59 protein-coding genes and 1 rRNA gene (1 of these 60 running past the window's edge) are annotated in these 54476 nt (G+C 69.1%); 29 read left to right on the top strand and 31 right to left on the bottom strand.

Annotated elements, in window-relative coordinates; translation table 11 throughout:
• Together ABD648_RS19125 and ABD648_RS19120 are read left to right on the top strand one after the other, a co-directional pair.
• A protein-coding gene (locus ABD648_RS19125) for a Gfo/Idh/MocA family protein (RefSeq protein ID WP_282216515.1) crosses the window boundary here: on the top strand, positions 1-131 show its 3' end. Its footprint begins 865 nt before the window's first position; only the last 131 of its 996 coding nucleotides appear in the window; its start codon lies beyond the left edge, outside the window; it ends in the stop codon at positions 129-131.
• Positions 124-1080, top strand: a complete 957-nt coding sequence (locus tag ABD648_RS19120) for an NYN domain-containing protein (protein WP_282216514.1) — start codon at positions 124-126, stop codon at positions 1078-1080. The genes ABD648_RS19125 and ABD648_RS19120 overlap by 8 nt, the downstream gene beginning before the upstream one ends.
• Positions 1081-1093: 13 nt before the next feature.
• Here ABD648_RS19120 and ABD648_RS19115 read toward each other — a convergent pair whose 3' ends face one another.
• From ABD648_RS19115 to ABD648_RS19080, 8 genes are all read right to left on the bottom strand, one after another.
• Positions 1094-1387: a Dabb family protein gene (locus ABD648_RS19115; protein WP_282216513.1), complete on the bottom strand. Its 294-nt coding sequence runs from the start codon at positions 1385-1387 to the stop codon at positions 1094-1096.
• A gap of 25 nt (positions 1388-1412) precedes the next feature.
• Complete coding sequence (locus ABD648_RS19110; protein ID WP_282216512.1) at positions 1413-2420, bottom strand: sugar phosphate isomerase/epimerase family protein; 1008 nt, start codon at positions 2418-2420, stop codon at positions 1413-1415.
• Positions 2417-3271 carry a sugar phosphate isomerase/epimerase family protein gene (locus ABD648_RS19105; RefSeq protein WP_282216511.1) on the bottom strand — a complete coding sequence of 285 codons (855 nt, stop codon included), beginning with the start codon at positions 3269-3271 and terminating at the stop codon, positions 2417-2419. The genes ABD648_RS19110 and ABD648_RS19105 overlap by 4 nt, the downstream gene beginning before the upstream one ends.
• 122 nt (positions 3272-3393) lie before the next feature.
• Positions 3394-4602, bottom strand: a complete 1209-nt coding sequence (locus ABD648_RS19100; RefSeq protein WP_282216510.1) for a substrate-binding domain-containing protein — start codon at positions 4600-4602, stop codon at positions 3394-3396.
• Between the two features lie 2 nt (positions 4603-4604).
• A complete protein-coding gene (locus ABD648_RS19095; RefSeq protein ID WP_282216509.1) occupies positions 4605-5648 on the bottom strand; it encodes an ABC transporter permease in 1044 nt (347 codons plus the stop codon).
• Positions 5645-6727 (bottom strand): ABC transporter permease, encoded by a 1083-nt coding sequence (locus ABD648_RS19090; protein ID WP_282216508.1) that lies wholly within the window; start codon positions 6725-6727, stop codon positions 5645-5647. The genes ABD648_RS19095 and ABD648_RS19090 overlap by 4 nt, the downstream gene beginning before the upstream one ends.
• Complete coding sequence (locus tag ABD648_RS19085) at positions 6724-8247, bottom strand: sugar ABC transporter ATP-binding protein (RefSeq protein WP_282216507.1); 1524 nt, start codon at positions 8245-8247, stop codon at positions 6724-6726. The genes ABD648_RS19090 and ABD648_RS19085 overlap by 4 nt, the downstream gene beginning before the upstream one ends.
• On the bottom strand, positions 8244-9353 hold the full coding sequence (locus ABD648_RS19080; protein ID WP_282216506.1) for a Gfo/Idh/MocA family protein: 1110 nt from the start codon (positions 9351-9353) through the stop codon (positions 8244-8246). Before ABD648_RS19080 ends, ABD648_RS19085 begins: the two co-directional genes overlap by 4 nt.
• 114 nt (positions 9354-9467) lie before the next feature.
• Here ABD648_RS19080 and ABD648_RS19075 point away from each other — a divergent pair, with 114 nt between their 5' ends.
• The gene (locus tag ABD648_RS19075) at positions 9468-10664 is read left to right on the top strand and encodes an ROK family transcriptional regulator (RefSeq protein WP_282216505.1); all 1197 of its coding nucleotides are present in this window, start codon (positions 9468-9470) and stop codon (positions 10662-10664) included.
• 25 nt (positions 10665-10689) lie between these two features.
• Here the strand turns inward: ABD648_RS19075 and ABD648_RS19070 are convergent, their stop codons facing one another.
• Both ABD648_RS19070 and ABD648_RS19065 read right to left on the bottom strand, forming a co-directional pair.
• Positions 10690-11820, bottom strand: coding sequence for a Gfo/Idh/MocA family protein (locus ABD648_RS19070; protein WP_282216504.1), 1131 nt, complete (start codon positions 11818-11820; stop codon positions 10690-10692).
• A complete protein-coding gene (locus ABD648_RS19065) occupies positions 11820-12626 on the bottom strand; it encodes a sugar phosphate isomerase/epimerase family protein (RefSeq protein WP_282216503.1) in 807 nt (268 codons plus the stop codon). Before ABD648_RS19065 ends, ABD648_RS19070 begins: the two co-directional genes overlap by 1 nt.
• Positions 12627-12732: 106 nt before the next feature.
• Between ABD648_RS19065 and ABD648_RS19060 the strand changes: the two genes are divergently transcribed.
• Genes ABD648_RS19060 through ABD648_RS19050 form a run of 3 tightly spaced genes read left to right on the top strand, consistent with a single transcriptional unit; the run spans position 12733 to position 14982 of the window.
• Positions 12733-13338: a TetR/AcrR family transcriptional regulator gene (locus ABD648_RS19060; RefSeq protein WP_282216502.1), complete on the top strand. Its 606-nt coding sequence runs from the start codon at positions 12733-12735 to the stop codon at positions 13336-13338.
• A 37-nt stretch (positions 13339-13375) separates the two neighbouring features.
• On the top strand, positions 13376-14011 hold the full coding sequence (locus ABD648_RS19055) for a DUF4166 domain-containing protein (RefSeq protein ID WP_282216501.1): 636 nt from the start codon (positions 13376-13378) through the stop codon (positions 14009-14011).
• Complete coding sequence (locus ABD648_RS19050; protein WP_282216500.1) at positions 14008-14982, top strand: epimerase; 975 nt, start codon at positions 14008-14010, stop codon at positions 14980-14982. The genes ABD648_RS19055 and ABD648_RS19050 overlap by 4 nt, the downstream gene beginning before the upstream one ends.
• 3 nt (positions 14983-14985) lie before the next feature.
• On the opposite strand, the gene ABD648_RS19045 is transcribed toward ABD648_RS19050, so the two are convergent.
• The 3 genes from ABD648_RS19045 to ABD648_RS19035 are packed head-to-tail and all read right to left on the bottom strand — an operon-like array spanning position 14986 to position 16561.
• A complete protein-coding gene (locus ABD648_RS19045) occupies positions 14986-15366 on the bottom strand; it encodes a PLDc N-terminal domain-containing protein (protein ID WP_282216499.1) in 381 nt (126 codons plus the stop codon).
• A gap of 38 nt (positions 15367-15404) precedes the next feature.
• Positions 15405-16334, bottom strand: coding sequence for an aldo/keto reductase (locus ABD648_RS19040; protein WP_282216498.1), 930 nt, complete (start codon positions 16332-16334; stop codon positions 15405-15407).
• A gap of 20 nt (positions 16335-16354) precedes the next feature.
• Positions 16355-16561, bottom strand: coding sequence for an XRE family transcriptional regulator (locus ABD648_RS19035; protein ID WP_282216497.1), 207 nt, complete (start codon positions 16559-16561; stop codon positions 16355-16357).
• A 118-nt stretch (positions 16562-16679) separates the two neighbouring features.
• Between ABD648_RS19035 and ABD648_RS19030 the strand changes: the two genes are divergently transcribed.
• The 3 genes from ABD648_RS19030 to ABD648_RS19020 are packed head-to-tail and all read left to right on the top strand — an operon-like array spanning position 16680 to position 18098.
• The gene (locus ABD648_RS19030) at positions 16680-17057 is read left to right on the top strand and encodes an XRE family transcriptional regulator (protein WP_282216496.1); all 378 of its coding nucleotides are present in this window, start codon (positions 16680-16682) and stop codon (positions 17055-17057) included.
• A gap of 7 nt (positions 17058-17064) precedes the next feature.
• Entirely contained in the window at positions 17065-17487 is a 423-nt protein-coding gene (locus tag ABD648_RS19025) for an ImmA/IrrE family metallo-endopeptidase (protein ID WP_282216495.1), read from the top strand.
• Positions 17488-17495: 8 nt separating this feature from the next.
• Positions 17496-18098 carry a GNAT family N-acetyltransferase gene (locus tag ABD648_RS19020; protein ID WP_282216494.1) on the top strand — a complete coding sequence of 201 codons (603 nt, stop codon included), beginning with the start codon at positions 17496-17498 and terminating at the stop codon, positions 18096-18098.
• A gap of 12 nt (positions 18099-18110) precedes the next feature.
• Here the strand turns inward: ABD648_RS19020 and ABD648_RS19015 are convergent, their stop codons facing one another.
• The gene (locus ABD648_RS19015) at positions 18111-18317 is read right to left on the bottom strand and encodes a hypothetical protein (protein WP_282216493.1); all 207 of its coding nucleotides are present in this window, start codon (positions 18315-18317) and stop codon (positions 18111-18113) included.
• Positions 18318-18411: 94 nt separating this feature from the next.
• Between ABD648_RS19015 and ABD648_RS19010 the strand changes: the two genes are divergently transcribed.
• Positions 18412-19023, top strand: coding sequence for a flavodoxin family protein (locus ABD648_RS19010; protein WP_282216492.1), 612 nt, complete (start codon positions 18412-18414; stop codon positions 19021-19023).
• Positions 19024-19045: 22 nt separating this feature from the next.
• Here the strand turns inward: ABD648_RS19010 and ABD648_RS19005 are convergent, their stop codons facing one another.
• From ABD648_RS19005 to nrdH, 5 genes are all read right to left on the bottom strand, one after another.
• Positions 19046-20053, bottom strand: a complete 1008-nt coding sequence (locus tag ABD648_RS19005; protein WP_282216491.1) for a hypothetical protein — start codon at positions 20051-20053, stop codon at positions 19046-19048.
• A 302-nt stretch (positions 20054-20355) separates the two neighbouring features.
• Complete coding sequence (nrdF, locus tag ABD648_RS19000; protein WP_282216490.1) at positions 20356-21333, bottom strand: class 1b ribonucleoside-diphosphate reductase subunit beta; 978 nt, start codon at positions 21331-21333, stop codon at positions 20356-20358.
• A gap of 44 nt (positions 21334-21377) precedes the next feature.
• Positions 21378-23513: a class 1b ribonucleoside-diphosphate reductase subunit alpha gene (nrdE, locus tag ABD648_RS18995; protein WP_282217453.1), complete on the bottom strand. Its 2136-nt coding sequence runs from the start codon at positions 23511-23513 to the stop codon at positions 21378-21380.
• Between the two features lie 5 nt (positions 23514-23518).
• On the bottom strand, positions 23519-23983 hold the full coding sequence (gene nrdI / locus ABD648_RS18990; protein WP_282216489.1) for a class Ib ribonucleoside-diphosphate reductase assembly flavoprotein NrdI: 465 nt from the start codon (positions 23981-23983) through the stop codon (positions 23519-23521).
• 49 nt (positions 23984-24032) lie between these two features.
• Positions 24033-24266 carry a glutaredoxin-like protein NrdH gene (gene nrdH / locus ABD648_RS18985; RefSeq protein WP_046012882.1) on the bottom strand — a complete coding sequence of 78 codons (234 nt, stop codon included), beginning with the start codon at positions 24264-24266 and terminating at the stop codon, positions 24033-24035.
• Between the two features lie 392 nt (positions 24267-24658).
• On the opposite strand from nrdH, the gene ABD648_RS18980 reads away from it, so the two are divergent.
• The 8 genes from ABD648_RS18980 (at position 24659) to ABD648_RS18945 (ending at position 32719) form a co-directional block, all read left to right on the top strand.
• Positions 24659-25867 (top strand): MFS transporter, encoded by a 1209-nt coding sequence (locus tag ABD648_RS18980; RefSeq protein WP_282216488.1) that lies wholly within the window; start codon positions 24659-24661, stop codon positions 25865-25867.
• Entirely contained in the window at positions 25864-26778 is a 915-nt protein-coding gene (locus tag ABD648_RS18975) for a sugar kinase (protein WP_282216487.1), read from the top strand. Before ABD648_RS18980 ends, ABD648_RS18975 begins: the two co-directional genes overlap by 4 nt.
• Positions 26779-26903: 125 nt before the next feature.
• Positions 26904-27695 (top strand): alpha/beta fold hydrolase, encoded by a 792-nt coding sequence (locus tag ABD648_RS18970; protein WP_282216486.1) that lies wholly within the window; start codon positions 26904-26906, stop codon positions 27693-27695.
• Positions 27692-28852: an acyl-CoA dehydrogenase family protein gene (locus ABD648_RS18965; RefSeq protein WP_282216485.1), complete on the top strand. Its 1161-nt coding sequence runs from the start codon at positions 27692-27694 to the stop codon at positions 28850-28852. Before ABD648_RS18970 ends, ABD648_RS18965 begins: the two co-directional genes overlap by 4 nt.
• Positions 28853-28940: 88 nt before the next feature.
• Positions 28941-29408 (top strand): Lrp/AsnC family transcriptional regulator, encoded by a 468-nt coding sequence (locus ABD648_RS18960; protein WP_282216484.1) that lies wholly within the window; start codon positions 28941-28943, stop codon positions 29406-29408.
• Positions 29405-30799, top strand: coding sequence for an aspartate aminotransferase family protein (locus ABD648_RS18955; protein ID WP_282216483.1), 1395 nt, complete (start codon positions 29405-29407; stop codon positions 30797-30799). The genes ABD648_RS18960 and ABD648_RS18955 overlap by 4 nt, the downstream gene beginning before the upstream one ends.
• Before the next feature lie 84 nt (positions 30800-30883).
• Positions 30884-31789: a hypothetical protein gene (locus ABD648_RS18950; RefSeq protein WP_282216482.1), complete on the top strand. Its 906-nt coding sequence runs from the start codon at positions 30884-30886 to the stop codon at positions 31787-31789.
• Positions 31790-31819: 30 nt separating this feature from the next.
• The gene (locus ABD648_RS18945; RefSeq protein WP_282216481.1) at positions 31820-32719 is read left to right on the top strand and encodes a hypothetical protein; all 900 of its coding nucleotides are present in this window, start codon (positions 31820-31822) and stop codon (positions 32717-32719) included.
• Positions 32720-32744: 25 nt separating this feature from the next.
• Here the strand turns inward: ABD648_RS18945 and ABD648_RS18940 are convergent, their stop codons facing one another.
• From ABD648_RS18940 to ABD648_RS18920, 5 genes are read right to left on the bottom strand one after another with little or no spacing between them, the layout of a single operon-like run.
• Complete coding sequence (locus ABD648_RS18940) at positions 32745-33467, bottom strand: FadR/GntR family transcriptional regulator (protein WP_282216480.1); 723 nt, start codon at positions 33465-33467, stop codon at positions 32745-32747.
• Positions 33464-34243: a 3-oxoacyl-ACP reductase gene (locus ABD648_RS18935; protein WP_282216479.1), complete on the bottom strand. Its 780-nt coding sequence runs from the start codon at positions 34241-34243 to the stop codon at positions 33464-33466. Before ABD648_RS18935 ends, ABD648_RS18940 begins: the two co-directional genes overlap by 4 nt.
• A gap of 39 nt (positions 34244-34282) precedes the next feature.
• The gene (locus ABD648_RS18930) at positions 34283-35644 is read right to left on the bottom strand and encodes an aldehyde dehydrogenase family protein (protein ID WP_282216478.1); all 1362 of its coding nucleotides are present in this window, start codon (positions 35642-35644) and stop codon (positions 34283-34285) included.
• Positions 35641-36393 (bottom strand): gamma-glutamyl-gamma-aminobutyrate hydrolase family protein, encoded by a 753-nt coding sequence (locus tag ABD648_RS18925; protein WP_282216477.1) that lies wholly within the window; start codon positions 36391-36393, stop codon positions 35641-35643. The genes ABD648_RS18930 and ABD648_RS18925 overlap by 4 nt, the downstream gene beginning before the upstream one ends.
• Complete coding sequence (locus tag ABD648_RS18920) at positions 36374-37729, bottom strand: glutamine synthetase family protein (protein ID WP_282216476.1); 1356 nt, start codon at positions 37727-37729, stop codon at positions 36374-36376. Before ABD648_RS18920 ends, ABD648_RS18925 begins: the two co-directional genes overlap by 20 nt.
• Before the next feature lie 156 nt (positions 37730-37885).
• Here ABD648_RS18920 and ABD648_RS18915 point away from each other — a divergent pair, with 156 nt between their 5' ends.
• Positions 37886-39433, top strand: a complete 1548-nt coding sequence (locus tag ABD648_RS18915) for an amino acid permease (RefSeq protein WP_282216475.1) — start codon at positions 37886-37888, stop codon at positions 39431-39433.
• 47 nt (positions 39434-39480) lie between these two features.
• On the opposite strand, the gene ABD648_RS18910 is transcribed toward ABD648_RS18915, so the two are convergent.
• On the bottom strand, positions 39481-39753 hold the full coding sequence (locus tag ABD648_RS18910; RefSeq protein ID WP_056517673.1) for a metal-sensitive transcriptional regulator: 273 nt from the start codon (positions 39751-39753) through the stop codon (positions 39481-39483).
• A gap of 36 nt (positions 39754-39789) precedes the next feature.
• On the opposite strand from ABD648_RS18910, the gene ABD648_RS18905 reads away from it, so the two are divergent.
• The 4 genes from ABD648_RS18905 to ABD648_RS18890 all read left to right on the top strand — a co-directional run bounded on the left by ABD648_RS18905 (position 39790) and on the right by ABD648_RS18890 (position 42487).
• Positions 39790-41067 carry a DUF445 domain-containing protein gene (locus tag ABD648_RS18905; protein ID WP_282216474.1) on the top strand — a complete coding sequence of 426 codons (1278 nt, stop codon included), beginning with the start codon at positions 39790-39792 and terminating at the stop codon, positions 41065-41067.
• A 72-nt stretch (positions 41068-41139) separates the two neighbouring features.
• Positions 41140-41685, top strand: coding sequence for an AAA family ATPase (locus ABD648_RS18900; protein ID WP_282216473.1), 546 nt, complete (start codon positions 41140-41142; stop codon positions 41683-41685).
• 32 nt (positions 41686-41717) lie between these two features.
• On the top strand, positions 41718-42059 hold the full coding sequence (locus tag ABD648_RS18895) for a PadR family transcriptional regulator (RefSeq protein ID WP_282216472.1): 342 nt from the start codon (positions 41718-41720) through the stop codon (positions 42057-42059).
• Positions 42059-42487 (top strand): HAAS signaling domain-containing protein, encoded by a 429-nt coding sequence (locus tag ABD648_RS18890; RefSeq protein WP_282216471.1) that lies wholly within the window; start codon positions 42059-42061, stop codon positions 42485-42487. Before ABD648_RS18895 ends, ABD648_RS18890 begins: the two co-directional genes overlap by 1 nt.
• 9 nt (positions 42488-42496) lie before the next feature.
• On the opposite strand, the gene ABD648_RS18885 is transcribed toward ABD648_RS18890, so the two are convergent.
• Genes ABD648_RS18885 through hutH form a run of 4 tightly spaced genes read right to left on the bottom strand, consistent with a single transcriptional unit; the run spans position 42497 to position 47795 of the window.
• Positions 42497-43402 carry an arginase family protein gene (locus ABD648_RS18885; protein ID WP_282216470.1) on the bottom strand — a complete coding sequence of 302 codons (906 nt, stop codon included), beginning with the start codon at positions 43400-43402 and terminating at the stop codon, positions 42497-42499.
• A complete protein-coding gene (gene hutI, locus ABD648_RS18880) occupies positions 43383-44600 on the bottom strand; it encodes an imidazolonepropionase (RefSeq protein WP_282216469.1) in 1218 nt (405 codons plus the stop codon). The genes ABD648_RS18885 and hutI overlap by 20 nt, the downstream gene beginning before the upstream one ends.
• Positions 44597-46261: a urocanate hydratase gene (gene hutU / locus ABD648_RS18875; RefSeq protein ID WP_282216468.1), complete on the bottom strand. Its 1665-nt coding sequence runs from the start codon at positions 46259-46261 to the stop codon at positions 44597-44599. The genes hutI and hutU overlap by 4 nt, the downstream gene beginning before the upstream one ends.
• Positions 46254-47795 carry a histidine ammonia-lyase gene (gene hutH / locus ABD648_RS18870; protein WP_282216467.1) on the bottom strand — a complete coding sequence of 514 codons (1542 nt, stop codon included), beginning with the start codon at positions 47793-47795 and terminating at the stop codon, positions 46254-46256. The genes hutU and hutH overlap by 8 nt, the downstream gene beginning before the upstream one ends.
• A 52-nt stretch (positions 47796-47847) precedes the next feature.
• Here hutH and ABD648_RS18865 point away from each other — a divergent pair, with 52 nt between their 5' ends.
• From ABD648_RS18865 to ABD648_RS18845, 5 genes are all read left to right on the top strand, one after another.
• Positions 47848-48636, top strand: coding sequence for an IclR family transcriptional regulator (locus tag ABD648_RS18865; RefSeq protein ID WP_425561735.1), 789 nt, complete (start codon positions 47848-47850; stop codon positions 48634-48636).
• A 68-nt stretch (positions 48637-48704) separates the two neighbouring features.
• Entirely contained in the window at positions 48705-49913 is a 1209-nt protein-coding gene (locus ABD648_RS18860) for an OmpA family protein (RefSeq protein WP_282216465.1), read from the top strand.
• Positions 49914-49931: 18 nt separating this feature from the next.
• Positions 49932-50474, top strand: a complete 543-nt coding sequence (locus ABD648_RS18855) for a hypothetical protein (RefSeq protein WP_282216464.1) — start codon at positions 49932-49934, stop codon at positions 50472-50474.
• A gap of 5 nt (positions 50475-50479) precedes the next feature.
• Complete coding sequence (locus ABD648_RS18850) at positions 50480-51199, top strand: response regulator transcription factor (RefSeq protein WP_282216463.1); 720 nt, start codon at positions 50480-50482, stop codon at positions 51197-51199.
• A complete protein-coding gene (locus ABD648_RS18845; RefSeq protein ID WP_282216462.1) occupies positions 51196-52125 on the top strand; it encodes a sensor histidine kinase in 930 nt (309 codons plus the stop codon). Before ABD648_RS18850 ends, ABD648_RS18845 begins: the two co-directional genes overlap by 4 nt.
• A 35-nt stretch (positions 52126-52160) precedes the next feature.
• Here ABD648_RS18845 and ABD648_RS18840 read toward each other — a convergent pair whose 3' ends face one another.
• The gene (locus ABD648_RS18840) at positions 52161-53771 is read right to left on the bottom strand and encodes a helix-turn-helix transcriptional regulator (RefSeq protein WP_282216461.1); all 1611 of its coding nucleotides are present in this window, start codon (positions 53769-53771) and stop codon (positions 52161-52163) included.
• A gap of 119 nt (positions 53772-53890) precedes the next feature.
• Between ABD648_RS18840 and ABD648_RS18835 the strand changes: the two genes are divergently transcribed.
• A complete protein-coding gene (locus ABD648_RS18835; RefSeq protein WP_282216460.1) occupies positions 53891-54298 on the top strand; it encodes an Rv1352/Rv1906c domain-containing protein in 408 nt (135 codons plus the stop codon).
• 81 nt (positions 54299-54379) lie between these two features.
• Here the strand turns inward: ABD648_RS18835 and rrf are convergent.
• Positions 54380-54476 (bottom strand): 5S ribosomal RNA (rrf, locus tag ABD648_RS18830); the annotation flags it as partial.

The raw sequence follows: 54476 nt of genomic DNA, 5'->3' as shown, positions 1-54476 counted from the left end.
TCGTGCGCGAGGGCATCCTCGAGGGGGACATCCTGCCGATCGCCGAGACCGTGGCGATCATGGGCACCCTCGACGAGATCCGCTCGCAGATCGGGGTGCGCTACCCGCGCGAGGAGGCCGACCATGGCTGAGCCCACGAACGCCCGCGTCGCGGTCTACCTGGACTTCGACAACATCGTCATCTCCTGGTACGACCGCGTCCATGGACGCAACGCCTATGGCAAGGACCGCCAGCGGATCACCGAGAACCCGAACGATCCCGACGTCGTCGAACGGCTGAGCCGGGCGATGATCGAGGTCGGCGCGATCATCGACTACGCCGCCTCATTCGGCACCCTGGTGCTCACGCGGGCCTACGCGGACTGGTCATCGCCGGTGAACGCGGAGTACCGCTCCCAGCTCGTGGCCCGTGCTGTCGACCTCGTGCAGCTGTTCCCCGCGGCGGCGTACGCCAAGAACGGCGCCGACATCCGGCTCGCGGTCGATGCCGTCGAGGACATGTTCCGCCTCCCCGACCTGACGCACGTCGTGATCGTGGCGGGCGACAGCGACTATGTGCCGCTGGCGCAGCGGTGCAAGCGGCTCGGGCGCTACGTGATCGGGGTCGGCGTCGCGGGCTCCACCGCCAAGTCGCTGGCCGCGGCCTGCGACGAGTTCGAGGCCTACGACTCGCTCCCCGGCGTCGTGCGTCCGACGAAGCCTGTCGCGCCGGTCGTGACGGCGCCGACGACGGATGCCGCCGAGCCGGCCGCCGAGACCCCGGCAGACGCTCCCAAGGCCAAGGCGCCCCGGAGGGCCAAGTCCAAGGCGACGGCGAAGGTCGAGGAGCCGAAGCTCGACGAACAGGGCGAGGCGACGCAGCTGCTGGAACGCGCGCTGCGGCTCGGTCACGACAAGACCGACGCCGACGAGTGGCTGCACAGCTCGGCGGTCAAGACGCACATGCGACGCATGGATCCGTCGTTCAGCGAGAAGGCTCTCGGCTACCGGTCGTTCTCCGACTTCCTCAAGTCCCGCGACGAGATCGCGGAGCTCGAGGAGACCGGCCACGAGCGTCTGGTCAAGCTGCGCGAGCAGTAGGAATCGACGCCGCTCATTCGGCGAAGTCGTACTCCTGGAAGTCCTCGACCTCCGGCACCCACCGCTCCGCCACGAATGCGGTGTGCGCGGGGTGGGCGTTGTACGCGTCGTAGGCGCCCTGATCCGCGAAGACCATCGAGAACTGATGGTCGAGGTCGCTCTTCGGGCTGATCTGACGGCGGATCGTGAAGTCGGCGACCCCGGGGATGGACGTCAGGACGGCGTGACCCGTGGCGAGGAATTCGCGTTCCTCGACGGAACCCGCCGGATGCACGAGGCGGAAGACGACGGTGTGCTGGATCGACATGGGGCTCCTGAGTGCGAAGAGGTGGTCACTGATTGCTGAACGCGGCGTCGAAGGATGCCTCGGGCTTCGGCCACAGCAGCGAGCGCACGTAGGCGAGGGCTTCAGGAGCGCCGTGCAGGCGGTCCATGCCGGCGTCCTCCCATTCGATGGAGATGGGACCGGTGTAGCCGATCGCGTCGAGCGCGCGGAACGAGTCCTCCCAGGGGACGTCGCCATGGCCGGTCGAGACGAAGTCCCACCCGCGCCGCGGATCGCCCCATGGCAGGTGCGAGCCGAGCACCCCGGCGCGGCCGTTGTGCGGGCGCATCCGGGTGTCCTTGCAGTCCACGTGGTAGATCCGGTCGGCGAAGTCGACGATGAACCCGACCGGATCGATGTTCTGCCACATCATGTGCGAGGGGTCCCAGTTGAAGCCGAACGCCTTCCGGTGGTCGATCGCCTCCAGGGCCCGCACCGAGCTCCAGTAGTCGTACGCGATCTCACCAGGGTGCACCTCGTGCGCGAAGCGCACGCCCTCGCCGTCGAACACGTCGAGGATCGGATTCCAGCGGGCCGCGAAGTCCTCGAAGCCGCCCTCGATGACGGATGCCGGCACCGGTGGGAACATGGCCAGATACGGCCAGATCGATGAGCCGGTGAACCCGACCACCGTGTCGATGTCGAGCTTGCGAGCCACGCGCGCTGCGCGCTTCATGTCCTCGGCCGCCCGCTGCCGCACTCCCTCGGCGTCGCCGTCGCCCCACACGTGTTCGCGCAGAATCGCCTGGTGCCGGAAGTCGATCGGTGCGTCGCACACCGCTTGACCGGCGAGATGGTTCGAGATCGCGAAGATCTTCAGCCCGTGCCGGTCGAGGATCTCGAGGCGCGAGGCCACGTAGGCGTCGTCCTCGTCCGCCCGCTGAAGGTCGAGGTGATCGCCGGATGCCGCGACCTCCAGCCCGTCGTATCCCCAGTCGGCCGCGAGGCGGGCGACCTCCTCGAACGGGAGATCGGCCCACTGACCGGTGAACAGGGTGACGGGGCGGACGCTCATGAGTGCTCCAATGCGCGAAGGGCTGCGATGCTGCGCGAAGCCAGTTCGTCCTGGCTCGCCGCGAGCGGGCGCCAGACCGACGCGGCGACCGCGATCGTGGCGTTCTCGCCGGTGAAGCTCTCCAGCCCCAGCGGACCGCGATAGCCCGCGTCGTCAAGCGCCCGCAGGATCTCCGGCCAATCGGTGTGGTCGTCGCCGACAGCGCCGCGGTCACTGCCGCACACCTGCACGTGCGCGATGGCCGCTCCCGCGGCACGGATCGCGTCGGCGGGCTTCTTCTCCTCGATGTTGAGATGGTACGTGTCGAGAGCCAGTCCGACGCCCGCGCCGATCAGCGGCTCCAGCGCGTCGAGCCCCTGCTCAACGGTGTTGATCACGCTCGTCTCATAGCGGTTGAGCGGCTCGACGGCGAGGGTGATCCCGAGATCCGCGGCCTCGGTGGCGAGCGGCGCGAGGTTCTCCCGCAGCTCGCGGATGACCGCGGCGCGCTCGTCGGCGTCCATGCGCCAGGCGACCCCGGTCGGCGCGTAGAAGGGGCCGGCGACGGCATCCGATCCGAGCACGCGTGCGGCGTCGATGCAGGCCCGCAGATACTCCTGCGTGGCCGCGACATCGCCGACACTGTCTATGAGGGACCGCTTCGGCCCCATCGCGCCCACGACGATCGCGCCGAGACCGAAGCCGTCGAGCGTCTCGCGCACCCGCACCGGATCCCAGTCCCCCACATTCTCGAGCGGGAGCTCCAGCGCGTCGTAGCCGAGGTCCGCGGCCTTCCGCGCGAGCGGTTCGAGCGTCGCATCCGAGAGCGGTGATGTCCACACCCACGTGTTGACGGCGATCGTGTGGGGCATCGTTCTCCTCTGAATCATGCCGGCGGGCGTTTCGTCTCGTCGCTCCGCTCCTCGCTCAACGACCGGGGTCCGGTCGTTGAGCGAGCGAAGCGAGACGAAACGCCCGCGCTCGTCCCGTCAGGTTACGGGATCTGTCGCTGCTGCCACACGGTGGGGTACCCCGGAAGGTCCTCCCCGCCGAACTTGGCGTAGTGGCCGTCGGGCATGCCCTCGTTGGCCTCGAGGTACTGGTCGAGCTCGCCCTCGGTGATCGGCTTCTGCGGGAGCACCCATTCCTTCGGCACCTCTTGGCCCGCGAAGACCATCTGCGCGGCGAGGAGCGGCGTGCGCCACTGGAAGTTCGAGTACACCGGCGCGAGACCCGTGAGACCGGTGTCCTTCCACTTGCGGAGGAAGCTCATCTCGTCCTCTCCGGTCATGACCGGGTAGTCCGCTCCGGCGTCCTCGAACGCCTCGATGGCCGCGACGGCGCCGTCACCGGCATCCATCCAGATGCCCTGCACGTCGCCCTTGGCCAGCTCATCCGAGATGATGCTCTTGATCTCGGCAGGATCGGCGCCCGTGAAGTAGTCCACGGCCTCGATGCCGGCCTCGTCGAAGAGCTTCTCGGCAGCCGCCCAGCGGTGCTCCAGCACGTCCACGCCCGGCAGGATGCGGAGTGCGACGACCTTGTCACCCTTCTCGAGGTTGTCGATGAGGAACTCGGCCGTGTCGATACCCCAGGCGAAGCCGCCGATCGGGTGGATGAACGAGACGTAGCAGTCGGTGTTCACGCCGCGGTCGAAGACGATCACGGGCTTGCCGGTCTCGCACGCCCGCTCGACCGCCGGAGTCATGGCCGCCGTGCTGTTCGGCGAGATGAGGAACACGTCGCAGTTGCCCTCGGCGATGAAGTAGTCGATGTCGGCGATCTGCGTGTCATCGGAGTCCTGCGCGTCGCGCGTCTCCATCTCGCTGATCGCGCCATCGGCCTGCAGCGCCTTCAGCTGCTCGTTCATCGTGATCCAGCCCGTCTGACGCCACGGGTTGGAGATCGAGGCGTTCGCGAAGCAGGCCTTCTTGGCCCCCTCGCTCGCGAACTCGGCCGTGTCGACCATCTCGGCGTTGATGTGCTGCAGGTACGGCTGGTCGGCCGGACCCTGCGGGTCGACACCGCGCTCCTCGTTCTGCTTGTCGAACAGCTCCTGATCGAACCATTCGGTCGTCTCCGCGGACTCGTCGGGACTGTCGGACTCGGCCGGCGCGACGGACGGGTCGGTCGTGCACCCGGCGAGCGCGATGAGTCCGAAGAGAGCCACCCCTGCGGTGGCGATCCTCATTGATCGTCGCATTGCTAATCTCCTCTGATCTTTTCTGTGTGGATGGTGCTGGTCGATACGGCTTCTGCGGTGGTGAGGTCGGGAGGGGTCTGCGGCCCGCGCTTGCGCCGCGCACGGAAGGCGACGGCGGAGTAGGCGACGGCCGCGATGATGATGACGCCCTGGACGGCGTCGCGGAGCGTCGAGGGGACGCCGGCGATGTTCAGGAGCATGAAGAGCGCCTCGAGGGCGAAGGCCCCGGCGGCGACGGCGACGATCCAACCGCGTCCGCCGCCCAGCACCACGCCGCCGAGCACGACGGCCGTGATGGCGATGAACTCGTAGCCGCGGCCGACCGAGGGGTGCACGCCGGCGTAGCCGACGAGCAGCACGGCCGAGAGCGAGGCGGACAGCGAGGAGATGACGAACGCCCGCGTGGTGACCCAGGCGCGGCGCCCGCCGGCGTAGTCGACGGCACCGGCGTTGTCGCCCACCGCGATGAGGGATTTGCCGAGGGGCAGCTTCGTGATCCAGATGCCCAGCGCGAGCCAGGCGATGAGGATCAGCACGGCCCACGGGATGAACTCCAGGAACGGCACGTCGCGGATCCCGCCTCGGCCGATCTCGCGGAAGCTGTCGGCCGGGTTCCCGGTCGCCGCTCCCCCGGTCCACCACATGACTCCACCGAGGAGCGCGAGCATCATGCCCAGCGTCACGATGAACGACGGCACCTTGAGGAGCGTGGTGATGATCCCGTTCACGAGTCCGACGGCGACGCCGAAGACGACCATGAGCAGCAGCACCGGGATGGTACGGGAGTCGTCCTGGCCGACGAGGTTTCCCGCGATGATCACCTGCGCCGTGATGAGCGAGCCCTGCGAGAGGTCGAACTCTCCGGCGATGATGACGAAGTACTGTCCGATCGCGACGATGGCGATCGGCGCCACACGCTGGATGAAGCGCATCAGCTGACCCGGTTCCGCGAAGCTCGGGTTGAGGATCATGACGGCGATCAGCAGCAGCACGAGGAGCAGGAAGACCGCGCCTCGAGGGCTGACGAGCGAGCGCAGGACGTTCATGCGCGCCCTCCTTCCGCTGCGGTAGTCGTATCGGCGAGCTGCGATGCGGCCGCCGCCATCTCGTGTTCGGCCGCCTTGGCCGCGTCGTCGCCGCCGGTGCGGGTGCCGCCGGCGCCGAAGCGCGGACGACGACGCACGATGGCACGGCGGCTGTAGACGGCGACGGCCGCCACGATGACCACGCCGCGGACGACGTCCTTGAGGAACGGGTTGACCTGCATCACGCTCATGACGTTGTCGACCACGGCCAGGATGGCGACGCCGCCGACCGCGCCCCAGATCGATCCGCGCCCGCCGAGGAGCAGCGTGCCGCCGAGGACGACCGCGGCGATCGAGAGCAGCGCGTAGCCGCCCTGCTGTCCGACCGTGGGACTGCCGACGCCGAGACGGCTGGCCAGCAGGAGACCGGCCAGTCCGGCGAACACCGAGCACAGCACGTGGGCGGCGATGAGCGGCGGACGTGTGCGGACGCCCGACAGACGGGCGATCTCGGGGTCGCCGCCGACCGCGTAGAGGTGGGCACCGGTGCGGGTGCGGTCCAGCAGGAACCAGACGAGCACAGCCAGCGCGATCATGATGATGGTCGACACGGGCACCGGTCCGACGCCGGTCGCGCCGATCAGCTGGAACTCCCACGGCACGGATCCGGACGACCCCTCGAAGTTCGTGTTGAGGATGCCCTGCAGGATGAGCCCTGTGCCGAGTGTCGCGATGAAGCCGTTCACCTTGAGCACCGTCACGATGAGCCCGTTGACGAGGCCGATCCCGGCGCAGACGAGCAGCGTGATCGCCACGGCGGCCGGGATGTTGCCCGGGTTTCCGTTCATGATCGTCGCCCCCAGCAGGCTGGCGAGGCTGATGACGTAGGTGACGGACAGGTCGAGCGAGGCGCCGAGGACCACGAGCGTCTGCCCGATCGCGACGAGGCCGAGCACGCTCATGCCGGTGAGGATGTCCCGGATGTTCCCGGGGCTGAGGAAGTTGCGTCCGACGGTCCCGATCAGGATCGCCCCGATGATGAGGGCGAGGATCAGGATGCCGAGGACGATGACCGTGGAGTCGATCCGGATGCGCTTCATCGCGCACCTCCGTCCGTTGAGTTCGGGGAGTCCACCGCGCCGGTCGCCGCCCCGAGGATCTCGTGCTCCGCGGATCCGACCGGCAGCTCGGCGACGAGCTCGCCGTCGTGCATGACGAGGATGCGGTCGCTCATGCCGATCACCTCTGGCAGCTCGCTGGACACCATGAGCACCGCCTTGCCTTGAGCCGCGAGCTCGCGCATGAGCTGGTAGACGGCGTACTTCGCGCCGACGTCGATGCCTCTGGTCGGTTCGTCGAAGAGCACGATCTGGGGCTGCGTGAGCAGCCACTTCGCCAGGACGACCTTCTGCTGATTGCCGCCGGAGAGGAAACGGGCCTCCTGGTCGAGTCCCCGAGAGCTGATCTCGAGCGAGCTGAGCACGCCGGGCACCTCGCGACGCGAGGCGGAGGTGCGACCGGGGAAGACGCTCCGCACGACGAGCAGTGCGTTGTCCAGCACCGACTGCCCGAGCGCGAGTCCCTGCGCCTTGCGGTCCTCCGACACCAGGGCGAGTCCGGCGCGGACGGCGGCCCGTGCGCTGGTGATGCGCACCGGGGAGCCGTCGATCCGCATGGTCCCGCGGGTGAACGCCTGGATGCCGAAGACGCCCTCGACGAGTTCGGTGCGCCCCGAGCCCTGGAGCCCCGCGACCCCGACGATCTCGCCCGCACGCAGCGTCAGCGACACCCCGTCGACATAGGCGTTGCCGCAGTCCTCGAGCTCGATGCGCGGCTCGCCCACCGTCGTGCCGTCCACGGCATCCGGGAAATACGACTGGATCGACCGGCCGACCATGCGCCGGACGAGCTCGTCGGTCGTGAGGGCGGCCGTCTCGTCGGTGGAGACGAGAGCGCCGTCCTTGAGGATCGTGATGCGGTCGCACAGATCGAAGATCTCCTTCAACCGGTGCGAGACGTAGATCACGGCGACACCGCGGGAGGTGAGGCGGCGGATGATCGCGTACAGGAGCTCGACCTCGCGATCGCTGAGCGCCGCGGTGGGCTCGTCCATCGAGATGACCTGCGCATCGAACGAGAGAGCCTTCACGATCTCGACGATCTGCTGCTCCGCCACCGTGAGCGAACCCACGCGCGCCTGCGGATCGATGAAGGAGACGCCGAGGTCGGCGAGGAGTGCGGCGGTGCTGCTGATCATCGCCTTCCGGTCGACGAATCCGGCGCGGCGCGGCTCGCGTCCGAGGTAGACGTTCTGGGCGACCGTGCGCTCCGGCAGGAGGGTGAACTCCTGGAACACCGTGACGATGCCGGCATCCATCGCCTGCCGAGGGTGCGCATGGCGCACCTCCTCGCCGCGATAGGCGACCACGCCCTCGTCGGCCGGCTGCACGCCGGCGATGATCTTCATCAGGGTCGACTTGCCCGCGCCGTTCTCGCCGACCAGGCCGTGCACCTCGCCCGGTCGCACATCGAAGTCGATGCCCTTGAGCACCTCGACACCGAAGAACGACTTGCGGATCCCGTTCACTGCGAGCACCGGCTGTGTCGTGGTCGCGTTCATGCCGTCACCTCCACCCATCGTCCGTCGTCCGCCGCCGACTCCAGGACCGCCTCGGTGAGCACGGCCGAGCGGTGTCCGTCGGCGAAGGTCGGCATCCCCTCCGGCTGCGCACCGGCCATCGCCGCGTAGACATCGGCGATGAACCCGTTGAAAGCATCCTGATACCCCATGGAGTGCCCCGCGGGGACACGCTGCAGTCGCGCCGAGTCGGGATCGGAGCCGGCCGGATCGCGCAGCAGCAGACGGGATTCCTCGCGCATGCCGATCCAGAGCTCCTCCGGGCGTTCCTGCTCGAAGCGGATGCTCTGCCGCGAGCCGTGCAGCTCCAGCGTGAGCGCGTTCTTCCGCCCCGCGGCCATCTGCGAGATGAGCAGCGTGCCCAGAGCCCCCGAGACGGTCTCGACGAGCACGGCGACGATGTCCTCGGTGTCGACCTCGTGTCCTGCGCGCTCCGGGAACACCCGGCGCGTGCGGGCACTCAGTGCGCGGATGCGCTCGCCGATCACGAACTCGATGAGATCGCACAGGTGGGAGCCGATGTCCGCGAACGCGCGGGATGCGCCGCCCGCAGCCGAGCGCACCCGCCAGTCGTCGTCGGTGGAGAACAGCATCCAGTCCTGCAGGTAGGAGCAGTCCAGGGTGAGGAGCTCGCCGATGTCGCCGCGGGCGACCCGGGCTCTCGCCTCGCGCACCATCGGGTGGTAACGGTAGATGAAGGGGACGGCGGCCACGCGCCCTGAGGCCTCCGCGGCGTCGGCGAGCGTCTTCGCATCGTGCGCGGTCGTGGCGAGCGGCTTCTCGCACACCACGTGCTTGCCGGCCTGCAGGGCGCGCAGGGCGAGTTCCGCGTGCGTCGCGTTCGGGGTGCAGATGTGGACCACGTCGATGTCGGCCGCCTCCAGGAGCGCGATCGCGTCGGATTCGGCACGGTCGGCGCCCAGCGCATCGGCCGCGTGGCGGCTTCCCGCGGCGGAGCGGGTGGCGACGGCACGAAGCTCGCCTCCTGCGTCTCTGGCCGCCGTGCGATGCACGCGGGCCATGAATCCTCCGCCGAGGATGCCGGCTCGGATCGTTCCGAGACCGGTGTCTGTGACATCCGTTGTCATGTCGGCGATTCTGACACACGCCTCGCCACTTTTGCTAGCCCTTCGTCAAAAGTTGTCGTTTCGAAATTCGAAGTCAATCGGCCACGAGGCGAAAGCCTGTGGTTTACTGACGCAATGGTTGATGTTCTGCGACCCGTCGCGGCGACGAATCCGGGCACCGGCGAGATCTTCCAGATCCTCCGCGACGGACATGCGCGCACCAAGGCCGAGCTCGCCGCGCTCACCGGTCTCGCCCGCTCGACCGTGGCGCTACGAGTCGACGCGCTGCTCGCCGCCGATCTGCTGCGCCCCGCCGGCGAGGCGGCGTCCACCGGCGGACGCCCGCCCGCGCGCGTCGCTTTCAATCCGCGTGCCGGAGTCGTGCTCGCGGTGGACCTCGGCGCGACGCACGCGACGGTGGCCGTCGCCGACCTGGCCGGAGTCATCCTCGACGCGCGCACGCGCACGATCGATATCGGTGACGGGCCGGAGGCACTGCTGGACACGATCCTCTCCGACGGCACGGCACTGCTCGAGACGCCGACCGCCGCAGGTCTCCCCCTGCTCGGCGTGGGCATCGGCGTGCCCGGGCCCGTCGAGCACTCCACGGGCCGCCCCACCAATCCGCCGATCATGCCAGGGTGGGACCGTTTCGACGTCCCCCGCTACGTGCAGCAGACCTTCGACGTGCCGGTGCTCGTCGACAACGACGTCAACATCCTCGCGCTCGGCGAGCAGGCGACGAGCTGGCCACAGGTCGACGACCTCATCTTCGTCAAGGTGTCGACCGGAATCGGGTCGGGCATCATCGCCGGCGGCCAGCTGCAGCGCGGCGCCCAGGGGTCCGCCGGCGACATGGGTCACGTCCAGGTGCCGACCGGTGCCGGATCCGCACGCGAACCGGGTGACGAGCGCGACCTCGAGGCCCTCGCCAGCGGGTCCGCGCTGGCTGTCGCCCTGCGCGAAGACGGGCACGATGTGCAGAGCGCCTCGGACGTGGTCGACCTCGTCCGCGCGGGCAACGCCGCAGCGATCGAGGCCACCCGTCAGGCCGGACGCGACGTCGGCGAGGTCCTCGCCACGGTCGTCAACCTGCTGAACCCCTCGATCATCGTGCTCGGCGGCAGCATCGCCCGGGCCGGCGAGCATCTGCTCGCGGGCGTCCGCGAAGTGGTCTACCGGCGCTCGATCCCGCTGGCGACGCAGCATCTGGCGATCGTGCAGTCCCAGGCCGGCGACAGGGCGGCCGTGCTCGGCGCGGCGATCATGGTCGCTCGCGAGGTGCTCTCACCCGCGAACGTCGACGCCTACGTGGCGGCGAAGACGCGCTGAGCGTCTCCACCGCCACGGGACACGTTCAGAGCGTGGCGGCGAAGGGGTCGAAGTCGGCGTCGAGCGCACCGACCCGATCGAGCGAGCTCTCGACGGAGACGAAGCTGCGGGATTCCGCGGCCTCCTCGATCGACAGCAGCGTGTCGAGCACGTGGTAGCCGAACTCCCCCGTCGCGACGTGCGGACGCCCGGCGGCGATCGAGCGCGCCATGTCGAGGAGCCCGACGCCGCGACCGGCGAGCACGCCCTCCTGCACGACGTCGACGACCTCCTGCTCGACAGGCTGCTGCCCGAGCCGAAGCGGCCGGGTGATCGAGATCGCTCCGCCGAACGTGTTCGGATCGGGGATCACGAGCGTGCCCTCGCTGCCGGTGATCTCGACGATCCCCTGGCGGATGGCGGGCGAATCGGTGCTGTAGATGCTCTGCGCCTGGCCGCCCTGCTCGAAGTCCATCAGCACGCTGAGCGTGGACGGGATCTCGACCGGGAACTCCTGCCCCGCGAGCTCGCCGACCTGCACGCGCCTGGTCGGCGCACCCTGCAACCCGAGGGCTGCCACGGAGGCGACCGGACCGAACACATGCACGAGCGTGGAGACGTAGTACGGCCCCATGTCGAGCAGCGGCCCGCCGCCCTTGGCATACAGGAACGCCGGGTTCGGGTGGAAGATCTCCGGGCCCTGCCACTGGAACGTCGTCTGCGCGAACAGCGGGCGACCGATGTCGCCACGGGCGATCGCGCGCTTCGCCGTCTGCACCCCCGGGCCGAGCACGGTGTCGGGCGCGACGCCCACGCGGAGTCCGGCGGCATCCGCCTTCTCCAGCAGTCGGCGGGACTCCTCGCGGCTCACGCCGATGGGCTTCTCGGTCCAGACATGCTTACCCGCCGCGATGATCGCCTCGGAGACCTCGACGTGCACCGCGGGGATCGTGAGGTTCACGACGATGTCGATCTCCGGATCGTCGAGCACGACGTCGACGCCGCCGGCGCGCGGCACCCCGTACTTCTCCGCCTGCGCCTTCGCGCGCTCCTCGATCACGTCGGCGACCGCGAGGACGCGCACATCCGGGAAGGTGGTGAGCTGGGTCAGATACTGGTCGCTGATGTTCCCCGCGCCGATGATGCCGACGCCGACGGGACCGGTGCCGCCTGCCATCAGCGCGCGACCTTCTCGTCGAGGTAGACCCGGCTGCGCTCGATCGCGTCGAACAGGTCGCCCTCGTAGTGATCGAACTCGACGATCGCGAGTTCGAGCGCGGATGCCGCGGCGATCGCCTCGACGAGCGGCACGGCGCCTTCGCCCGCGGCCACCTGGTCGGCCGGCGGATACGCGTTCGCGAGTGCAGGGTCGAGCGTGCCGTCCTTGGCGTGCACCGCGATCACGCGGGTGCCGAGGCGCTCGAGCAGGGCGACCGGGTCGACACCGCCGCGGGCGACCCAGTACAGGTCGACCTCGAGCACGACGCGCTCGTCGAGCAGTCCCGCGAGCACCTCGAGGCCCGTGACGCCGTCGAACACGGCCTCCAGCTCGTGCGCGTGGTTGTGGTAGCCCACTCGCACGTCGACCGTGGCTCCGACGGCGGCGGCCTCGTTGAGCAGGCGCGCGGTCTCCTCGATCTGGGCGACCGAGGTCCAGCGCGCCGGCGCCGTGTACGGGTCGATGACCGTCGTCATGCCGAGCACCTTCGCCGCGGCGAAGACCTCGGCGGGCGAGGGCACCGGCACCGTGGTGCCGCTGCCGTCGGGGTTGACGAAGGACTCGGACGCGAGGAAGGCGTGGCCGGAGGGCGCGGTGAGTCCCGCTGCCGTGAGTGCTTCGGCCAGCGGTGCGGCACGGCGCACGAAGTCGTACGGTTCGACGGCCATGAAGCCGCGCGCGGCGACAGCGGCGAGCGATCCTTCGAGGTCGGCGTCCAGCTGGTCCTTGATCGTGAACAGCTGGAGGGAGGTCTGAATCGTCATCGGTCTTGCTCCTTCGGTCATCGGTGACGGCGGGTGCGCGACCCGACCTGAGCACGCTATCACCAAATACCTCCACGCGGAAGTTTTCATTCGCTAGACTCCGGACATGCCCGACGATGACGAGAGCCCCCGCCCGCGCGGTGCCTACGCCAAGGGGATCGCGCGGCGCCAGGAGATCCTGGACCGCGCCATCGAGGTGTTCGCCGCGCGCGGCGCCGACCGCACCAGTCTGCGCGCGATCGCACGGGAAGTCGGGGTCACCCACGCGGCGCTGACGCACTACTTCGGGTCACTGGAGGAGCTCCTCGTCGCCGTCTACGAAGAGAGCAACGCCCCCACCCACCGGCACGAGATCGTGGCGGACGACGCCACGCCCGTCGAGCGTATGATCGCGTCCGCGCGCACCAACCGGGAGGTTCCCGGGCTCGTCCAGCTCTACTCGACGCTGGTCGCGACCGCCCTGGACGACGGCCACCCGGTGGCGCGCGAGTTCGCGACGGCACGGTTCGCCGACGTCCGAGCACGCCTGGCCGAAACGGTCAGAGAGCAGCAGGAACGCGGACGCCTCCGTCAGGACGCCGACCCGGATGCCGTCGCGGCGCTCGTCGTGGCGGCATCCGACGGCCTCCAGACCCAGTGGCTGCTCGACGACGCCGCTCCGCAGCACGAGGCTCTGGCCCTCCTCGACCGGCTGCTGAGGCCGGCGGACTGAGGCGGGCGGCGACGAGCCCGCGGGCTAGGCTCGAATCGTGACGCCCGTGCCGCAGTCTCCCTACGCGAGGGCGCTCGGCGACCGCCTCGAGGATCTGCATCCTCGGCTCCGCACGTACTTCCAGGCGATCCCCGACGGCGCTGTCGGCGTCGGCGAGGGGGTCTTCGAACGCGTCGGGACTCCGCGACGTCTGCTCTGGCCGTTCCTCCGCCTGCTGGAGCGCCGCGGCGTGGTCGCCGCCTGCTGGGAGCGCGACGTCCCCTTCCGCGTGGAGAACCGCACGATCGCCTCCCGCGCCATCGGCGAACGCACCTTCCACCTGCCGCGCGGGCCGTGGATCATGCACGACGCGGTCGCCCTCACCCGCCACGGCCGCGTGGTCGACGAGCTCGGAGAGCCCGGCCTGATCGCCGCCTGCTTCGACCTCGACGTACGGGACGGCGCCCTCGAACTCACCAGCCGCGCGGTCGGGCTCCGGCTCGGACGCCTGCGCCTGCGCCTCCCCCGGGCCCTCTCCCCTATCGTCCGGCTCACCGAGCGCTTCGACGACGACCGTGACCGCCAGTTCGTGAGTGTGAGCATCGACGCTCCCCTCCTCGGCCGCGTGTACGAATACCGCGGGCACTTCGAGTACCGCATCGAGACCGACGCAGCGAAGGAGACCGCCGGATGAGCGCAGGCAGGGTCGTCATCGGGGGTTCGACCGGATTCATGGGGCGGTACCTGATCGCGCGCCTGCGGTCCGAGGGCCGCGAGGTCGTCACGATCTCCCGCTCCGGAGCCGACATCCGCTGGGGCGATCAGGCGGCGATCGATCAGGCGGTCGACGGCGCCTCTCTCGTGATCGGGCTGGCAGGCAAGAGCGTCAACTGCCGCTACACGCCGGAGAACCGTGCCGAGATCTTCCGCTCGCGCCTGGACACGACCTCGTCGCTGAGCAGCGCCATCGAGAAGGCCTCCGCCCCTCCCGCGCTCTGGGTGAACTCCTCGACCGCCACGATCTACCGCCATGCGGAGGATCGACCGATGACCGAGTCGGACGGCGAGCTCGGCAGCGGATTCTCGGTCGAGGTCGCGAAGGCCTGGGAGAAGGCGCTGTTCGCCGCCGATCTCCCCGGCACGCGCCGCGTCGCGCTGCGCAGCGCGATCGTCCTCGGCCACGGCGGCGTGCTCGGCCCGATCCGGAACCTCGCCAGGCTGGGACTCGGCGGGGCCCAGTACGACGGCCGCTGGCCGGTGAGCAGGGCTCGCCGCGCTGCGGGCACGGCGCACTTCCCCGGTGCACGCCGAGGCCGCCAGCGCTTCAGCTGGGTGCACATCGAAGACGTGGCGCGCATCATCGACTTCCTCGAGGACACACCGACCCTCGAGGGCGAGGTCAACGCCGCCGCTCCCCACCCGGTCGACAACGTCGAGTTCATGGCGACCGTGCGGCGCGTGCTCGGGGTGCGCATCGGGGTGCCGACGCCGCGCTGGATGCTGGAGCTCGGGGCCGTCGGCATCCGCACCGAGACCGAGCTCGTCCTCAAGAGCCGCTGGGTGCTTCCGGAGAAGCTCACGACAGCAGGGTTCGAGTTCCGCTATCCGACGCTCGAAGACGCTGTCCGGGAATCCTTCGATCGCGAGGTCGCGACCGCGGTGTAGGCCCTAGGACGCCGTCCCGGCGGCCGGTTCCTCGCCGTCTCGCCGGCGACGCTCGAGCTCTTCGCGGAGTCGCCATTCCTCGATCTCGCGATCGAGGTCGGCGATCTGCTGCTCGGTCGTGCGCACGTCTGTGGGCGGTGCCGGACGGACGTCGACAGGTCCCGCACGCCGCTCCGCCCGCCGCATCCGCGGGAGGGAGATGCCGGGTTCGCCGTACTCGCGACCGATCCCGAACCAGAGCGCGCTGCCGATCAGCGGCAGCAGGATCACGATGATGATCCACACCATCTTCGGCAGGTGCTTCACCTGGGAGTCGTCGCGCGTGATGACGTCGATCAGCGCGACGATCATCAGGGCGACGATGAGGATCGAGAGGAACGGCATGAGTTCAGGGTAGACGACGTCGGAAGCGACCGCTCGGCCTACGGGAGCACATGGCCGCCGGCGCGGAACAGCTCGTACCACTCCGCGCGCGTGAGCTCGACATCGGCGCCTGCGGCGGCATCGCGGACCCGCTGCGGCGTGGTCGTGCCGAGCACGACCTGCATGTGCGCGGGGTGACGGGTGATCCAGGCGGTCGCGATCGCGATCGGCGTGACGCCGTACGAAGTCGCCAGCCGATCGATCACAGCGTTGAGCTCGGCGTACTCCGGGTTGCCGAGGAACACCCCGGTGAAGAAGCCGCCCTGGAACGGCGACCATGCCTGGACGGTGATGCCGTTGATGCGGCAGTACTCGACGATTCCGCCGCCGTCGCGGACCACGCTCTGCTCCTCGCCTGACATGTTCATCGCGACCGGCTGCGCGATGATCGGCGCGTGCGTGATCGACAGCTGCAGCTGATTCGCGATCAGCGGCTGGCGGACGGCCGTGCGCAGCAGATCGATCTGACGAGGCGTGTGATTCGAGACACCGAACGCCCGCACTTTGCCCGCGGCCTCGAGCTCGTCGAACGCACGGGCGACCTCGTCGGGTTCCACGAGCGCGTCGGGGCGGTGGAGCAGGAGCACGTCGATCCGGTCGGTGCGCAGGGCCGCGAGGGATCCCTCGACCTGCGCGAGGATGTGCTCGTACGAGAAGTCGAACGTCCCCTGCTGCGGCACGATGCCGCACTTGGTCTGCAGCACGATCTCATCGCGCTCCGCGGAAGTGAGCTGCAGCGCATCGGCGAACCGCGACTCGCAGTGATGCATGCTGCCGCCGTAGATGTCGGCGTGATCGAAGAAGTCGATTCCCGATTCGCGTGCGGCGGCGTAGAGGTCGCGGATGTGCGCGTCGTCCTTGTCATCGATGCGCATCATTCCGGCGACGACGGCGGGGGCGGTGGCGGATCCGAACGGCACTGTCTTCATGTCGGACACGCTACCGCGCGTCACCGACCCGGAGGCCGCGGACTCGGAGCGAGTGCGGACACCGGGACCCCGAGGGCGGTCGCGATGTCGGACAGATCCACCATGGTGAAGTCCTCGTGGAAATGCAGTTTCGACGCCAGGACCTCGCGGTCGATGCCGGTGCTAACCGAGAGCCATTCGACGGATCGGTCAGCCCGCTCGAGTTCGGACACGACGGCGGACGCCACCAAATGACTCGCTATCGCCCTCATCCGTCGACACTATCCTCCCGATCGAAAGCGAACAAGCGTCGAGTGAACCAATATGACGGCATCCTGGCTACATGCCGATGCTATGGTGAGCCAGATGGAGACACCTGCCGACCTTTTCAACGCCGCCGTCGGCCGACAGCTGCGCGCGGAGATCGCCGCCTCGAGGAGCAGCATCGCGGCGATGGCGCGGACCATCGGCATCGCTCGCAGCGCACTCGACAACTACGTCACAGGCAAGCGGGCCATCCCCGTCCCGATCGTCTACGCCGTCTGCGTGGCCGTCGATCTCGAGCCTCACGTGCTCCTCTCCCGGGCCGAGGAGCGGCTCCAGGCCGAAGACGGCGCTCCCCGCGCACGGATCAGCGTCCTCCGACGCACACCCGATGTCCCCGGTCCGCGCGAAGATCTCTCCGAGGTCGCTTTCGCATCGCACCTCCGGCACGACGCCGACACCGACGACCTCTACGAATAGGGGAATCATGCACCCGCTCCTCCGCCTCGCCGAGGAGCACGGGGTGCGCGTGGTCGAGCGTCCCGGACCCACTCGCGGGGGCTTCGCGCCGGACTCCCGCACGATTCGGCTCGCGCCCGGCATGACTGTGCGCACGACCCGCAGCGTCCTCGCCCACGAACTCGGCCACGTCGTCCTCGGCCACACCCCGTCGACCGTGCCGACGATCCGCCGACAGCAGGAGCGGCAGGCCGACGAATGGGCGGCGTGCCTGCTCATCACCGCCGACGCCTACGCAGCCGCGGAAGACGCCCGCGGCCCTCACCTCGCCAGCCTCGCGTTCGAACTCGACGTCACGATCGAGCTCGTCCTGGCCTACCAGCGCCGTCTGCGGCGAATCGGCAGGGAGAACCTCGCCCACCGCAGCATGACCCCAGCGCGCGCTGGTTGAATGGCTCCATGGGCTTTCTCGTCACCCCCGTCCCCGTCACCCTCACCGGCGAACTCGTCGAACTCCGTCCCCTGGAACGCGCGCACGTCGCCGGCCTCGTGGAGGCGGTCGAGGAGGGCGACCTGTGGAAGACCGCGTGGTACACGTCGGTCCCGGCCCCCGATGGTGTCGCGGCCGAGGTCGACCGTCGCATCGGCCTGATCGAAAAGGGCGAGATGCTGCCGTTCACGGCGTTCGACGCCGCCGGCCGCATCCTCGGACTGACGTCGTACTACGACATCGTCGCCGACGTGCCGCGCCTGCACATCGGGTACACCTGGAACCGCCCGTCGGCGCACGGCACGGGCACGAACGCGGAGTCCAAGCTCCTGCTGCTCCGGCACGCCTTCGAGACGCTCGGGGTGTTCCGGGTCGGCCTGACGACGCAGTGGGTGAACTTCCAGTCGCGGGCGGCCATCGAGCGGCTCGGCGCCAAGCAGGACGGCGTGATGCGAGCCATGAGCCGTTACCGCAACGGCGCGCTGCGCGACAGCGTCGAGTTCTCGATCATCGAGCCGGAATGGCCCGCGGTGAAGGCCAACCTCGAATCGCGGCTCGCGCGACGGCGCTGAGCGCGCCGTCGATCACTCGGTCGGGCTGCCCGACCAGTTGTCCTTGCGGCGGGTCGCGGAGCCGCGCGCACGCATCATGAAGGCGAGCGACAGGCTCACGATGAGAAGACCGGCGACGAAGACGTAAGCCGCGTACTCGTCCGGGAGCGACTGCGCGAGACCCATCAGCCAGATGCCTCCGAGGAAGAGGATCATGAAGAAGATGAAGCTGAGGATCACGGGATCTCCTGTCGTAGCGGCCGCCCTCTAGCGTACCGGACCGGCGGAGGAAACCCCCTGGGGTCGGGCTGGAGGATCGTGGTTCTCTCGCTGCATGAACGCCCCACTGACGGCCGTCGCCCTCTCCTGCACCCTGAAGCCCTCCCCCGGCGAGTCGAGCTCGGATCTGCTCGCATCGCAGATCCTCACGGCCCTGGCAGGGCACGGCGTCACCGGGGAGGTCGCCCGTGTCGTCGACCACGTGATCAGCCCGGGCGTCGAGAAGGACATGGGCGGAGACGACGAGTGGCCGAGCGTGCGGCGTCGGATCCTCGATGCCGACATCCTGGTGCTCGTCACGCCGACCTGGATGGGACAGCACTCGAGTGTCGCTCAGCGTGTGCTCGAACGACTCGACGCCGAGCTCGGTGAGACGGATGCCCGCGGCAGGCTCACGCTGCTGGACAAGGTCGCGATCGCCGGGATCGTCGGTAACGAGGACGGCGCGCATCACATCGCCGCGATCCTCTTCCAGTCCCTCAACGACGTCGGGTACACGATCCCCTCGCAGTCCTCGGTCTACTGGAACGGCGAAGCCATGCACACGACCGACTACCAGGACCTCGACGAGACGCCGGAGAAGGTGGCGGCCGCCACGGCGACCGCGGCGCGGAATGCGGCACATCTCGCGCGGGTGCTGCGGGAGCGCGAGTATCCGAACAGCTGAGGCCCGGGACGTCGCTCGGGATTTACGGGCGCGTGAAGGTGATGACCTCGCCGCGGCGCGCGCGCTTCACGCTCAGGCCTGCCAGCTCCAGGCGACGGAAGACACGGCGAGGCAGGACGGGGAGCTCGGCCGTACGGCCGGCCGGGGGCTTCGCGAGCCCCGCGACGACCGACAGATCGACGCCGGCGCCGCGCACCTCGATCCGGGCGTAGTCGCTGCGAGACCGCCACAGCAGGAACTCGAGATCGCGGAACGGAACGACATGGTCCGCATCCCCCACCTGGACGCGGAGTTCGTCGTTGCCGAAGGCGATGACGCACGCGACCATCCGCCGCCGCAGCACCGCGGTCAACGCCAGGTACACCGGGAGGGCGATCAGGGTCCCCACGACGATGATCATAAGCCGAGGCCCCAGGCGCATCACGAAGTCGTCGAACGCGATCAGCAGCAGCGTGCCGAAGAGCCCGAAGACGATCACGATGCCGACGATCGCACCTGTGAGGGCCTTCATCCGGAGCGGGATGCCGTTGATGCGCACGCTCGACCCGTCGCCGCTCTCCTCGCGCTCCCACTCGACGGTCGTGGGCAGCGGATGCTTCCTCCGTTCGCGTCGCGTCAAAGCGTCGGTGACGCGGCCGAGCAGTCCGAGCCAGATCCACCCCGTCGCCGGGATCGCGGCGATCTGCAGCACGACCGCGACACCGCTCACCCACTCCGGGAGAGGTTCGAGCAGCTCGCTCCCGTACTCGACCACGAACGCGACGGTCGCACCGAGGACCACGGCGACACCGATGTGCAGGTACGCGCCGTTGCGAGACGGCGTCATGCGCAGCGTTGCGTTGACGAAGGCGAAGCCGAAGAACCACCCGCCGACCAGCATCAACAGCATCGGGAAGAAGCTCAGGTCGTCGCCCGCGAGCGTCGCGACGATCGCGCCGAGAAGGAGCAGCGCGCCCCACAGCAGAGGGTTGCGGATGAGCTTGCGCCCCACGGTCGCGCGCACCGCGGCGTCGGTCGTCGGCTCGCTCATCGGAGCAATCCTAGAACGCGCATCACCGCGAGTCCGGAACGGCGCTTCCCTGCAGGATGCGTGAGCGTTCGTCACTCCGCGAGGACTCTGCACTCTTTATAGGTGAATCGCGCAACGCTCCCCCGTTCGCGGTTCCCCCACGGTGCCGGTGCACCCTGCGGGACAGGATGCACCGGCACCCGGCACCCGGCACTCCGTGTTCGACCGGCGGGTGGCACGAAAAGGCCCCTGGTGAGCCGCTCTGGGGAGCGGCCCCAGGGGCCTTTTGATTCGTCAGCGGCTCAGCCGCCGACCGGCGACTCTCAGAAGTCCCAGTCGTCGTCTTCCGTGGCCTCGGCCTTGCCGATGACGTACGAGGAGCCCGACCCGCTGAAGAAGTCGTGGTTCTCGTCGGCGTTGGGCGAGAGCGCCGACAGGATCGCCGGGTTCACGTTGGTCACGCTCGACGGGAACATCGCCTCGTAGCCGAGGTTCATCAGCGCCTTGTTGGCGTTGTAGTGCAGGAACTTCTTCACGTCTTCGGTGAGACCGACGCCGTCGTAGAGGTCCTGCGTGTACTGCACCTCGTTGTCGTACAGCTCGTACAGCAGCGAGAAGGTGTAGTCCTTCAGCTCGTCCTTCCGGGCCTGGTCGAGCGTCTCGAGGCCCTTCTGGAACTTGTAGCCGATGTAGTACCCGTGCACGGCCTCGTCACGGATGATGAGGCGGATGAGGTCGGCGGTGTTCGTGAGCTTCGCCCGGCTCGACCAGTGCATCGGCAGGTAGAAGCCCGAGTAGAACAGGAAGCTCTCGAGCAGGGTCGAGGCGACCTTGCGCTTGAGCGGGTCGTCGCCGCGGTAGTAGTCGGTGACGATCTGCGCCTTGCGCTGAAGGTTCGGGTTCTCCACCGACCACCGGAACGCCTCGTCGATCTCCTTCGTCGACGCGAGCGTCGAGAAGATCGAGGAGTAGCTCTTGGCGTGCACCGATTCCATGAACGCGATGTTCGTGTAGACGGCCTCCTCGTGCGGGGTGATCGCATCGGGGATCAGCGAGACGGCGCCAACCGTGGCCTGCACCGTGTCGAGCAGCGTGAGCCCGGTGAAGACCCGCATCGTGAGGAGCTGCTCTTCGGAGGTCAGCGTGTTCCACGACTGGATGTCGTTCGACAGCGGGATCTTCTCGGGCAGCCAGAAGTTGTTGACGAGGCGGTTCCACACCTCGACGTCCTTATCGTCCTGGATGCGGTTCCAGTTGATCGCCTGCACGTGGTCGACCAGCTTGAGCGGTGAGGGAGTCATTTTCTTGTCGTCCTGATTCTGGGTCGCTGAGCGTGTCGAAGTGGTCAGAGCATGCAGGAGACGCACTCGGCCATGTCGGTGCCCTCGAGGGCCATCTGACGCAGACGGATGTAGTAGATCGTCTTGATGCCCTTGCGCCATGCGTAGATCTGCGCCTTGTTGATGTCGCGTGTCGTGGCGGTGTCCTTGAAGAACAGCGTCAGGGACAGGCCCTGGTCGACGTGCTGCGTCGCCGCGGCGTACGTGTCGATGACCTTCTCATAGCCGATCTCGTACGCGTCCTGGTAGTACTCCAGGTTGTCGTTCGTCATGAACGCCGCCGGGTAGTACACGCGACCGAGCTTGCCTTCCTTGCGGATCTCGATCTTCGACGCGATCGGGTGGATCGACGACGTCGAGTTGTTGATGTACGAGATCGAGCCAGTCGGCGGCACCGCCTGCAGGTTCTGGTTGTAGATGCCGTGCTCCTGAATGGAAGCCTTCAGCGCAGACCAGTCCTCCTGCGTGGGGATGTGCTTGCCGGCGAAGAGCTCCTTGACCTTGTCGGTCTCGGGGACCCAGGCGCGCTCGATGTACTTGTCGAAGAACGCACCGGACGCGTAGGTCGAGTCCTCGAAGCCGTCGAACGTCGTCCCCCGCTCGATCGCGAGGTTGTTCGAGGCACGCAGCGCGTGGAACAGCACCGTGTAGAAGTAGATGTTCGTGAAGTCGATGCCCTCTTCGGACCCGTAGTACACGTGCTCGCGGGCAAGGTACCCGTGCAGGTTCATCTGGCCGAGGCCGATGGCGTGCGAGCGGTCGTTGCCGTCCTCGATCGAGCGCACCGAGCCGATGTGGCTCTGGTCGCTGACCGCGGTGAGGGCGCGGATGGCCGTCTCGACCGTCTGGCCGAGGTCGTCGGCATCCATCGACAGCGCGATGTTCATCGAGCCGAGGTTGCACGAGATGTCCTTGCCGATGTTGTCGTACGACAGGTCGTCGTTGTACGTCGTCGGCGTGTTCACCTGCAGGATCTCGCTGCAGAGGTTGGACATGTTGATGCGGCCCTTGATCGGGTTCGCCTTGTTCACCGTGTCTTCGAACATGACGTACGGGTAGCCCGACTCGAACTGGATCTCTGCGACCGTCTGGAAGAACTCGCGCGCGTTGATCTTGGTCTTCTTGATGCGCGGGTCGTCGACCATCTCGCGGTACTTCTCGGTGACGGAGATGTCGCCGAACGGAACCCCGTAGACCTTCTCGACGTCGTACGGCGAGAACAGGTACATGTCCTCGTCGTTCTTCGCGAGCTCGAAGGTGATGTCGGGAACGACGACGCCGAGCGACAGCGTCTTGATGCGGATCTTCTCGTCGGCGTTCTCACGCTTGGTGTCGAGGAAGCGCATGATGTCGGGGTGGTGGGCGTTGAGGTACACCGCGCCCGCGCCCTGACGGGCACCCAGCTGGTTCGCGTAGCTGAAGCTGTCTTCGAGGAGCTTCATCACGGGGATGATGCCCGACGACTGGTTCTCGATCTGCTTGATAGGCGCACCCGACTCGCGGATGTTCGACAGGAGCAGGGCCACGCCGCCGCCGCGCTTCGAGAGCTGCAGCGCGGAGTTGATGCCGCGGGCGATCGACTCCATGTTGTCCTCGATGCGCAGCAGGAAGCAGCTGACGAGCTCGCCGCGCTGCGCCTTGCCGGCGTTGAGGAAGGTCGGGGTGGCCGGCTGGAAGCGACCGGAGATGATCTCCTCGACGAGGTTCACCGCGAGCTTCTCGTCGCCGTCTGCCAGGCCGAGGGCCGTCATCACGACGCGGTCCTCGAAGCGCTCGAGGTAGCGCTTGCCGTCGAACGTCTTCAGCGTGTAGCTCGTGTAGTACTTGAACGCGCCGAGGAACGTCTCGAAGCGGAACTTCTTCGAGTAGGCCAGGTCGTTGAGCTTCTGGATGAAGTCGAACGAGTACTTCTCGATGACCGCGCCCTCGTAGTACTCCTTCTCCACGAGGTAGTCCAGTCGCTCCTTGAGCGAGTGGAAGAACACGGTGTTCTGGTTCACGTGCTGCAGGAAGTACTCCCGCGCGGCGCGCTTGTCGGCGTCGAACTGGATCTTGCCGTTCGCGTCATAGAGATTCAGCATCGCGTTGAGCGCGTGATAGTCGAGCCCCTCATAGGAAGGGTTCGCCTTGAATGCCACCATCTCGGTCACTGCGTCACGCTCTGCGTGCTCTTCGACTGCAATTCCCACCGTCGTTCCAATCCGTCGCTCACGCGATCAACATCGTCTTGTGTGCCGAATATTTCGAGCCGGTACAAGTGGGGCACGTGACACTTGCGGCTGATGATGTCGCCGGCGAGACAGAAGGAATCGCCGAAGTTGGTGTTGCCTGCGGAGATGACCCCGCGGATGTGACGCCGGTTGGCCTCGTCGTTGAGGAACCGGATCACCTGCTTGGGCACGGCCCCGCGTTCGACGCCGCGCCCCTCGCCCCCGCCGTAGGTGGGGGTGACCAGCACGAACGGCTCGTCGATGACGAGGTCGCCCTCCTGCCGGTGGAGCGGGATGCGTCGAGCGGGGAGCCCGAGCTTCTCTACGAAGCGCGCGGTGTTACCCGAGACGCTGGAGAAGTAGACCAGGAGCGGCGCGGCGGTTGCGACGGCGGCGCTCATAGTTCTCTCCTTGGGTTCCTGAGCCTGTCGAGGGATCAGGTGGTGGGGATCAGGCCAGGCGGGTCGCGAGCTCGGCGATCTTGTCGGGACGGAAGCCCGACCAGTGGTCCTCGTCGGTGACGACGACCGGCGCCTGCATGTAGCCGAGCGCCTTGACCTGCTCCAGGGCCGTCGGGTCCTCCGAGAGGTCATGGATCTCGTACTCGATGCCCTTGGCGTCCAGCGCCCGGTACGTCGCGTTGCACTGAACGCAGGAAGGCTTGGTGTAGACCGTGATCGACATCTTTTCTGACCCCTCAAATCTCTGGCCTGCTTCTCATCAGGCGACTTTTTCCGGCAGACCCCCCGCCGGGAGTTCAATACTACATATGGGTGCCGACATTGAGGGCGACCACAAGGGGTAGTAGTTACATCCGTGTAGTTTTCCACCGCTCTCCCCTGTTACAACACAGGTTCTCCACCGTTTCTTCCACAGGTCGACCTCTGTCGGAGAGCCCCTCGAAGCCCGAGAATCCGCGGCTGGGAGCCACCTGTGAGAGATTCATCCACAGGTGGCAAGCTACGCCGGGCTTCGGACATCCGATCGCCTGTGGAATTCGCCCTTCGGCGTGTCGTCGGCGTGTCGCACCGAAGCCCGCTTCGACGCCGGTCGCCCGTGCCCGGTACCGTTGTCTGGTGGCGGGATACCGGGATCTTCTTCGCACGCCGGGAGTGGCGCGCATGATCGCCGCACAGCTGACCGCGCGCTTCCCCAACGGCATGTCGTCGCTGGCCATCCTCCTGCACGTCGAGCAGCAGACCGGCAGCTACGGCGCCGCCGGCCTCGTCCTCGCGGCGACCAGCGTGGGGCAGGCCGTCGCCGGCCCCATCACGAGCCGCTGGATGGGCGTGTGGGGGATGCGACGCGTCATCACTCTGACGCTCAGCATCTGCGTCGTCGCCGTGCTCGGTCTGGCACTGCTCCCCCTGAACGTGCCCGGTTACATGGTCCTCGGCATGATCGCCGGGCTCTCGACGCCGCCGATCCAGGCCGCCGTGCGCACGATCTACCCCAAGCTCGTCAACTCGTCGCAGCTGACGCCGCTGTTCTCCCTCGACGCCTCTCTGCAGGAGATCATCTGGATCCTCGCACCGGTCGTGATCACGCTCGTCTCCACGCAGATCGGAACCGTGGAAGGGCTGCTGCTCGTCGCGATCATCCTGGTCGGCGGCGGCGCGTGGTTCATCCTCTCCCCCGAGGTCGGGCGGGTCCGGATCCCCCGCAGCCGCAACCCGCTGGGCAAGGTCGTGCTCAAGCCGCCCGTCCTGCTCGCCACCGTGATCGGCTTCCTGCTGATCGGCGCCTGCGCGGCCGTCGAGGTCGGGGTCGTCGCGACGTTCGAGCACGGCAGCCTGACGGCCGGCCTCGTCCTCGCCGTGTTCTCGGTCGGCAGCCTCGTCGGCGGCCTCGCGTTCGGACACATCCCGATCGGCCCGTGGGCCATGGCGCGGCGGCTGCTGATCGTCACGGTCGGCCTCGCCCTGACGATGGTCATGCTCAACGTGTTCTGGCTCGGCGGCACCCTGGTCCTCGCCGGCATCGGCATCGCCCCGGCTCTCGCCGTCCTGTTCGCGATCACCTCGGCCAGCGTCAAGTTCTCCGAGACCGCCGAGGCCTTCGGCTGGGCCGGAACCGGCCAGCTCATCGGCGCCGCCGCGGGGTCCGCCGTCGCGGGTTTCCTCGTCGACCTCGGCGACTGGCGCGGCGCGTACTTCGCCGCGACGCTGTTCGCCGCCGTCGGCCTCATCGTCGCCGTCGTCTTCGTGCGCTCCTTCCCCGATCTGCGTCACCGCGACGCGAGTCCCCATCCTGATACCGAACCCCTGGCGGTCACCCCTTCATGAGCATCCCCCGCACCCCGTCGTCCCCCGCGCCCGAGATCGTCTGCGTGGGCGAGACCATGGCCCTGATCACGCCGGTCGGCGCCGCGCTGACCACGGCGGAGACCGCGACCATCTCACTCGCGGGAGCGGAGTCGAACGTGACGGCCGGCATCGCGTTCTCCGGCCATCGAGCGGCGTGGGCCTCCCGGCTCGGCGCCGATCCGCTCGGCGACCGCATCGCGGCAGAGCTGAGCAGACGGGGCGTCGAGCTCTGGGTGGAGCGCGACACAGATGCACCGACCGGCGTGATGTTCAAGGACCCGGGCGCGGACGGCTCGTCCGTCTACTACTACCGTCGCGGCTCCGCGGCCGCCGCGATGGCGCCGGGATTCCTCTCGGCCGAACACCTCGCGGGCGTCCGCATCGTGCACACGACGGGGATCACCCCGGCTCTCTCCGACACGTGCCTGCGCATGGTCGACCAGCTCTTCGCCGACGCCCGCACGGCGGGCGCGGCCGTGTCGTTCGACGTGAACGACCGGCGTCCCCTCTGGTCCCGCGAGCACGCGTCCGCGACCCTCGCCCGTCTGGCCGACGCCGCCGACATCACTTTCGTCGGACGCGACGAGGCCGAACGCATCTGGGGCACGGTCACGCCGGACGAGATCCGCGCCTTCCTGCCCAACTGCCCGCTGCTCGTCGTGAAGGACGGGGATGTCGGAGCGACCGCGTTCGCGCACGGCGCGGAGCCCGTCTTCGTGCCGGCGCCGCGGGTCGACGTGGTCGAACCGGTCGGCGCTGGCGACGCCTTCGCCTCCGGGTTCCTCGCGGCCACGCTCGAGGAACGGCCGCTGGACGAGCGTCTCGCGGCGGGGCACTCCGCGGCGGCCAGGGTCCTCGTGACGCACGCGGACATGCCTCCGATCGACTGATCGGCGCCGCACACTCGGCGAGGTGTTGCACGCCTGAGAAGGGCGAATCGTCGGCATCCGTCCTTTCCTGGTGCGCAAATCCTCGGGGAGCGCACCGACGCCGCGCACGGTTCTAGGCTGAGAGCATGACCGCACCGCTCCGCCTCCCCCGCATCTCCTGGGGCGACCCGTCGGCCGCCCGCCGCGCGCTCCTCGTGCACGGTCTCGGCTCCTCCGCCGCGCTCATGTGGCGCCTCGGAGACGCGCTCGCGGAGGCCGGCTGGTGCGCCGTCGCGGTCGATCTCCGCGGTCACGGCGACGCCCCACGCGCCCTCGACTACTCGGTGGCCGCATTCGGTGCCGACCTCGCGGCGACGAGGCCCGACGCGGGCGGCGCATGGGATGCGGTCGTCGGCCACTCGCTGGGCGGGGCTGCCAGCACGGTGGCCGCGGCATCCGATCCGGAGTGGACCCGGCGCCTCGTCCTCATCGACCCGGCGATCCATGTCGGCGGACGCGACGCGTCGATCGTGCGCAGGAGCCAGGAACGCGCCTTCGCCGACACCCGACTCGAGGTCGTGCAGCAGGAGCATCCGCACTGGCATCCGCAGGACCAGGAGCTGAAGGTCGATGCCGTGCTGCGCGCGAGCGCCTGGGCCGTCGAGCAGACCAGCGTCCAGAACCAGCCGTGGGATGTGCGGGCGCAGGCGGAGCGCCTGACCGTCCCCACGCATGTGATCGCCGCCGACCCCGCGGTCTACAGCATCTTCACCGGCGACCTGGCCGCCGAGGTGCTCGCCGCCAATCCCCGGTTCACGATGTCGGTCGTCGAGGGCGCCGGGCACTCCCTGCACCGCGACAAGCCCGAGGAATCCATCCGCCAGCTCCTGGAGGCCCTGAAGTGCAATGTACTGAGCGACCGGAGGGAGTCGAAGTGACCGCGTTCGACCCGACGACGTACCTCCCCGACGATCTGCTCGAGCGGATCCGCGAGCGCGCACCGATCCACGACCGCGAGAACACGTTCCCTCAGCAGGACCTCGACGAGCTGCGCGCCGCCGGATACCTCTCGATCCTGGTCCCGGCCGAGCGCGGCGGTGCCGGGCTCTCCCTCGCCCAGGCCGCGATCCTGCAGCAACGGCTCGCCGGCGCGGCCCCGGCCACAGCCCTCGCGATCAACATGCACCTCGTCTGGACCGGCGTGGCCAAGGTGTTCTCCGACCGCGGCGTGCCCGGACTGGAGTTCGTGCAGGACGGCGCCGTCGCCGGTGAGGTCTTCGCGTTCGGGATCAGCGAGGGCGGGAACGACCTGGTTCTGTTCGGCAGCGACACCGCGGCCGTCCCCGACGGCAGCGGCGGCTACTCCTTCACCGGCACCAAGATCTTCACCTCGCTCGCTCCGGTCTGGACCCGGCTGGGGCTGCACGGCCTCGACACCACGAGCGCGGATGCCCCGAAGCTCGTGTTCGCCTTCGTGGAGCGGACGGATGCCGTCGCCACGAGCGACGACTGGGACACGCTCGGCATGCGCGCCACGCAGAGCCGGACCACCCGCCTCGACGGGGCGACCGCGGATGCCGCGCACGTGGTGCGCCGCATCGATCCCGGTCCCAGTCCCGACCCGATCGTGTTCGGCATCTTCTCGGTGTTCGAGATCCTGCTCGCCTCGGTGTACACGGGCATCGCGCGCCGCGCGCTCGAGCTCTCCGTGCTCGCCGCCGAGAAGCGCCGTTCCAAGAAGACCGGCGCCGCGTACAGCCAGGACCCCGACATCCGCTGGCGGATCGCGGACATGGCGCTCGACTATGACGCCCTGCCGCCCCAGATCGCGGCCCTCGCGCGTGATGTCGACGACCGTGTCGACAACGGCGCCCGGTGGTTCTCGCTCCTCTCCGGCGTGAAGCACCGGGCGATCACCATGGCCAAGCGGGTCGTCGACCAGGCTATGCTCGTCGGCGGCGGCGGCTCCTACTTCTCCGCCAACGAGCTGTCCCGCCTCTACCGCGACGTCCTGGCCGGCGCCTTCCACCCCTCCGACCCGGAATCCGCCCACGCCACCGCCGCGTCCGCGTGGTTGGGTCCGCTGGAGGGCTGAACCGCCATCCTGCCGATATCGCGCCCCGGCTCCGTCTGCGGCCGCGGAATCGGTTGCCGAGCGAGCCGCCGAGTGCGAAGATCGCACCATGAGTTCGGCGAAAAAGAACCCCTCGCTCGACGCGGTCGCCAAGACGATCATCGAGCTGCTCCAGGAGGACGGACGCCGCTCCTACTCCGACATCGGCCGCGTGGTCGGTCTGAGCGAGGCAGCCGTGCGGCAGCGCGTGCAGCGGCTCACCGAATCCGGTGTGATGCAGATCGTCGCGGTGACCGATCCGATGCAGCTCGGCTTCCATCGCCAGGCGATGATCGGCATCCGCGTCTCCGGAGACACGCGGATCGTGGCCGAGGCGATCGCCCGGGTCGACGCGATCGACTACGTCGTGATCACGGTCGGCGCGTTCGACGTGCTCGCCGAGGTCGTCTGCGAGGACGACGACCAGCTGCTGGCCCTGATCAACGACGTCATCCGGCCGATCGAGGGTGTGGTGTCGACGGAGACCTTCATCTACGCCAAGCTGCAGAAGCAGCTCTACAACTGGGGGACCAGATGACCACGACACGCACGACGCCGTCGGAATCCGCGCTGCAGGCGATGGCGAAGGACCATCTCTGGATGCACTTCACCCGTCAGTCCACGATGGCGGAATCGGGCGTGCCGATCATCGTCAAGGGCGATGGGCACCGGATCTGGGACTCCTCCGGCAAGGAGTACTTCGACGGTCTCTCCGGCCTCTTCGTGGTGAATGCAGGTCACGGCCGCCGCCGGCTCGCCGAGGCCGCCGCCGCGCAGGCCGCCGAGCTGTCGTTCTTCCCCCTCTGGTCGTACGCGCACCCCGCCGCGATCGAACTGGCCGACCGACTCGCGGACGAGGCACCGGGCGATCTCAACAGGGTCTTCTTCTCGACCGGCGGCGGCGAGGCCGTGGAGACCGCACTGAAGCTGGCCAAGCACTATTGGAAGCTCCAGGGCAAGCCCACCAAGCACAAGGTGATCTCGCGTGCCGTCGCCTATCACGGCACGCCGCACGGAGCGCTCGCGATCACCGGCATCCCGGCGATGAAGGCCATGTTCGAGCCCGTCGCGCCCGGGGGTTTCCGGGTGCCGAACACCAACTTCTACCGCGCAGCCGAGATGGGTGCGCCCGCCGACGACCTCGAGGCTTTCGGACGCTGGGCGGCCGACCGCATCGAGGAGATGATCCTCTTCGAGGGTGCGGACACTGTCGCCGCGGTATTCCTCGAGCCGGTGCAGAACTCGGGCGGATGCTTCCCGCCCCCTCCCGGATACTTCGCCCGCGTGCGCGAGATCTGTGATCGCCACGACGTGCTGCTGGTCTCGGACGAGGTCATCTGCGCCTTCGGGCGACTCGGTCACACCTTCGCCTGCACGGGCCTCGGCTACGTGCCCGACATGATCACCTGCGCCAAGGGGATGACCAGCGGCTACTCCCCGATCGGCGCCACGATCGTCAGCGACCGAATCTACGAGCCCTTCTCCCACGGCGACGTGTCGTTCCCGCACGGCTACACATTCGGCGGACACCCTGTGTCTGCGGCGGTGGCGCTGGAGAATCTCGCGATCTTCGACGAGGAGGGACTCAACGAGCGCGTGCAGGAGAACTCTCCGCTGTTCCGCGCCGAGCTCGAGAAGCTGCTCGACCTTCCCCTCGTGGGCGATGTGCGCGGCGACGGCTACTTCTTCGGCATCGAGCTGGTGAAGGACAAGAGCACCAAGGAGACGTTCGACGACGCCGAGTCCGAGCGGCTGCTGCGCGGCTTCCTCTCCCCCGCTCTCTTCTCGGCCGGCCTGTACTGCCGCGCGGATGACCGCGGTGATCCCGTCATCCAGCTCGCTCCCCCGCTCACCACGGGCCCGGCGGAATTCCGGGAGATCGAGCAGATCCTCCGCGACGTCCTGACGCGCGCGCAGGCGGTGCTCTGACCGTCTTCGGGCGGTGACGCAGCATATCGGGTCGCGCGGACGCGGCCGCATTCCCCGGCGCTACGGTGGCGCCGGGGAGACATCATGCTCGACACGGGGGACGAACATCAGACGGCGTTCGCGCGCGCCTTCTCCGCGGTGATCACCGCGCGAGGGGTCTCGCTCACGTGGCTGCACCGACGGCTCGAGGACCGCGCGAACCCGGTCTCGATCGCGACCCTCAGCTACTGGCGCTCCGGGCTTCGGCACCCCGACGGGCTCCGGTCGCTGACCGCCCTGGAGGACATCGAGCGTCTGCTCGACCTCGAATCGGGCGCACTGCTCGACCTCGTCAGCAGGCGCGCGCGTCTGGGTTCGCTCGCGCCCGCGCAGAACCCCTTCACAGAATCCGAGGTCGTCGCGGCCGCCGCCGAGACCCTGAGGCTGCTCGCCGCACCGCCGATCGAGGCGACCAGATCGCTCTCCGCTCATGTGGTCTCGACGGTCGACGAGAACGGACTGCTCCGCCGCCGCACCGCTCGGGTTCTCGTGCAGGCGGTCGCGCCGTTCGTCGATGAGATGACCTACGCCCTGATGTCCGCCGAGAGCATCGTCCGCCGACCGCAGTGCAAGATCCGCGGAGCGGCGCTGGTCCGGGAGCACCTCCACGAGAGCGAGCACGTCTACGCCTGCGTGCTCCGTCTGGATCGACCGCTCGTGATGGGTGCGACGGCGATGCTCGAGATCGAGATGACGGTCCCTCCGCCGACGGCGGGAGTCCAGCCGGCCGAGGACGAGACCACGGCCTTCGTGATGAGGTCCATCCGCGACGTCGTCCTGTGGACGTGCTTCCACCGGGATGCCGTCCCGGACTGGATCTCCGAGTTCGAGCGCACTCCCGAGAGCGACGGCCTGGTGTCGCGGCCCCTGACGCCGGGCGAATCGATCCACCTGGCACGAAGGGACTTCGGGCCGGGCATCCTCGGCATCCGATGGGGGTTCGACCGCTGACGGGACTATCGTCGGGGAGAGGAGGCTGGAATGGCAGCGGAGGTTCCCGACGGACAAGACTCGTTCAGCAGTGCGTTCGGAGCGGCGCTCACCGCGAGCGGCATCTCGCTCTCGTCGTTGCAGCGCCGACTGGTCGCCCGCGCCAACCCCGTCTCGATCGCGACCCTCAGTTACTGGCGCTCCGGGGAGCGCACGCCCGAGGGAGCGGCCTCGCTCGCTGCCGTCGAGGACATCGAACGACTGCTCAGCATGCCGCCGGGGGCTCTCGGCGGCCTGGTGCCGGAGCGGGTGCGGCTGGGAGCGCTGCACGAACCCCGCAACCCCTTCACGGAGGAGCAGGTCACCCGGGCGCTGTCCGAGACGCTCGAGATCCTCGATGCGCCGCCGCTCGACATCACCCGGGAACTCTCGACGCATGTGATCGCAGATGTGTCCGCCGACGGCTACCTGCGCCGGCGCGCCGCCCAGACCCTGATCCAGTCCGTGATCCCCAAGACCGTCGACCACGTGACGTACACGCTGCTGTCGACGGAGGACACCATCGACCGCCCGGAGATGACGGTACGAGGGGCCCGGATGGTCCGCGATCACCTCCACGTCAGCGAGCACGTGTACGCATACGTGCTGAAGCTCGACCAGCCGCTCACGCTCGGCGCGACGACGATGATCGAGGTCACGATGGAAGGGCACGGGGAGTACACCTCGCAGCCCGAGACCGGCGCCTTCGTCGTGCGTCCCATCCGCGACCTCGTCCTGTGGACGCGATTCCATGAGGACGCGGTCCCGGACTGGCTCGACGAGCTCGAGCGGACCGAGTCGACGGACGGGACGGAGTACAGCCCGCTCCGACCGCAGGCCTCGGTGCATCAGACGCGTCGGGACTTCGGTCCGGGCGCGCTCGGCATCCGCTGGGGATACGACGACCGCTGATCCGGTGACGTGAGCCGCCGGGCCCTCAAATCAGGAAGCCGCGCAGCAGCGCCTCGGATCCGGCGAGATGATCGCGCATCGCCGCCTCGGCCGCGTCCGGACGTCCGGCGAGGATCGCGGAGACGATGCTCTCGTGCTGTTCCCCCGAGTGCTGGATGTTCCGTGGCATCAGCGGGAACGTGTCGAGCCAGGCATTGACGTCGGCGCGATTCTCCGCCACGAGTGCGACGAGCGAAGGGATGCCTGCGGCCTCGGCGATCGCGAGATGCAGCAGGGTATCGAGGCGTCGGTACTCGTCGGGTCCCGCGGGGAGCGCCGCCTCGTGCCGCGCCCACAGGTCGGCACGGGTCGCGGCATCCAGGGATCGGCTCGCCGCTGCGCGCACGGCACCGCTCTCGAGAACCCGACGCAGGCCGAGGACATCGTCGATCCTCTCCGCGGTGGCAGCGCCGGCGCCCGACGGCTGCGGCAGCGGATCCGCGACGAAAGTCCCTCCGTACCGGCCCCGCCGGGTGAGGAGGTAGCCGGTGTCGGCCAGCTCGCGGATGGCGTCGCGCACGGTGTCTCGGCTCACGCCGAAGGACGCCGCGAGCTCGCGCTCCGGAGGCAGGGACTCGCCCGGAGCGACCACGCCGAGACGGATCGTCTGCACGAGACGGGCGACCGCATCCTCGAGGGCGTTGCCGCGCCGCAGCGGCCGGTAGACCGCCTTCCGCACCTCGACGAGGTCGCCGTCGGGGTCGTTCACAGCGGGGTGACGTAGGCGTTGGTGATCCCGCCGTCGACGACGAACGCGCTCGCGGTGATGAACGACGAGTCGTCCGAGGCGAGGAAGGCCACGGCAGCCGCGAGCTCCGCCGGCTCCGCGAAGCGCCCCATCGGCACGTGCACGAGTCGCCGCTGCGCGCGCTCCGGATCCTTGGCGAACAGCTCCTGCAGCAGCGGCGTGTTCACCGGCCCGGGGCACAGCGCGTTCACGCGCACCCCCTGCCGCGCGAACTGCACGCCCAGCTCGCGCGACATCGCCAGCACGCCGCCCTTCGACGCCGTGTAGCTGATCTGCGAGGTCGCCGAACCCAGTAGAGCGACGAACGACGCGGTGTTGATGATGGAGCCGCGCCCGGCAGGAACCATGTGACGCAGCGCCGCGCGACTGCACAGGTACACGCTCTTGAGGTTCACATCCTGCACCCGATCCCACGCCGGCAGCTCGGTCGTCTCGATCGAGTCGTCGTCGGCCGGCGAGATGCCGGCGTTGTTGAAGGCGATGTCGATGCGGCCGAACTCCGCCGCCACGCCGTCGAACAGCGCGTTCACCTTGGCCTCGTCGGCGACGTCGACCGGGCGGAACACCCCGCCCACCTTCGCCGCGGCCGCCTCCCCCGTCGCCGGATCGACGTCGGCGATCACGACGAACGCGCCCTCGGCGGCGAAACGCTCGGCGGTGGCGAACCCGATGCCGCTCGCGCCGCCGGTGATGATGGCGACACGGTCCTTCAGTCGCTGGGTCAGATCGATGCTCATGTGGGTTCTCCGCTCCGTTGGGTGTGAAGTGCGACGCGATCAGAGTTCATCGGTCGCGAAGAAGACGTTCTTGGTCTCGGTGAAGTGCTCGGCGGCGTCCGGACCGAGCTCGCGTCCGAGGCCCGAGGCCTTCATACCGCCGAACGGCGTCGCGTAGCGCACCGAGGAGTGCGAGTTCACCGACAGCACTCCGCTGCGCACGCCGCGCGTCACGCGCACGGCGCGTCCGAGGCTCTCGGTCCACACGGAGCCTGCGAGCCCGTACACCGTGTCGTTGGCCAAGCGGATCGCATCGGCCTCGTCCTCGAACGGCATCACCGCGACGACGGGCCCGAACACCTCCTGCTGGGCGATGCGGTCGGCGGGGTCGGCGAGTACGACGGCCGGAGCGAACCAGAAGCCGTCCCCCGCGGGGGCCGTGCCCCGGAACGCGATGTCGGCACCGTCGAGGAAGGAGGCCACGGTGTCGCGATGTCCGGCCGAGATGAGCGGGCCCATGTCTGTGTCGGCGCTCCCCGGATCCCCGACGCGCCACGCGGCCACCGCCGGCTCGAGCAGTTCGAGGAAGCGGTCGTAGACCGAGCGCTGCACGAGCAGCCTGCTGCGCGCGCAGCAGTCCTGGCCGGCGTTGTCGAACACCGAGCCGGGCACCGCTGCCGCCGCCCGTTCGAGATCCGCATCGGCGAACACGATGTTCGAGCTCTTGCCGCCGAGCTCCAGCGTCACGGGCTTGAGCGCTCGCGCACAGCCCGCCGCGACCTCGATGCCCACCTCGGTCGAGCCGGTGAAGACCACCTTGCGCACATCCGGGTGCTCGACCAGACGCTGACCGACCACCGAACCCGAACCGGTGACGACCTCGAAGAGCCCCTCGGGGAGGCCGGCCTCGAGCGCGAGCTCGCCGAGGCGGATCGCCGTGAGCGGAGTCAGCTCCGCCGGTTTCAGCACCACCGCGTTGCCCGCGGCGAGCGCCGGCGCGAACGCCCACGAGGCGATCGTCATCGGGAAGTTCCAGGGCACGATGACACCGACCACGCCGTAGGGGTCGTGGAAGGTCACGTCGAGCCCGCCGGCCACCGGGATCTGTCGCCCGGACAGGCGTTCCGGATCGGCGGAGTAGTAGTTGAGCACCTGGGCGACGTGTCCGGCCTCCCAGCGCGCGGAGCCGATCGGATGCCCGGAGTTGAGCACCTCCAGCTGGGCCAGCTCCTCGGCGGCCCCTTCGACCGCGCGGGCGAACGCCCGGAGCGCGTCCGCGCGCGCGACCGGCGCCAGCGCCGCCCATCGGCGCTGCGCGACGACGGCGCGGGCGATCGCGGCATCCGTCTCTCCGATGTCGGCGCGGGCGACGTCGCGGATCGCCGCACCGGTCGACGGGTTGATGACGGTGAACGCACTCATCGGGATTCTTCCTTCCGTCGCGCGGCGAACGCACGAGCCTGTGAGACGAGATCTGCGAAGAGGCGCCGGTCGTCGGCGTTCTCCTCCGGATGCCACTGGATGCCGACGACGTGCCCGGCGGAGGTGTCGACGAACGCCTGGACGAGTCCGTCATCGGAGCGCGCTGCCGCGGTCAGCCCCTCCCCGAGCCGGTCGATGCCCTGGTGGTGATAGCTGTGCACTCGTGCGTCGCCCGCACCGAGCACGTCGGCGAGCGCGGTGCCCTCCGACACCTCGATGTGGTTCTCGGCGAAGACCCCGCCGCCGAGGCGGTAGCGCTCGGTGCCGAGCGATTCGGGGAGATGCTGCTGCAGGGTGCCGCCGCGTGCCACGTTGACGAGCTGAAGTCCCCGGCAGATCGCGAGCACCGGGATGCGCCGCCGCTCCGCCGCCCGGAAGAGGGCGAGCTCCCACGCGTCGCGGTCGACGCGAGCGGGATCGGTGAGCGGATGCCGTTCCTCGCCGTACAGCTCGGGGGCGACATCGGCGCCGCCCGAGAGGATCAGTCCGTCCATGCCGGCGATGGCCGCATCCGCCGAATCGGGGTCCTGCGGTGGCAGCAGCAGCGCGACGCCGCCGGAGGCGGTCACTCCGGTCAGATACTGCTCGGGCAGGAACGCCGCCCGCACATCCCACACCCCCTGCTGCGCCCGCTCCAGGTACGTCGTGACACCGATCAGCGGTGCCGGGTCAGAGCCGCTCGAAACCACGGATGCGCTCCCAGTCGGTGACGGCGGCGTCGTAGGCCTCGAGCTCGATGCGCGCCTGGTTCAGGTAATGGTCCACGACGTCGTCGCCGAACGCGGCTCTCGCGATGGTGGACTCGCTGAAGAGCTGCGCGGCTTCCCGGAGGGTCGTCGGCAGGTGGTCGACGCCGGCCTCGTAGGCATTGCCGGTGAAGCGCTCGGGAAGCGGCAGCTCGTTCTCGACGCCGTACAGGCCGCCCGCGATGATCGCCGAGATGCCCATGTACGGGTTCACGTCTCCGCCGGGAACCCGGTTCTCGACGCGCAGACCGGAGCCACTGCCGATCACCCTCAGGGCGCACGTGCGGTTGTCGATGCCCCAGGCGACGCCGGTGGGCGCGAAGCTGCCCTTCGCGAAGCGCTTGTACGAGTTGATGTTGGGCGCGTAGAGCAGCGTGAACTCGCGGAGCGTCGCCAGGATGCCGGCGATCCAGTGCTCCATGACCGGGCTGAACCCGTGCTCGCCGTCGCCCGCCATCACCGGGGTGCCGTCATCCGCGCGCAGCGAGAGGTGGATGTGGCAGCTGTTCCCCTCCCGCTCGTTGAACTTCGCCATGAAGGTGAGCGCCTGACCGTGCTGCTCGGCGATCTCCTTCGCACCGTTCTTGTAGATCACGTGCTGGTCGGCGGTCTCCCGCACCTCGGCGTAGCGGAACGCGATCTCCTGCTGGCCGAGGTTGCACTCGCCCTTCACGCCCTCGCAGTACATGCCGGCGCCGTCCATCCCGTTGCGGATGTCGCGCAGCAGCGGCTCCATCCGTGTCGAGGCCTGCAGGTTGTAGTCGACGTTGTAGTCGGTCGCGGGCGTCAGTCCCTCGTACTTGCGGGCCCACGCGTCGCGATAGGTGTTGTCGAAGACGATGAACTCGAGCTCGGTTCCCGAGAACGCGGTCCAGCCCCGCTCGGCGAGGCGATCGCGCTGGCGGTCGAGGATCGCGCGGGGCGAGGGCCCGACGGGCTCGCCGTTCTGCCAGACCAGGTCGGCCATGATCAGGACCGTGCCCTCGAGCCACGGCATCCGGCGGAGTGTGACGACATCGGGGCGCAGGACCATGTCCCCGTAGCCGCGGTCCCATCCCGACATCGCGTAGCCGTCGACCGTGTTCATGTCGACATCGACCGACAGCAGGTAGTCGCAGGCCTCGGCGCCGTGATGCAGGATGTCCTCCTGGAACAGGCGCGCGGAGACCCGTTTGCCGACCAGTCGTCCCTGCGCGTCGGCGAAGGCCACGATCACCGTGTCGATCTCGCCGGCGGCGATGCCGGCATCCAGCTGCTCGATGCTCAGGTTTCCCGACATCTTCTCGCTCCCGTCGTCGTGGTGAAGCGATCGACCGACCGGCTTCGCCCTCAGAGTAGATCACCTTCGCGTCTAAAGGTAGACGAAACCACCATTGACTGTCACAATCATCCGCAAGGTGCATGCGGCGCCTGTGTGCATGCGAACGGAGAGCGGATGTCTGAGCAGAGCAATGAGTCCCGCAAGGTCGCTGGGGCGACCTATACACGTGCCGGGAGCGAGTACTTCGAGAAACGGACCCTGAAGAGGTCGGCCGGCGTCTGGGGTCTGTGGGGCCTCGCGGTCGCCGCCGTGATCTCGGGCGACTTCTCCGGCTGGAACTTCGGCATCGACTTCGCGGGCTTCGGCGGGATGCTGATCGCCTTCGCGATCCTCGTCCTGATGTACTACGGCATGATCTTCGCGATCGGCGAGATGGCCGCGATGATGCCGCACACCGGAGGGGCCTACTCCTTCGCCCGATCCGCGATGGGCCCCTGGGGCGGCCTGGTGACCGGCGCCGCGGAGACGATCGAGTACGTCGCGACCACGGCGGTGATCGTCTACTTCTCCGCGTCGTATGCGAACGGCATCACGAGCGAACTGCTGGGGCTCGAGCTGCCGGGGTGGCTCTGGTACCTGATCCTGTACGTGGTCTTCATCGCCCTGAACTCCGCGGGAGCAGCGATCTCCTTCCGCTTCGCGATCGTCGTCTCGATCATCTCGATCGGCATCATCCTGGTGTTCTCCGTGATGGCTCTGTTCTCCGGCGCGTTCAGCTGGGACGCGCTGTGGAACATCGTCCCCGACGAGGGGCAGACGACCTTCCTCCCGCACGGCGTCCTGCCGATCCTGTTCGCGCTCCCCTTCGCGATGTGGTTCTTCCTCGGCATCGAGGAGCTGCCGCTGGCCGCGGAGGAGTCGCACAACCCGACCCGCGATATCCCGAAGGCCGGATTCTGGGCTCGTGGCACGCTCATCGTGACGGGACTCCTGGTGCTGTTCCTCAACACGGGCGTGATCGGCGCCGAGGCGACCGGCACGGCCGGCGAACCGCTGCTCGACGGATTCCGCGCGATCGTGGGTGACCAGCTCGCCGCAGTACTCGCGCTGTTCGCCCTGATCGGCCTGCTCGCCTCGCTGCAGGGCATCATGTTCGCCTACGGCCGCAACATGTACTCCCTGTCCCGCGCCGGCTACTACCCGCGGTTCCTCTCCCTCACGGGTAAGCGGCAGACGCCCTGGGTGGCGCTCGTCGTCGGAGCGGCCATCGGCTTCATCGCGCTCATCATCCTCGACGTGCTCGCCGCGGTCGACGCCGAGGGCGCGGGATCCGTCGCCGGTGCGATCGTGCTGAACATCGCGGTCTGGGGCGCGGTGCTCGCCTACGGACTCCAGCTCGTGTCCTTCATGATCCTGCGCAAGAAGTACCCGAACGTCGACCGCCCGTACCGCAGCCCGTGGGGCATTCCCGGTGCAGCGGTCGCGCTCGTCATCGCCGCGCTCATCTTCGTCGGGTTCCTGCTCAATCCGACCTTCGGTCCGGCGATCATCGCGATCGCGATCGTCTACGTCGTGATCCTGCTCGGGTTCGGGCTGTTCTTCCGCCACCGCCTCGTGCTCTCGCCGGAGGAGGAGTATGCGCTCTCCGGCGGCTCGCACGGCGACCCGCAGGCCGAGGGGTACGACGCCATGGAGGACGAGGTCTTCGACGGCGGCAGGTGAGCAGTACCGCAGCGCCCCGACGACTCCGTCGGGGCGCTGCGTCGTGTCTACTTGCGGTCGAAGTCGAAGGCCTTGAGGAGCTCGGCGACCGCCTTGTCGCGCTCCTCGCCGCCCTCGTCGAACATGTGCGTGACGTGCGTGCGCAGGTGATTCTCGAGCAGGAGGCGGTTCAGCGATTCGAGCGAGCGCTGGATCGCGCGGGACTGCGTGATGATGTCCATGCAGTACTCCTCGTTCTCGATCATCCGCGCGACTCCGCGCATCTGCCCCTCGAGGATGCTGGTGCGGTGCAGAGCACGCTTCTTGATGTCTTCGATCACGTCTCGAGGGTACTCTCCGCGTGAAAGGATGACGTCATGCCGCGAACACCGATGGCGATGCTGTCTCCCTCCGACCAGGTCCGACTGCGCGCGCTGCGCCGGATGAAGGCGGTGGCGCTCGGTGCCCTGGTCTTCATGGCCATCGCGTTCGTCATCGCGTTCATGTTCCAGGAGCGGCAGCCGTGGCTCGCGTACGTCCGCGCCGCCGCCGAGGGCGGGATGGTCGGAGCGCTGGCGGACTGGTTCGCGGTCACCGCCCTGTTCCGGCGTCCGCTCGGACTGCCGATCCCGCACACCGCGATCATCCCGAGCCGCAAGGACGAGATCGGCCGCACGCTCGGCGAGTTCGTCGAGACTAACTTCCTCGCCGCCGACGTCGTGCGGACCAAGCTGTCGAGCACGGCGATCGCGCTGCGCGCCGGAGAGTGGCTGCGGGAGGAACCGCATGCCGAGCGCGTCGGCGCCGAGGGCGCGACGATCGCCACGGCCGTCCTCAACGCGCTCAGCGACGACGACGTCCGCGACCTCATCACGGATCTCGCCCGCGAGCACCTCGTCGAGCCGGAGTGGGGCCCTCCGGCGGGCGTCTGGCTGGAGAAGATCGTCGCAGCCGATGCGCATCACGGTGCCGTCGACCTCGCGGTGGACAACATCGGACGGTGGCTCGAAGCCAACGCCGAGTCGTTCTCGGGGCTCGTCTCCCGCCGCCTGCCCGGCTGGGTGCCCAAGCTCGCGCACCGATTCGTCGACGACACGGTCTACAACGAGGCGATCAAGTTCGTGCACGCCGTGCAGGCCGACCCGCAGCATCCGGCGCGAATCGCGATCGACGGATACCTCTCCCGGCTCGCCGACAACCTGCAGAACGATCCCGACACCCGCGCGAAGCTCGAGAACGCGAAGGCGTCGCTGTTCGACAGTCCTCGAGTCGGCGCCCTTGCCGCAGAAGCCTGGAACACCGCGAAGAACGGATTGCTCACGGCTCTCGCCGATCCGGAGAGCGGGCTGCGCCGACGTGCGGTGCGCGCGCTGCAGGAGGTCGGGGATCGCCTGACGACGGATGCCGCGCTGCAGCATCGCGTCGACACCTGGGTGTCGGATGCCGCCGTGTTCCTCGTCGACCGCTACCGGCACGACATCGCCTCGATCATCACCGACACGGTCGAGCGCTGGGACCCCGCCGAGACCACCGAGAAGATCGAGCTCATGGTGGGCCGCGACCTGCAGTACATCCGCCTGAACGGCACGTTCGTCGGTGCCCTCGCCGGCCTCGCGATCTTCACGATCGCCCACGCCCTGATCCCCGGAGTCTGACATGGCCCTCTCGCACGATCCGCTCTGGCCGCGCATGGTCAGCGCCGGCCTGGCCGGGCTCGTTACGCGATCGTGAGGATCATCGTCTCGGGCACGCACGGAAGTGGCAAGAGCACCCTCACCGCGGACTTCGTCGCGCGGCGACCGGAATACCTCGCTCTCGGCGACCCGTTCGATGAGCTCGACCTCGATGATCCGGCGAGCGCCGCGAGCTTCGCCGCGCAGTTGCGTGTGACGGCGTCACGCGTGCGCGAGACGGCAGGGGAATCAGCGGTCATCTCCGAGCGCGGACCGCTCGACTTCGTCGCCTACCTGACGGCGCTGGAGCAGCTGGGACGCAGCGACGGCGAGCTCATCGCCCGTGCGACGGCTCTCGCCGACGCCTCGCTGACCGACGTCGATCTGGTCGTGCTCCTGCCGTTGGACGACCGGCACCCCATCCGGGTCCCCGTCGACGAGGACCCCGCTTTGCGCGAAGCGATGGATACGGCGCTGCTCGACCTCGCCGATGAGCGCGAAGCCGCCGGGCCCGCCCGCTTCCTCACTCTGGGCGGGGATCCGGCGACACGACTGCGCGACCTGCTTGCGGCGACGAACATGACGCCCGGCAATAGGTAGAGATTCGTACTAGTCCGTGTCATGATCTAGTCATGGATTCGACGCAGTGGCCCAGCGAGTGGGCACGGGCCGCGCTTCCCGGAGCCGTGCTCGCTCTCGTGAGTGACGAGGACGCTTACGGCTATCTGATCGCGCAGCGTCTCGCGGAGGCGGGATTCGGCACCATCAAGGGGAGCACGCTCTACCCGCTGCTCGCGCGGCTCGAACAGGACGGCTCGCTCGCCTCGACGTGGCAGGACGGTGCCGGAGGCCCGGGGCGCAAGTACTACTCGATGACAGACGCGGGCCGACACGCGCTCGATGAGCACCGGGCCGCCTGGGCGGATTTCACCACCCGGACGTCGGCAGTCCTCGGCGACAAGAAGGAGTCATGATGAGCGGCACACGAGACGACGACTACGGCACTGCTCTCGAGGACGAGCTCGGACTGCGCGACGTGCCGAGGGATGAGGTGGATCTCATCGTCCGGGAGGTGAGGAGCCATCTCGCGGAATCCGGAGAGGACCCGCTCGAGACCTTCGGCTCGCCCGAACACTACGCAGACCAGTTCGCCCCGCGATCATGGACGCGCCGGATGCTGTGGCTGCTCGTGGCTCTCGCCGGTCTGCTCGGCGCGGGAGCCGGATGGCTGATATTGAGTGGCGTCTTCGGGCTCATGGATCCGTCGATGCAGCTGTGGGGGTGGGCACCGAGCATCCGACTCACGCTGGGCACCTTCTGCCTCGTGGGTCTGGTCGCGCTCCTGACCTTCATGGTGACGGAGTCGCGACGCCGCCAGGCGTCGTGGAAGCCGCGCGGATAGCAGCCGCGGTCAGCGTGTGGCGAGAGCCGCGAGCATCTCGAGCACGCACAGGGCCGCGAGTCGGACCGTGCGCATGTCGTCGGTGTCGGCGGTCGCGTCGACCTCGGCGATGTCGGCGCTGACGACGCGGGGATCCGCGACGATCGAGCGGACGAGTGCACGCAGCTCCCAGGCCGCGAGCCCGCCGGGGACGCTCGCCGGGCAGCCGGGCGCGGCAGCGCGATCGGCGGCGTCGACGTCGACATCGAGGTGGATCCTTGCGGCAGCGCCCGCCCCCGCGATGCGTGTGGCCTCGGCGACGACGTCGTCGATACCTCGGCGTCGAACCTCATCGAGCGTGATCACGCGGATGCCCCACTCAGCCGCGCGAGCGGCATAGGCCGCGGAGTTCGCGAAGTCGGCGATGCCGATCTGGACGATCCGCGCGGGGTCGATGCACTCGCCTTCGGGCGCATCCTCCACGAGCCGCCGCACCGGCGACCCGTTCGAGATCCCGTCGCGCAGATCGAAGTGGGCGTCGATCGTGATGAGGCCGGTGGCGCCGGCGCCCCGCGCGACCGGATAGGTCAGCGCGTTGTCGCCGCCCAGCGCGATCACGAGGCGGGCGGCGTCGGCGACCTCGCGCACCCGAGAGACGGTCTCGGCGATGCCGGAGTCTCCGTCGGGCTCGGCCACGTCGCCGGCATCGAGAACGCGCAGCACCTCGCCGAGATCGATCACGGGTGGCCTCATGAGCGTCGCGCTGTAGCGGGTGAGCGCCTCGCGGATCGCGGCGGGCGTCGCGTGCGCGCCGGTCGGCGACAGCGACGTGCGCCAGGTGGGAACGCCGAGCAGCACGGCATCCGCGTCGTCTCCTGCGGTGAAGGCGGGCCAGGAGCCCGCCCGCGGCCACAGATCATCGTGTGAGAGAGCCATGATCCTCCGTTCCTCTTCCGTCATGCGCAGCCCCGAACACCGCGACACCGTCCTTCCAGACCCGCTCGACGAGCGGTACTCCCGGCCGATACGCCAGGTGGATGCGGGTGGGAGCGTCGAGCAGCACGAGATCGGCGCGAGCACCCGGTGCGATCACGCCGACGTCGTCTCGACGCAGCGCGCGTGCTCCGCCGGCTGTCGACGCCCAGACGGCCTCCGCCGGCGTCATCCCCATGTCGCGCACGGCGATCGCGATGCAGAACGGCATCGACGAGGTGAAGCTCGACCCCGGGTTCGTATCGCAGGCCAGCGCCACGGTCACACCCGCGTCGATCAGGCGGCGCGCATCCGGATAGGGCTGGCGGGTCGAGAACTCGACGCCGGGCAGCAGAGTGAGCACGGTGTCGGATGCGGCGAGCGCCGTGACGTCGTCGTCGGTCAGGTACGTGCCGTGGTCGACGGATGCCGCTCCGAGCTCGACCGCCAGGCGCACGCCCTCCCCCGGGCCCAGCTGGCTCGCGTGCACGCGGGGTGTGAGACCCCGGGCGATGCCGGCCTCGAGCACGCGTCGCGACTGCGGCACCGTGAAGGCACCCGTCTCGCAGAACACATCGATCCACTTCGCATGCGGAGCGCAGGCGTCGAGCATCGGGCCGACCACGAGATCGACGTAGTCGTCGGCGTGGTCGGCGTATTCGGCGGGAACGACGTGTGCGCCGAGGAACGTCACCTCGGGCGTCACCTCGGCGGCCAGGCGCACGAGCCGCTCCTCGTCCGCGACGCTCAGGCCGTACCCGCTCTTGATCTCGACGGTCGTGGTGCCCTGTGCGAGCATCTCGTCGATGAAGCCGCGCAGCCGGGCGCGCAGCTCGTCGTCGCTCGCGGCGCGGGTGGCGGCGACGGTGGAGCGGATGCCGCCCGCGGCATACTTCTGCCCTGCCATCCGTGCCTCGAACTCCGCAGCGCGGTCACCGCCGAAAACGAGGTGGCTGTGGCTGTCGACGAAGCCGGGGATCACCGCACGTCCACCCGCGTCGACGACCTCGTCGGCGTCCGGGGCTTCACTCGCCGCCCCGACCCAGGCGATGCGTCCGCCCTCGATCAGCACGGCCGCGTCATGCACGGTCCCGCAACGATCGCGGTCGAGCTCGACGTTCGTGGTCAGTTCGCCGATGTTCGTGATCAGCGTGGCGCTCACAGCATCGGCACCTTCAGGCCACGCTCGCGGGCCACATCGCGGGCGTGCTCGTATCCGGCATCCACGTGACGCATCACGCCGGTGCCGGGGTCGTTGGTCAGCACCCGTTCGAGCTTCTCCGCGGCGAGCGCCGATCCGTCGGCGACCGAGACCTGACCGGCGTGGATCGATCGGCCGATACCGACGCCGCCGCCGTGGTGCAGCGACACCCACGAGGCACCGGATGCCGTGTTGAGCAACGCGTTCAGCAGCGGCCAGTCGGCGATCGCGTCGGACCCGTCCTTCATCGCTTCGGTCTCACGGTACGGCGACGCGACGGAACCGGAGTCGAGGTGGTCGCGGCCGATCACGATCGGCGCCGACAGCTCACCCGATGCCACCATCTCGTTGAACTTGAGCCCGGCGAGGTGGCGCTCCTTGTAGCCGAGCCAGCAGATGCGCGCGGGCAGGCCCTCGAAGTGCACCTTCTCCCCCGCCTTCTCCAGCCAGCGGTGCAGCGCAGCATCCTCGGGGAAGAGCTCGGCGATCGCCCGGTCGGTCTTGTAGATGTCCTCCGGGTCTCCGGAGAGCGCCGCCCAGCGGAAGGGTCCGCGGCCCTCCTCGAACTGCGGACGAATATACGCCGGCACGAAGCCGGGGAACTCGAACGCGCGGTCGAAGCCGCCCAGCTGCGCTTCGGCTCGGATCGAGTTGCCGTAGTCGAACACCGCGGCCCCGGCATCCTGGAACGCGACCATCGCGGCGACGTGCTGCGCCATCGACTCGCGCGAACGGTGGGTGAACGCCTCCGCGTCGCGCTCGGCCTCGGCCTTCCAGTCTGCGACCGAGATGCCCACCGGCAGGTAGGCGAGCGGGTCGTGCGCGCTGGTCTGGTCGGTCACGATGTCGATCGGAACCTCGCGGCGCAGCAGCTCGGGGAAGACCTCCGCCGCGTTGCCGACCACGCCGACCGAGAGCGGCTCCCCCGCTTCCTTGGCCGCGACGACCCGCGCCACGGCGGCATCGAGGTCGGTCGTGTACTCGTCGAGGTAACCGTGCTCCACCCGGCGGGCCAGGCGCGACTCGTCGACGTCGACGATCAGGACGACGCCGTCGTTCAACGTCACGGCGAGGGGCTGCGCGCCGCCCATGCCGCCGGCACCGCCGGTGAGGGTGAGCGTGCCGCGCAGCGAGTCGCGTCCGAGCGACCGGGCGACCGCGGCGAAGGTCTCGTAGGTGCCCTGCAGGATGCCCTGGGTTCCGATATAGATCCAGGAGCCGGCGGTCATCTGTCCGTACATGATCAGCCCGAGCTCTTCGAGCTTGCGGAACTCCGGCCAGGTCGCCCAGTCGCCGACCAGGTTGGAGTTCGCGATGAGCACGCGCGGCGCCCATTCGTGAGTGCGGAAGACCCCGACAGGCTTGCCCGACTGCACGAGCAGCGTCTCGTCCGGCTCCAGCTCGTCGAGCGTGCGCACGATCGCGTCGTACGCCTCCCAGCTGCGCGCGGCCTTGCCCGTGCCGCCGTAGACGACCAGGTCCTCGGGGTGCTCGGCGACCTCGGGATCCAGGTTGTTCATCAGCATGCGCTTGGCGGCCTCGGCGCCCCAGCTCTTGGCGGTGCGCTGGTTGCCCCGTGCAGCGCGGACGACGCGCGGGCCCGATGCGGTGTGGTCAGCCATGGGAGTGCTCCTTTGCGATGCGGGCGACGGCGCCCGACTGGACGAGTTCGGTGACGGCTTCCATCTCGGGAGAGAGGAAACGATCGGGTCCGGGGCCCGCGGCCACGGTGCGGACGAGGTCGCGGACCGCGCCGGTCGCTGGTCCTGCCTGCAGCGGGGCCCGCAGATCGAGAGCGCGAGCGCCGGTGAGGATCTCGATCGCCAGCACGCGCCCGAGTCCGTCGATCGCCCGGCGGAGCTTGCGGGCGGCCGCCCACCCCATCGAGACGTGGTCCTCCTGCATCGCGGACGACGGGATCGAGTCGACGGATGCCGGCACCGCGAGGCGCTTGAGCTCGGACACGATGCCCGCCGCGGCGTACTGCGCGATCATGAGGCCGGAGTCCACCCCGACCTCGTCCGCGAGGAAGGGCGGCAGCCCGTGGCTGCGCGCGGGGTCGAGCGCCCGATCCGTTCGCCGCTCGGAGACCGACGCGACGTCGGCGACCGAGATGGCGAGGAAGTCCAACACGGCGGCGACCGGCGCGCCGTGGAAGTTGCCGTTGGACTCGATGCGGCCGTCGACGGTGATGACGGGGTTGTCGATCACGCTGGCGAGTTCACGATCCGCGATGGTCGACGCGTAGCCCATCGTGTCGCGCGCCGCGCCGTGCACCTGCGGCGAGCAGCGCAGCGAGTAGGCGTCCTGCACGCGTCCGTCCTCCGGACCCTTGTGGCTGTGCACGATGGGCGAGTCGCTGAGGAACGACCGCAGGTGGGCGGCCGACAGGGCCTGCCCCGTCTGCGGGCGCAGGGCCATCAGGTCGGCCGCGAACACCGCGTCGGTTCCCAGCTGCGACTCCACCGACATCGCCGCGGCCATGTCGGCGGTGAGCAGCAGCGTGTCCAGGTCGTGCAGGGCCAGCACCAGCATCCCCAGCATCCCGTCGGTGCCGTTGATCAGCGCCAGCCCCTCCTTCTCCACGAGCGTGAGGGGTTCGATGCCGGCGGCGGCCAGCGCCTCGGATGCCGGGACGAGCGCTCCATCCGCGTCGCGGACGTCTCCCTCTCCCATCGCTGCGAGAGCGATGTGGGCGAGCGGCGCGAGGTCACCGGAGCATCCGAGCGAGCCGTACTCGCGCACAACCGGCGTGATCCCCGCGTTGAGCAGGCCCGCGTACGTCTCGACGACGATGGGTCGCACCCCCGTGCGCCCGGAAGCGAGCGTCTGCAGGCGCAGCAGCTGGAGGCCCCGGGTGACCTCGCGCTCGACCTCGGCGCCTGTGCCGGCCGCGTGCGACCGGATGAGACTTGCCTGCAGCTGCAGGCGCCGATCGGGTGCGATGAACGTGGTGGCCAGGGCGCCGAAACCGGTCGAGACGCCGTAGTGCGGGTCGGGGTCGGCGGCGAGTCCGTCGATGACCCGCCGTGTCTCGGCGACGCGCTCGAGCGCCGCCGTGTCGAGGGTGACGGGGGCGCCGTGACGGGCGACGGCGACCACGTCGGCGGGGGCCAGCGGCCGGGCGCCGACGAGAACTGGGGCGAGATCACTCATGTTCTGATTCCACACCCGCAGCATCGACGGCGACAGCGGTTCGTGACATGCTTTGTCTGTGATCCCAGACAGTGCCGAGTCCGCCGGCCGCAGCGATCCCCAGGTGCCGGCAGCGGAGAACACCCTGCGGATCCTGAGTTATCTGGCTGGGCGCCCGGCACCGGTCGCCGCATCCGCGATCGCCCGTGAGCTGTCCCTCCCCCGATCGACCGTCTATCACCTGCTCACGACGCTCTCGACGCACGGGTTCGTGCTGCACTTCCGCGAGGAGCACCGCTGGGGTCTCGGCACCTCCGCCTTCGAGCTGGCCGGGGGTTACACCCGGCAGCAGCCGCTCGCCCGCCTCGGTCGTCCCCTGATCGCCGCGCTCTCCGATCGACTCGGCGAGAGCACCCACCTCGCGGTGATGAGCGGAGGCGATGTGCTGTACATCGTCGAAGAGCGCGCGCCACGTCGGCCGGCTCTGGTCACCGACGTCGGCGTCCGCCTCCCGGCGCATCTCACGGCCAGCGGTCGGGCGATGCTGGCCGTACTGCCGCGTGAGCAGGTGCGCGCTCTCTATCCGAGCGCGTCGGCGTTTCCTGATCGCACCGGCCTCGGCCCTCGTCGTCCCGCGGAGCTGCGCGAGCTGCTTCGCGAGGTGCGCTCGCGCGGGTACGCCACGGAAGACAGCGAAGTCGCCGCGGGACTGCGGTCGGTGGGCGTGGCCGTGCGCGACCAAGCCGGATGGCCGGTGGCCGCCGTCGCGGTCACCTGGGCGGACGAAGAGCGGGACGAGCGCGCGCTGGCGGACGCCGTCACCGCCACCGCGTCCGTCCTGGAATCGCGGCTGAAGCGATGAGCAGAGATGTCGCAGAGCTGCGACATCCCTGCGACAACGCCGCGACAACAGCTGGATACGCTCGAGTCATGACCTCACCACGCACCGCTTCGCTCACCGGCCGCCGCCGCGGAATCGCGCTCGGACTCGTGGCATCCGTCCTGCTCACCGGGTGTGCGGCGGCACCCGCGGTCGAGACCGACAAGACCGCGAAGCCGACCGCCTCGGTGCCGGCCCCGACAGCGTCCGCCGCGGTCGCCACCGTGCCCGGATACGACGTGGGGCAGTTCCCGCCCATCCCGCTCTTCGTCCTCCCGGACCTCTCGCTTCTCAACTCCTCGGCCTCGGCCTTCGCGATCGAGGTGAATGAGGCGCTGGCGGACATTCCCGGGGTGACGGCCACGCCGGCGCACTGCGATGCGGCAGGGGCCGTCGTCTCCGGCAACGGCACCGCCCTGCTCTACGGCGACGGATCCGGCTCCTTCACCGGTCCGGACGGCACCGTGCAGAACTTCGGCGACGGATCAGGGAACTCCACGATCAACGGGGTGACGATCCAGAACTTCGGCGACGGCTCGGGCAACTACAGCGACGGGACCGTGACCATCCAGAACTTCGGCGACGGGTCGGGCAACTACACGGATGCGACGAAGAGCGTGCAGATCTTCGGCGACGGCTCGGGCAACTTCTCGGACCGCGAGGTGACGATCCAGAACTTCGGAGACGGGTCAGGGAACTACGAAGACGGCGAGGTCAGCATCCAGAACTTCGGAGACGGATCCGGCAATTACCGCAGCCCGGAGATCACGATCCAGAACTACGGCGACGGCACGGCGCAGGTCGACGGCGAGTGGGTGGATGCCGAGCCGCTGCCCGTCGTCCCGACCCTGGGGGTGTTCCCGCCGCTCGGCACGCTGGCACCCCTGGAATCCTGCGGAACGACCGTCACCTTCCAGGACGGTGTGCTGTTCGACTTCGACCGCAGCGACATCCGCGGCGATGCCGGCGTGACGCTGGATGCCGTGGCGGAGGTGCTCATCTCGCTCGACGTCGCTCAGGCCGCGGTGTCGGGGCACACGGATGCCGTCGGCTCGGACTCGTACAACCTCGATCTGTCGGAGGATCGGGCAGACGCCGTCGTGAAGGGTCTGCAGGACCGCGGAGTCCGCAGCAGCCTCAGCGCCGAAGGATACGGAGAGACCCGCCCGGTGGCGGCGAACGAGATCGACGGCGCCGACAACCCCGCGGGACGCCAGCTCAACCGCCGCGTCGAGATCTTCATCCCGGCGACGGTCTGACACGAGAGGATGAGAGACATGCGCGCTTCCCGTTCCTCGGCCGCTGCGGCGGCGACGATCGTCGTCGCCGTGCTCCTCAGCGGCTGCACCATGCGGATCATCGACCCTGCCGCAGAGGATGCCGGCCCGACGACGGGCGCGACGGGCGCCGAGACGCCCGCGAAGACGCCTGCCCCGAAGACACCCGATGCCGCGGAGGACGACAGATCGGATCCCGATCCCGCTCCGATCGACGGGCTGGATGCCGAGCACGCCGCGCACAGACAGCGGCTGCTCGACTCCGCGACGACGACCATGCCCTGTCCCACGGCCCCGCTCCAGCAGGACGGCACGATCATCCGCATCGAGGGAGACTGCGACGAGATCCGCATCGACCTCGACGCGGGAGCCGTCATCGTCGACGATGTGTCGTCCCTCCAGCTCAGCGGCTCCGGGACCGTGGTGTACGCGAACACCATCGGCGACGTGCGGGTGAGCGGAACCGCGAACGAGATCTACTGGACCGGCGAGACGCCCCAGGTGACCGACACCGGCACGGCGAACGTGCTGCGGCGGGGCTGACCCGGATGGAGCGCTCGACGCGACCGCGCATCCTCATCGTCGACGACGACGAGGCGATCACCGTCGCGCTCGCGGCGTTCCTCGACCGCAGCGGCTTCGACGTGCGCGTCGCCGAGGATGGGCGCGCCGGCCTCGCCGAGGTGGAACGCGACGTCCCCGACCTCGTCGTGTGCGACGTGCTGATGCCGCACGTCGACGGACGCGAGTTCGTGCGCAGGATCCGGGACCGTCAGCTCTGGCTCCCGATCATCCTGCTCACCCAGGTGGGCGAGTCGTGGGAGCGCAGCGCTGCGCTCGACGAAGGCGCCGACGACTACCTCAACAAGCCGTTCGATCCGCACGAGCTCATCTCGCGCATCCGCGCCGTTCTGCGCCGCACCGTGCAGGGCGCCCCTCCCCTGCGAGCCGCCGAGCGACTCCGTGCGCAGGACCTGACGATCGACCGCACCGCCCGGCGCGTCTGGCGCGCCGATCAGGAGCTCACGCTCACGCCGAAGGCCCTCACCCTCTTGGAGTACCTGATGCTGCATCCCCAGGAGGTCCATTCGCGGGACCGTCTGCTGTCGGCGCTCTGGGGTTTCGACTTCGCCACCTCCAGTCGCGCCGTCGACCACCGCATCGCCGAGCTGCGGCGCGTGCTCGGCGACAACGCGTCGGAGGCGCAGTTCATCGAGACCGTGCAGAGTCTGGGCTACCGGTTCTCGGCACCGGTGGTGGCCGGATGAGCGATCGGCGCAGCATCGTCCTCGGTGTGCTGGCCTGTGTGCCGGTCGCCCTGAGCGCCCTCGCCGCGGGCGGCATGGCCATCGCAGGAGAGCAGCGCGTGCTCGCGATCGAGGTGGCGCTCCCGGGTACGGTGCTGATCATCGGCGCGCTGGTCTCGCTCGTCGCCGGCGCCCTGCTGTTCGGACGCGCTGCCGGCGCTCGATCCCGCCGACGCGCGGCGGCCGCTGCGGATGCCGCCGGACGGGAGGCCGCTCTTCACGAACGCGCGCGCCACCAGCGGTTCCTGGCCCGGCTCGACCACGAGCTCAAGAACCCGCTCACCGCGATCCGCGCGACGGCGGTGGCTGCACCGGACGGCGCCGAGAGTCCGGCGTGGCGCACGGTCGACGCTCAGGCCGCCAAGCTCAGCACCCTCGTGCGGGATCTCCGGAAGCTCGCCGATCTGGAGGCGCGCCCCCTCGACCTCGAACTCGTCAATCTCGAGCAGGTGATCGCCGAAGCCGTCGCGGATCTCCGTCAGCGAGACCCCGGCGCCGGAGCGCGGATCGACTTCACCGTCACTCGCGTGCCCTGGGCCGTGCCGCCCCTCGCGGCCGACGTCGATCTCCTGTCTCTGGCGATCGACAACGTGCTCGGCAATGCCGCGAAGTACTCGACGGCGGGGCCGATCGAGGTTCGGCTGCGGGAACAGGATGGGTGGGCGGTCATGGATGTCGCGGATGCCGGCCGCGGCATTCCCGCCGGCGAGGTGTCGCAGGTGTTCGACGAGCTCGCCCGTGCGCACAATGCGCGCGACGTGACGGGATCGGGGATCGGTCTCACGCTCGTCGCCACCGTCATCCGTCAGCACGGCGGCGACGTCTCCCTCCGTTCGGTCGAGGGGTCCGGCACACTCGTGACGCTCCGCCTCCCGATCCGTCGCTGAAGACGATCCGCGCACGGCGCGCAGGTCCGACGCGCTCAGGCAGGATGCTGACCGGCAGCGCGATGGGCGATGCCCGAGCGGGACGTCACCTCCCACCGTCGCATCACGGCGCTCACGTGCTTCTCCACCGTCGACTCGCTCACGTCGAGCGCCTCGGCGATCGAGTGATTCGTGGCGCCGGTCGCGATCAGGGCGACGATCTGCTGCTGACGAGCGGTCAGCGGACCGAGTCCGGAGTCGACCGAGAGCGCCCCGAGCGCCGACGCCACGCCCACGCGCGTGGGGACGCCGAACGCATGGAGCACGCGGGAGACGTGGATGCGCACGGTGTGTTCGGACAGATACTCGGACGCCGCGATCTGCGCGTTGCTGCGCCCGTCGGCGATGAGCACGGCGATTCCGCGTTCACGGGCGGAGAGTCCCTCCCAACCGCGACGCGCATCGGGAGGGAGACGTCGGCCCACGGCCCGGAGCTCGCGCGCGGCCGATCGGCGCACCGCCCCGAAGCCATGCGCATCGGCGTCGGTCACCACGTCCGCCAGCCGTCGCGCTGCCTGCCCTCGCTCGCGCAAGGACATCCTCGCTCGAGCCGCGAGGATCTCCCCTTCGGCCGCCTCCAACGCGCGTCCCGCTCTCACGGCGAGGCTGATCGAACGCTCAGCCTCCTCCAGTGACCTCTCGCTGTCACCGGCGAGGAGGGAGACGCGGCTCGCGATCCGCTCGACCGTCGAGCCCGCGCTCTGGTGAGCTGCGAGCGGTGCCGCTCGCAGCTGCCACGCACGAGCGGCATCCAGATCTCCTCCGTCGACCGCGGCTCTGGTCAGGATCTCGAAGCAGATCGCTCTGTCGACGATCCGCACCTCGGGGAAGGACGGGTCCGTGCTCGCCCGCAGCGTCGCGACCGCCGACGTCCGCACATCGTCGCCGACGATCGCCGCGTAGCTCGCGAGAAGGAACGCTCCGCTCGTCAGCGCGTTCGTGGGAGCGAGATCCAGCGCGAGGATGCGGTGCACCCCGGCCCGCGCTTCCTGCCGTCGACCGGCGCTCCCATCGACCACGGCGGCCGTCGCGGTCGCGAAGATCCGCTCCGCCGCCGTTCGTGCTCTGGCGCATGCCTGCGCCGCTTCTTCGCTCGCGCCGCTCACATCCCCGCTGAACAGCCGCACCCGCGCGACGAAGCAGCGGATGATCGTCAGGAAGGGGTGATCCTGTCGTCCGAACAGCACCGTCCGGGGCGGCACGACGGTGAGCAGGTCGGCGGCGATGTCGAGGCGTGCTTCGGCGAGAGCCGCCTCCGCGAGTAGGGCACAGAGAGGGAGCCGGAGCTCACTCGAGACACGCGTGGAGACACTGGCTGCGGACGCGAACTCCTGGAGTGGGCCGGATACCATTGCCCCTGCCCTGACGAGCCCGCAGACGCTTTCGGCGAAGACCACCGTGTCCGGGTCATCCGCCGCGCGACGGGCCGCCGCGGCCAACGGGGCGGCGAGGTCGAACTGCCCGGCCCATACCGCTGCGAGTCCCGCGAGGGCATTGTCGAAAGCGACATCCGATGAGCCCACCGGGTCGAGGTAGAGATGGGACGGGACGGCCTCGACGACGACGAGCTCCCGAAGCAATGCGTCCAGCCGGTCGGCGCGAGACATGGCGTCATGGTATCGCCCGGCTTGCGTGAATAGCTCGATTCCCCCATGGTCCCGAGGAGCGTTCGACGAGCACGATGAACTCGGGAGAGCCCGGGATTCGGGCTGAGGAGGGAATCGTCATGCGCGCGACACACGTGAGGCCCATCGGCGCCGGCATCATCGTCCTGACCGCACTCGCACTCTCGGCGTGCGGAACAGGCACACCACAGCCGACATCGCCGGACGAGGCGGAGGAACCGTCATCGGCGGCACAGACACCGGCCGACGGAGAAGAGGATACCGACGCCGCCTCGGAGGTGACCGTCTCGGGCACGGGTGTCTACACGATCGGGGACGACATCCCCTACGGCGGGTTCCAGATGCACGGCGAACCCGCGCCCGTCCCGGATGGCTGCACGTGGAGCATCCAGGATGAGAGCGGCGTGATCGTGGTCGAGAATCAGGGCGCCTACGCGTTCCTGACCGACGTGCCCGAGTACGTCACGTTCCATACGGACGGCTGCCCGGAATGGGAGCAATTCGAATGATCGCGGCGGAGCATCGTCGCGCTCCGGCGCGTTAACGCAAGAAAGCCACCCAGCATTGGGTGGCTTTCTTGTCTAAAAGAAGTCCGGCGGTGTCCTACTCTCCCACAGGGTCCCCCCTGCAGTACCATCGGCGCTGTGAGGCTTAGCTTCCGGGTTCGGAATGTAACCGGGCGTTTCC

This window comes from Microbacterium luteolum (assembly GCF_039533965.1).
Taxonomy (GTDB): domain Bacteria; phylum Actinomycetota; class Actinomycetes; order Actinomycetales; family Microbacteriaceae; genus Microbacterium; species Microbacterium luteolum.
The sequence above is the reverse complement of the archived record's forward strand: the minus strand, read 5'-3'. Positions and strand labels throughout refer to the sequence as shown.

Excerpts from the sequence above, each read along its gene's own strand:
- ABD648_RS18895 (WP_282216472.1), top strand. The coding sequence starts at position 41,718 with ATGGATTCGACGCAGTGGCCCAGCGAGTGGGCACGGGCCGCGCTTCCC.
- ABD648_RS18885 (WP_282216470.1), bottom strand. The coding sequence starts at position 43,402 with ATGGCTCTCTCACACGATGATCTGTGGCCGCGGGCGGGCTCCTGGCCC.
- ABD648_RS19120 (WP_282216514.1), top strand. The coding sequence starts at position 124 with ATGGCTGAGCCCACGAACGCCCGCGTCGCGGTCTACCTGGACTTCGAC.
- ABD648_RS18850 (WP_282216463.1), top strand. The coding sequence starts at position 50,480 with ATGGAGCGCTCGACGCGACCGCGCATCCTCATCGTCGACGACGACGAG.
- ABD648_RS18890 (WP_282216471.1), top strand. The coding sequence starts at position 42,059 with ATGAGCGGCACACGAGACGACGACTACGGCACTGCTCTCGAGGACGAG.
- ABD648_RS19030 (WP_282216496.1), top strand. The coding sequence starts at position 16,680 with ATGGAGACACCTGCCGACCTTTTCAACGCCGCCGTCGGCCGACAGCTG.
- ABD648_RS18845 (WP_282216462.1), top strand. The coding sequence starts at position 51,196 with ATGAGCGATCGGCGCAGCATCGTCCTCGGTGTGCTGGCCTGTGTGCCG.
- ABD648_RS19045 (WP_282216499.1), bottom strand. The coding sequence starts at position 15,366 with ATGCCGTTCCTCTCGATCCTCATCGTCGCCCTGATGATCGTCGCGCTG.
- nrdF (WP_282216490.1), bottom strand. The coding sequence starts at position 21,333 with ATGACTCCCTCACCGCTCAAGCTGGTCGACCACGTGCAGGCGATCAAC.
- ABD648_RS18970 (WP_282216486.1), top strand. The coding sequence starts at position 26,904 with ATGACCGCACCGCTCCGCCTCCCCCGCATCTCCTGGGGCGACCCGTCG.
- ABD648_RS19050 (WP_282216500.1), top strand. The coding sequence starts at position 14,008 with ATGAGCGCAGGCAGGGTCGTCATCGGGGGTTCGACCGGATTCATGGGG.
- hutU (WP_282216468.1), bottom strand. The coding sequence starts at position 46,261 with ATGGCTGACCACACCGCATCGGGCCCGCGCGTCGTCCGCGCTGCACGG.
- ABD648_RS19025 (WP_282216495.1), top strand. The coding sequence starts at position 17,065 with ATGCACCCGCTCCTCCGCCTCGCCGAGGAGCACGGGGTGCGCGTGGTC.
- ABD648_RS18975 (WP_282216487.1), top strand. The coding sequence starts at position 25,864 with ATGAGCATCCCCCGCACCCCGTCGTCCCCCGCGCCCGAGATCGTCTGC.
- ABD648_RS19100 (WP_282216510.1), bottom strand. The coding sequence starts at position 4,602 with ATGCGACGATCAATGAGGATCGCCACCGCAGGGGTGGCTCTCTTCGGA.
- ABD648_RS19065 (WP_282216503.1), bottom strand. The coding sequence starts at position 12,626 with ATGACGATTCAGACCTCCCTCCAGCTGTTCACGATCAAGGACCAGCTG.
- nrdE (WP_282217453.1), bottom strand. The coding sequence starts at position 23,513 with ATGGTGGCATTCAAGGCGAACCCTTCCTATGAGGGGCTCGACTATCAC.
- ABD648_RS19105 (WP_282216511.1), bottom strand. The coding sequence starts at position 3,271 with ATGCCCCACACGATCGCCGTCAACACGTGGGTGTGGACATCACCGCTC.
- ABD648_RS18920 (WP_282216476.1), bottom strand. The coding sequence starts at position 37,729 with ATGTCGGGAAACCTGAGCATCGAGCAGCTGGATGCCGGCATCGCCGCC.
- ABD648_RS19090 (WP_282216508.1), bottom strand. The coding sequence starts at position 6,727 with ATGAAGCGCATCCGGATCGACTCCACGGTCATCGTCCTCGGCATCCTG.
- ABD648_RS19040 (WP_282216498.1), bottom strand. The coding sequence starts at position 16,334 with ATGAAGACAGTGCCGTTCGGATCCGCCACCGCCCCCGCCGTCGTCGCC.
- ABD648_RS18960 (WP_282216484.1), top strand. The coding sequence starts at position 28,941 with ATGAGTTCGGCGAAAAAGAACCCCTCGCTCGACGCGGTCGCCAAGACG.
- nrdI (WP_282216489.1), bottom strand. The coding sequence starts at position 23,983 with ATGAGCGCCGCCGTCGCAACCGCCGCGCCGCTCCTGGTCTACTTCTCC.
- ABD648_RS18955 (WP_282216483.1), top strand. The coding sequence starts at position 29,405 with ATGACCACGACACGCACGACGCCGTCGGAATCCGCGCTGCAGGCGATG.
- ABD648_RS19110 (WP_282216512.1), bottom strand. The coding sequence starts at position 2,420 with ATGAGCGTCCGCCCCGTCACCCTGTTCACCGGTCAGTGGGCCGATCTC.
- ABD648_RS19095 (WP_282216509.1), bottom strand. The coding sequence starts at position 5,648 with ATGAACGTCCTGCGCTCGCTCGTCAGCCCTCGAGGCGCGGTCTTCCTG.
- ABD648_RS19075 (WP_282216505.1), top strand. The coding sequence starts at position 9,468 with ATGGTTGATGTTCTGCGACCCGTCGCGGCGACGAATCCGGGCACCGGC.
- nrdH (WP_046012882.1), bottom strand. The coding sequence starts at position 24,266 with ATGTCGATCACGGTCTACACCAAGCCTTCCTGCGTTCAGTGCAACGCG.
- ABD648_RS19115 (WP_282216513.1), bottom strand. The coding sequence starts at position 1,387 with ATGTCGATCCAGCACACCGTCGTCTTCCGCCTCGTGCATCCGGCGGGT.
- ABD648_RS18945 (WP_282216481.1), top strand. The coding sequence starts at position 31,820 with ATGGCAGCGGAGGTTCCCGACGGACAAGACTCGTTCAGCAGTGCGTTC.
- ABD648_RS19060 (WP_282216502.1), top strand. The coding sequence starts at position 12,733 with ATGCCCGACGATGACGAGAGCCCCCGCCCGCGCGGTGCCTACGCCAAG.
- ABD648_RS19085 (WP_282216507.1), bottom strand. The coding sequence starts at position 8,247 with ATGAACGCGACCACGACACAGCCGGTGCTCGCAGTGAACGGGATCCGC.
- ABD648_RS19020 (WP_282216494.1), top strand. The coding sequence starts at position 17,496 with ATGGGCTTTCTCGTCACCCCCGTCCCCGTCACCCTCACCGGCGAACTC.
- ABD648_RS18935 (WP_282216479.1), bottom strand. The coding sequence starts at position 34,243 with ATGAGCATCGATCTGACCCAGCGACTGAAGGACCGTGTCGCCATCATC.
- ABD648_RS19070 (WP_282216504.1), bottom strand. The coding sequence starts at position 11,820 with ATGGCAGGCGGCACCGGTCCCGTCGGCGTCGGCATCATCGGCGCGGGG.
- ABD648_RS19080 (WP_282216506.1), bottom strand. The coding sequence starts at position 9,353 with ATGACAACGGATGTCACAGACACCGGTCTCGGAACGATCCGAGCCGGC.
- ABD648_RS18915 (WP_282216475.1), top strand. The coding sequence starts at position 37,886 with ATGTCTGAGCAGAGCAATGAGTCCCGCAAGGTCGCTGGGGCGACCTAT.
- ABD648_RS18835 (WP_282216460.1), top strand. The coding sequence starts at position 53,891 with ATGCGCGCGACACACGTGAGGCCCATCGGCGCCGGCATCATCGTCCTG.
- ABD648_RS19010 (WP_282216492.1), top strand. The coding sequence starts at position 18,412 with ATGAACGCCCCACTGACGGCCGTCGCCCTCTCCTGCACCCTGAAGCCC.
- ABD648_RS18855 (WP_282216464.1), top strand. The coding sequence starts at position 49,932 with ATGCGCGCTTCCCGTTCCTCGGCCGCTGCGGCGGCGACGATCGTCGTC.
- ABD648_RS18840 (WP_282216461.1), bottom strand. The coding sequence starts at position 53,771 with ATGTCTCGCGCCGACCGGCTGGACGCATTGCTTCGGGAGCTCGTCGTC.
- ABD648_RS18905 (WP_282216474.1), top strand. The coding sequence starts at position 39,790 with ATGCCGCGAACACCGATGGCGATGCTGTCTCCCTCCGACCAGGTCCGA.
- ABD648_RS18950 (WP_282216482.1), top strand. The coding sequence starts at position 30,884 with ATGCTCGACACGGGGGACGAACATCAGACGGCGTTCGCGCGCGCCTTC.
- ABD648_RS19005 (WP_282216491.1), bottom strand. The coding sequence starts at position 20,053 with ATGAGCGAGCCGACGACCGACGCCGCGGTGCGCGCGACCGTGGGGCGC.
- ABD648_RS18930 (WP_282216478.1), bottom strand. The coding sequence starts at position 35,644 with ATGAGTGCGTTCACCGTCATCAACCCGTCGACCGGTGCGGCGATCCGC.
- hutH (WP_282216467.1), bottom strand. The coding sequence starts at position 47,795 with ATGAGTGATCTCGCCCCAGTTCTCGTCGGCGCCCGGCCGCTGGCCCCC.
- ABD648_RS18860 (WP_282216465.1), top strand. The coding sequence starts at position 48,705 with ATGACCTCACCACGCACCGCTTCGCTCACCGGCCGCCGCCGCGGAATC.